Genomic DNA, 56,519 nt, shown 5'->3' on the forward strand with positions numbered 1-56,519 from the left:
TCTACGGGGTGCTGAAGATGATCAACTTCGCCCACGGCGACTTGTGCATCCTGGGGGCCTTCATCGGCCTGACCACCCTGACCTCGGGCGCCTTCGGCGGCCTGTCCACCCCAGTCCTTCTGGTCCTGGCATTCCTGATCGCCATGATCATGGTCGCCGTCGCCGGCACGCTGCTGGACCAGTTCGCCTACAAACCCCTGCGCAAGGCCCACCGCCTGTCGGCCGTGGTTTCGGCACTGGGCGCATCGATGCTGATCGAAAACGGCATCATGCTGATCTGGTCCCCGAACGTGCAGGTGTTCCCCAACAACCTGCTGCCCAACCTGACCTGGCAGATCGGCGGCGCGTACCTCAGTTTCGTCCAGTTGCTGATCATCATCTGCGCCTTCCTGCTGATGGCCGGCCTGTATTTCTTCGTGCACCACACCCGCCTGGGCACCGCCATCCGCGCCACGGCCATCGACCAGGACGCCGCCCGCCTGATGGGCATCAACGTCAACCGCGTCATCTCCCTGGTGTTCATCATCGGCCCGGTGCTGGGCGCCATCGGCGGCCTGTTCATCGGCCTTTACTACCGCCAGACCTTCTTCACCATGGGCTGGTCCTACGGGCTCAATGCCTTCATCGCCGCCATCATCGGCGGGATCGGCAATATCCCCGGCGCGATGCTGGGCGGTCTGGTGCTGGGGCTGTTCAATGCCTTCGCGGCAGGCTATATCTCCAGTTCCTGGCAGGATGCCATCACCTTCGCGCTGCTGATCGGCATTCTGCTGGTGCGCCCCTCGGGCCTGCTGGGTGAACGCGTCGCCGAAAAGGTCTAAGCCATGAGTCAAACCAACCAAACCTCCGCCCAGATGCCGGCCACCACGGCCCCTGTCACGCCCCCCCCCAGCGCCGGCACCCGGTTCCTGCGAGTGCTGGGGCCCGCCCTGTGGATCATCGGCCTGCTCGTCCCCTCGGTCATGTCGCCTGCCTGGATCACGATCGGCGGCATCTTCGCCATCTACGCCATCGTTGCCCTGTCGCAGGACATCGTCCTGGGGCGTGCCGGCATGTACGACATGGGCCACGCCGTGTTCTTCGGCATCGGCGCCTACACCAGCGCCATCCTGTCGCTGTCCTTCAACTGGCCGATCCTCTGGACCATCCTCCCCGCCATCGTGCTGTCGGCGGCGCTGGGCGCCATCCTGTCAGCCCCCATCGTCAAGCTGCGGGGCGACTACCTGCTGGTGGTCACCATCGGTTTCAACGCCATTTTCGTGCTGGCCATGAAGAACAATCTGTTCGGCCTGACGGGTGGCGCCGACGGCCTGTTCGGCGTCAGCGGCCCGACGGTCTTCGGACATATGTTCGGCACGCAAAGCGACCTGTTCTACCTGAACTGGGTAGTGCTGGCCGTCGTGCTGTGGCTGATGCGCAACCTGGACCGCTCATCCCTGGGGCGCACCTTCCGCTACATCAAATACGATGAACTGGCCGCCACCACGCTGGGGGTCAACGCGCGCAACTACAAGGTCGCAGCCTTTGCGCTGTCGGCCGGCATCGCAGGCCTGGCGGGCACGCTGTTCGCCATGCAGCTGTCGGCCGTCAGCCCCGGGTCCTTCCAGTTCACGGACTCGGTCGTGCTGTTCGCCATCGTGCTGGTCGGTGGTCAGGCCTCGGTGCCGGGCGTGCTGCTGGGCACGGCCATGATGTTCGTGGTGCCGCAGATCTTCACGGAATTTGCCCAGTACCGCTATCTGGTCTTTGGCATCGCCATGATCCTGGTCATGATTCTGCGTCCGCAGGGCATCTGGCCCGCACGCAAGGGAGCCCTATGAATTCGCCCCTGTCCTCCACCTCATCGTCCGACGTCCTGCTTGAACTGGACCGGATCGGCATCAGCTTTGGCGGCTTGCGGGCGGTCGATGACCTCAGCTTCCAGGTCCGGCGCGGCGAGATCGTCGGCCTGATCGGCCCCAACGGCGCCGGCAAGACGACCGTCTTCAACATGATCACCGGTGTCTACCGGCCCACGGACGGCCACATCCGCTGGCACGGCCGCGACGTGACCGGCCTGGCTCCGCATCGGGTCGCCGAGGCCGGCATCCGCCGCACCTTCCAGACCATCCGGCTGTTCACCGACATGACCGTGCTGGAAAACGTGATTGCCGGCCAGCACCTGCAGATGCAGCAGTCCTGGTGGCAGGGCCTGCTGCGCACGCCCGCCCAGCGCCGCGAGGAACGCGCACTGGTCGATCGCGCCATGGCCGTGCTGGAACAACTGGACCTGGCCGACGTCGCCCAGGAAATCGCCACGTCCCTGCCCTACGGGGCTCAGCGCCGCGTGGAAATGGCGCGCACCCTGGTGGCAAAGCCCGAACTCATCATCCTGGACGAGCCGGCCGCCGGCCTGAACGAACAGGAATCGGCCGGCCTGAACGACACGATCCGCGCCATTCGGGACCAGGGCATCACCGTGATCCTGGTCGAACATGACATGAGTGTCGTGATGAACGTCACCGACAATATCGTCGTCATCAACTTCGGCAAGAAGATCGCCGAAGGCAAGCCCGAGGACATCCGCACCAACCCGCTGGTGATCGAGGCCTACCTGGGCCAGGACGACGACGAAGACGATCCCCTGATGAATGCCATCCACGAAGAACAGGCCCAGTCATGACTTCTCTGCTTGAAATCGAAGACCTGCGCGTCAACTACGGGCACATCCAGGCTCTCAAGGGCATCTCGCTGCAGGTGGCCGAACGCGAAGTCGTCGCCATCCTGGGGGCCAACGGCGCCGGCAAGACCACCCTGATGCGCACGCTCAGCGGCCTGCTGACCCCGCATTCCGGGAAGATCACCTTTGCCGGCCAGGAAACGACCCGCATGGGCGCCGACCGCATCGTGCGCCTGGGCATCGGCCAGTCCCCCGAAGGCCGGCGCGTCTTCGGCACCCTCTCGGTGGCGGAAAACCTGCGCATGGGCGGCTTCACCCGCCCTCCGGCGGAAATCACCGACAGCTGCGAACACGTCTACAAGATCTTCCCGCGATTGTACGAACGTCGCGCCCAGTTGGCGGGCACGCTGTCCGGCGGCGAACAGCAGATGCTGGCCATCGGCCGGGCGCTGGTGACCAAGCCCCGCCTGCTGCTACTGGACGAACCCAGTCTGGGCCTGGCTCCCATCATCGTGCGCAACATCTTCCAGGTGCTGCGCGATGTGCGCGACACCGGCGTCACGATCCTGCTCGTCGAACAGAATGCCCGCATGGCCCTGAAACTGGCCGATCGAGGCTACGTCCTGGAAGTCGGGAAACTGTCGCACGAAGGCCCGGCACGCGAATTGCTGGCCTCGCCGGAAATCCAGGCTGCCTATCTGGGGCACTGAAGCGTGGCGATCCGGGTTATGCTGTCGGGCTCTTATTTCTGCCTTAGGAGCCCCGCATGACTCAAGCCTCTGCCCGCCACATCCTGGTCGACACCGAAGAACAGTGCCTGAAACTGAAGGCCGACATCGAAAACGGCGCGGATTTCGCCGCCATCGCGCGTGAACATTCCAGCTGCCCGTCCAGCCGCGATGGCGGCAATCTGGGCACCTTCGGGCGCGGCCAGATGGTGCCGGAATTCGACACGGTGGTGTTCAGCGCCCCGGTCGGTGTGGTGCAGGGCCCGGTACGCACACAGTTCGGCTATCACCTGGTCGAAGTGACTGACCGGGAAGACTGATCAACGAACAGGCCTCAGCCCTGCGGGATCTGGATGCGGTTTCCGCAGGGTGTTTTCGATCGCAATCGCGATCAAACCACGAGTTGTTTTTCAATCATGTGATCGACGCAGCCCTGTACATGCTGTGTCAGCGTTTCCTGGGCGCCCTTCCAGTTTCGTTCGAGTGCGCAATCCAGCAACCGGTTGTGCTCGCCGGCCGCGATCTCGCCACGATATACCGCCGCCACCATCTGATAGCGCAAATACCTGTCATAGATCATGGCATGTATCTCCAGCAGCACCCGTGAGCCACAGCTGGCGATCAGCGCGCGATGGAATTCCCGATCGTATTGCTTCCAGGCCCGCGTCTGCGATTTCTTGCCCGCCTGCATGCTGCCTTCCATTGCCGACAGCTTGTGATGGGCGGCGACGACAGCACCTTCCCACTCGATATCGCCAGCCTCGAACGACTGGCGCAACGCCTGTGATTCCAGCAGGCAGCGCATTGCCGCGACCTCCCGGAGATTGGCCGCCGAGATCGGTGTGACCTGAAAGCCGCGCGCGCCCTCTGCCACGACCAGGCCCTCGGAGGCCAGCCGGTTCAAATTCTCGCGCAGCGTACCGACGCTGGCCTCGTAGGCATCGCGCATGCGATCGAGCGTCAGGCGCTCTCCCGGCAACAGCATTCCAAAAACAATATCTTCACGCAGGCGCAGGTAAATCTTCTCGCCAACCCTCGCGCTATGTTGAGGCGCATCCAGCATGACTCATTCCATTTCAATCGGGGTCGCGCTACTGGCGAACGCCGCTACCCCATCATGATACCTCAAGGTCCAACTTACGACAGATCGTTCTCTCTAATTGAAATCATCTGATAAATCATTTATTGTCCGATAATCCATCTGACAGTGATGGGCGGCTCATACGCTCAAACCGAGGAGAATATCGATGACATCACGCATCTCTCGCAGAACCCTGCTGCAAGCGGGCGCCTCCGCCCTCGTCCTGACAGGCACCCAGCCCCTCTGGGCCAAAGACACCCTGAAAATGCGCCTCAGCACGGCGTTCACCGAGCAGGATCTGCGCGCCAATGCCTACAAGGCATTCGCCAAGGCAATGGCCGGTGACTTCCAGCTGGAACCCTACTGGGGCAACACGCTGTTCAAACAAGGCACTGAACTCGTCGCGCTGCAGCGCGGCAACCTCGAGATGGCGAACCTGGCGCCCCAGGACATCTCCAAGCAATTGCCCGCCTGGTCCCTGCTGACTTCCGCCTATCTGTTCCGGGATGTCGCTCACCTGCAAAAGACCTTCAAGAGCGACATAGGCCAAACCTTCGTGAAGATGGCACGCGACCAACTCGGCATCGAAGTCATCACCCCGGTCTATTTCGGCGCACGCCAGGTCAACCTCAAGCCAGATCGCGTGATCCACACTCCAGCCGACCTGGCGGGCATCAAGCTCCGGATGCCACCGGGCGAATTCTGGCAGTTCCTGGGCGAGTCGATCGGGGTCAACCCGACGCCCGTGGCATTCGCCGAGGTCTATACCGCATTGCAGACGGGTGCGATCGACGGCCAGGACAATCCGCTGCTATTGAGCAAACTGATGAAGTTCGACGAAGTCACTACCCAGTTCGTGCTCACCAGTCACGTCATCGGCTTCGACGTGATGGCCGTCTCGACCAAGGCCTGGGACGCGCTCGGGCCCGACCGGCAGACACGCTTCCGGGCGGCAGCGGAAAAAGCGATCAATGACTACACCGTCACCTTCGAGGGCCAGGAGCGCAACGTCATCGAACAATTGAAAGCCGAAGGCAAGAAGGTCTACACCCCCGACCTGGATGCCTTCCGCACCTACGCGCAAAAACGCTATGTCGACAAGTACGGACGCGACTGGCCCAAAGGCGCGCTCGAACAGATCAACGCCCTGTAAGCACCGCCCGAGCCCATTCCCATGGCTGAATCCGAACCCATACCCACGCCACGCGACGGATCGGCGACCCGCCGCTGGCTGGGACAGCGCGCCAACGACTTCACCGTCGCGGTGATGGCCGTGATGTTCGTATCGTTTCTGCTGCAGATCGTGTTCCGGTACGCGCTGGACCGGCCGCTCGGGTGGACCGAGGAAATCACGGTACTGTGCTGGGTGTGGGTCGTATTGTGGGGCCAATCATTCATCATTACCGATGCCGACGAGGTCCGCTTCGACATCCTCTATAACATCGTTCCGGCGCCCGTGCGACGCATCTTCACCGTGCTCTCCAGCCTCGCACTGGTCGTGCTGATGGCGCTCTCGCTACCGGCCACCTGGAAATACGTCACCTTCATGCACCGCGAGCACTCGGCGTACCTGAAAATTCCGTTCGATTACCTCTATTCCATCTACGTGCTGTTCGCGGTCGTCTGCATCGTGCGCCAGGCGCGTGTTGCCTGGAGAGCCTGCACCTCGTCGGAAGACCCCGCCAAGACCTTCAACAATGCAGCAGGAGACCGGTTCGAATGATGGGCCTATCACCCTTTGAGTCGTGCGTGATTCTCCTGATCGCACTGGCGATTGCGGGTTTGCCAATCGCACTGTCGATGATCAGCGCATCCATCTTCTACCTGTTCGCGGCAGACCTGGACCCTGGCACGGTGGCCGAGCAGATACTGAACGGCCTGTACAACAGCTACGTGCTGCTTGCGGTGCCCTTGTTCATCCTGGCCGCCGATCTGATGAACATGGGCAGTCTGACAGACCGGCTTCTGAGGTTCTGTCTGATGCTCGTGGGGCGCTTCCGGGGCGGCCTGGGGCATGTCAACATCGTCTCCAACATCATCTTCGCCGGCATGTCAGGGTCGGCGATCGCCGATGCGGTCGGCATCGGGCGCATCATCATCAACATGATGACGCGCAACGGCAAGTACCCCGTCGCATACGCCGCCGCGATCACCGCATCGGCGGCGATCATCGGGCCGATCATCCCGCCCTCGATCCCGATGGTGATCTATGCCCTGATCTCGAATGCGTCCATCGGCTACCTGTTCCTGGGGGGCGTCATCCCCGGACTGATGCTGGGTGTCGCGTTCATGGTCATGAACGCCATCATCGCCCGACGCAGGGGCTACCCGATCGAGCCTCCCGTCAAGCTGCGAGAGGTGCCACGTGCGACAGTCGAAGCCTTCCCCGCCCTGCTTCTGCCGGTCGTGCTGCTGTTTGGCATCTACGGCGGCGTGACGACGCCTACCGAAGGCGCGGCCGCCGCCGCAGCCTATGCGCTGCTGGCAGCGGCAGTCATCTATCGCTCTCTCACGCCGCGCCAGCTCTACGAGGTCCTGCTATCCAGCGGAAAGGCCACCACCTCGGTAGGCATGCTGATCGCCGGCGCGCTGGCCTTCAACTATGTCGTGACGATCGAAAACATCCCGGTGACCGTGCAGCACTTCATCCAGGGATTCGATCTGTCCAAGGCCGGCTTTCTGCTCCTCGTCAACGGGATTCTGCTGATCCTGGGCTGCCTGCTCGAGGGCACGACGATCCTGCTGATCATCGTGCCGATCTTCATCCCGACTGCGAATGCCCTGGGGATCGACATCGTGCACTTCGGGGTCGTCGTGGTCGTCAACATCATGATCGGCCTTGTCACACCACCCTTCGGGCTCCTGCTGTTCATTGTCGCCAACATGACCCGCCAGCCGCTGATCGCGGTCGTACGCGAATGCCTGCCCTTCATTTTGGCCGCGATCACGATGCTCGCGGTCATCACATTCATACCGGAAACCGTCCTGTGGCTGCCGCACCTGATGGGCTACAAGGGTTGACACCAAGGCTTTTGGAGCCCATCAATGACCAAACCACTCTATGTGCTCAATGGCCCGAACCTCAATCGGCTGGGGATGCGCGAGCCCGACATCTATGGGCACACCACATTGGCAGAGATCGAGGCGCTGTGCCGACATGCCGCAGGCACGCAGCCGATCGAATTCCGCCAAACGAACAGCGAAACTCAACTGATCGACTGGATTCACGAAGCCACCGACCGCGCCTGCGGCATCATCATCAATCCTGCTGCCTATTCGTTTACTTCCATCGCGATCCTCGACGCGCTGAAAATGTTTCCCGAGCCAATCATCGAGCTGCATATTTCCAACATCCACCGTCGCGAGGAAATCTACCAGCGCTCGCTGATGTCGCGGGCAGCGACGGCGGTGATCGTCGGTCTGGGCGCACGGGGCTATGTCGTTGCCGTTCAGGCGATCATCGAACTGACCCAGCGCGAACCGGCGGCCGTGCAGACGCCATAGGCAGGCCGCTCCGATGATTCCGGCAAAAAAGGGTCCGCAGGGACCCTTCTTGGATCGAGGCATCCCTCCACGTCGCGGCTTGCAGGCCGCTCCGATGATTCCGGCAAAAAAGGGTCCGCAGGGACCCTTCTTGGATCGAGGCATCCCTCCACGTCGCGGCTTGCAGGCCGCTCCGATGATTCCGGCAAAAAAGGGTCCGCAGGGACCCTTTTTTGTCCGGAATCATCCAACCATCATCAGGGTTGCGTTGCCGCCGGCGGCGGCGGTGTTGATGCAGATGGAGACTTCGCGCACCAGCATCTCCAGGGGATAGCCCTGGCCGCTGGACAGTTCGTGTGAACGCCGGGCCAGCACCGGGACGATCGGGCCCGGACGGGCCGCTACGGACTGCGTCAGCGCCAGCAGATCGTCACCGTCGCCCTCGAACAGCACCACCTGGAAATCCGCCGCATCCAGGGCGCCTGTATCCACCCACTGCGCCGTCTGCAAGTCTTCCTGCTCGCGCAAAGGCCGCATTTCAGGGGTGTCGACCCAGAGCATCGCGTTACCCGTGCGCAGGCAGGCCTGCCGCTGGGCGCGCGCGCCGGCTGCGCTGACGGCGCGGCACAACACGGTGCCCCGGGGCTTGAGGCGATAGCGGTTGGTTTCGCCGGTGGGGCCCGGCAGGTCCAGCACCTGAGCGTCCCGCCCCACCACGCCTTCGACGGGCAGGGCATCGGACGACACCGACAGCAGGCGATGCAGGTACAGGGGACCGCCGGCCTTGGGACCCGTGCCCGACAGGCCTTCGCCGCCGAAGGGCTGCACACCGACGGTGGCCCCGACGATGTTGCGGTTGACGTAGATATTGCCGACCCGGATGCGTTCGGTGACGTGATGCACGGTTTCATCCAGGCGGGTGTGGACGCCGAAGGTCAGACCATAGCCTCGTTCGTTGATGGCGTCGATCACGCCATCCAGATCCTCGCGCCGATACCGCAGCACGTGCAGCACCGGCCCGAACACCTCGCGCTCCAGTTCGGCGATCTCGCCGATTTCGATCAGGGTCGGCGCGACGAAGGTGCCGAAACGGACCTGATCCGCATCCAGCACCTGGCGGTCGATCTGATGGCCTGCGGCCTGCATGGCTTGCACGTGGCGCTCGATCATGGCCTGGGCATCTGCGTCGATGACCGGCCCGATATCCGTAGACAGCAGTTCCGGACGCCCCACCCGCAGTTCCTGCATGGCGCCTCGCAGCATGGCCAGGGTGCGATCGGCGCAGTCTTCCTGCACGCACAGCACCCGCAAGGCCGAACACCGCTGGCCGGCAGAATCGAACGCGGAACTGAGCACGTCGTAGACGACCTGTTCAGTCAGCGCAGAAGAATCGACGATCAGCGCATTCTGGCCGCCCGTCTCGGCAATCAACGGCACGGGGTGGCCCGCCCCGTTCAGGCGGTGCGCCAGCGTCGCGGCAATCAGCTTGGCCACTTCGGTCGATCCGGTGAACATGACCCCGCGCACCAGGGGGCTCGCCACCAGGGCGGCACCCACGGTTTCGCCACGCCCCGGCAGCAATTGCACGGCATCGACCGGGACGCCGGCACGATGCAGGACCGACACGCCGTAGGCGGCGATCAGGTTGGTCTGTTCGGCAGGTTTGGCCAACACCACGTTGCCGGCCGCCAGCGCAGCGCTGACCTGCCCAGTAAAGATCGCCAGCGGAAAATTCCAGGGGCTGATGCACAACACCGGACCCAGCGGCCGATGACTGTCGTTGGAAAACTCGGCTTCGATGCGCACCGCGTAATAGCGCAGGAAATCCACGGCCTCGCGAACCTCGGCGATGGCATTGGGGAAGGATTTCCCGGCCTCGCGCACGATCAGCCCGATGGACATCTGCATTTCATCTTCCAGCAACTGGGCGGCATGCCGCAGACACTGGGCGCGTTCCGCGACGGGCGTGGCCTGCCAGATGGGGGCTGCATATTCTGCCCGCTTCAGGGCAGCCTGCACATCGGCCTCATCGGCATCGACCACCTGGCCGACGACGTCGCGCCGGTCTGCCGGATTGAGTACGTCCCGGGCGCGATCCGCTGCCCAGTCTCCGGGAGGGCTCGCTTGCCAGACGTGGCCAGCGCTGCCGAGCAAGGCGGCCGCCAGGGAACCCAGGCGATGCTCGTTGCTCAGGTCCAGGCCGGCGGAATTGGCGCGGTTTTCGTGATGGCGATACAGATCGCGCGGCAGGGGAATGCGGTCATGCGGCGCACCCAGTGGCTGGATCGCCCGGACCTTGCGCACCGGGTCTTCGATCAGGCGGTCGACTGGAATGTCCTTATCACCGATCTGATTCACGAAGGACGTATTGGCGCCGTTTTCCAGCAAGCGGCGCACCAGATACGCCAGCAGGGTCTCGTGTGTGCCTACCGGGGCATACACCCGGCAGGGGCGGTTCAGGCGGCCCTTGGACAGCGGCCCGACGACCTCTTCGTAAAGCGGCTCTCCCATGCCGTGCAGGCACTGGAATTCGTACTGACCGGGATAGTAATTTTCACCTGCCAGGTAGTAGATGGACGCCAGGGTCTGGGCGTTGTGGGTCGCGAACTGCGGGAAGACGGCTTCGGGGGCGGACAGCAGCTTGCGGGCGCACGCCAGGTAGGACACATCCGTGTGGACCTTGCGCGTGTAGACCGGAAAGCCTTCCAGGCCGTCGACCTGGGCACGCTTGATTTCCGAATCCCAATAGGCGCCCTTGACCAGGCGCACCATCAGGCGGTGCTTGCTGCGTCGCGCCAGGTCGATCACGAAATCGATGACGAAAGGCGCACGCTTCTGGTAGGCCTGAATGACGAAACCGATGCCGTTCCAGCCACGCAGGCGCTCGTCGAAGCACAGGGCTTCCAGCAGGTCCAGGGACAGTTCCAGGCGGTCGGCTTCTTCGGCATCGATGTTCAGGCCGATGTCGTACTGCCGCGCCAGGGCAGACAGTTCCGCCATGCGCGGCAGCAGTTCAGCCATGACCCGATCACGCTGCGCCCGCGCATAGCGCGGATGCAGCGCGGACAGCTTGATGGAAATGCCCGGGCCCTCGTAGATGCCCCGTCCCTGGGACGCCTTGCCTATGGCATGAATGGCCTGCTCGTAGGAACGATAGTAGCGGGCGGCGTCCTCTGCCGTCGTGGCGGCCTCGCCCAGCATGTCGTAGGAATAGCGAAAGCCGATTTCCTCGAATTTGCGACTGTTGGCCAGGGCTGACGAGATCGTCTGTCCGGTCACGAACTGCTCGCCCATCAAGCGCATGGCCATGTTCACGCCGCGCCGGATCAGGGGCTCGCCGCCCCTGGCGATCAGGCGCGTCAGCGCCTGGGACAGATTCTGTTCGCTGTTGACGCTGACCAACTTGCCTGTGACCAGCAAGCCCCAGGTCGCCGCATTGACGAACAGCGAACGCGATTCGCCCACGTGCGCCCGCCAGTCGCCTCGGCTGATCTTGTCACGGATCAGCGCATCCCGGGTCGCCTGATCGGGGATGCGCAACAGGGCCTCGGCCAGGCACATCAGGGCCACGCCTTCCTGGCTGGACAGGGAAAATTCCTGGATCAGGCCTTCCACCCCGCCGCCGGTGCGTTTGTCGCGCAGGGTCTGCACCAGGCGCCGGGCCAGGGTCTCGACCTGAGCAGCCTGCGACGAGCCCGCCTGATCCAGCAACATGGCCACGCATTCCGATTCCGGGCGGCGATAGGCTGCGGTGATGGCGGCCCGCAGCACGGACTGCGGCTGGACTTCCTGGGCGAATTCCTGAAACGGTGTCTGCGGATCGGATTCCGTCACCGCGTCGGGTTCGGAGGCATCCGCGCGATGATCGACATCGGCCGGCAGCCGCCCGCGCTCGATGGCCTCGATGTAGCTCATCAGCGCTTGTTTATGCAGCCAGTGCGGGGTGCACCCCAGCTTGTCGGCCTGCTGCCGAAGTCGTTCGCGCAAGGTCTCATCGACCTTCACACCCAGGGTAACTGTCGCCATGATCGGGCTCTCGGATTAGAATTGAACTGCGCACGCCCTTGACGGAAAAGGCAACGCCTACCATACGGCATGGTATGAGGTTAACCCCATTTAAGCCATTATGGATAACCCGAAAACCGATCAGGTACAACCCGATTGCACCGAGACCTGCGAATCAGGTGAACCCGGATTGGCAGACGTACCCTGGCGTGCCATCAGGCCGGCCAGCACCTGCAGCGCCTGACGCTGCGCATCCACCAGCGCCGCGACCCCCTGGGCCGCAGCCACACGCACCTGCGCCTGACAAATCCGCGATTCCCGAGCCTCAGGCATGCGGTCGGTCCAGGTGGCGGCCAGATCCGCTCCCTGCCCCCAGACCAGATCGAAGCGCGTCACGCGCACCTGCATCTGCCGTATCGGCAGATCGGTCAGGCCCGGCAGCCGCCTCACATCGGGCGCCCCCAGATCCGCCGAGACCCGCCCGGCCAGCAAGGCCTGAATCTGATCGACCAGCGGTGCCGCCCACAGAGACTGGTTCAGGACCTCGACAGCCGGGCCGCGCGCCGGATCGCGCACCAGCAGTTGGGACCGATCGACTTCAGCCGGGACACCCAGCACCTGGACCTGCAGGCCATACGACGCCTTCCCGGCGGACACGACCGGCGCCGCCTCAAGGGCCGGGAGATCGGCCAGACTGTAGTAGTGGCTGGAGATCGTCGTGCAGGCCGCCAGCAGGCTGCCCGCCCCGAATATCCACCCCAGCAATATGCCACGTCGCATCTTTGTCTCCTTTGCATCGATTCGCCGACCCCGTCACCGCAAACGGTCTCTGGCAGGGCCACGCAACAGGGATTCGGGATGCGCCTGCAAGGTATCGGTCAGCAGGCGCAGGCCTCGGGCAGCGCCATCCAGGGCCTTCAGGGTATCCTGCAGATCCGCGACCACCGGGGCATCCTGCCCCAGGAGCGCCCCCACCCGATCCAGCGAACGGCGGGCGGATTCCAGTGTCTGGCTGGCCTGCGGGGCCAACTGCGTGTCCAGACGTCGCAGCAGCTTGTTGAGATTGCTCAGGCTGCCCTGCAATTCCAGCCCCAGCGACTCCAGCGGCATCTTGTCGATCTTCGTCACGATGCTGCTCAACTGCCGCTGCATCTGCGCGAAATCCCCGGGCATCGTGGGGATCAGAAGCCCCGTCGTGCGATCCGGGTCGCCTGGAATCTGGACCTTGTCCGGATCCAGGTCGCGGAAGAAGTCCAAGGCCACATACTGCTGCCCCGTCAACAAGCTGGCCGAACGCAATTGCGCCCGCAAGCCATGCCGCACCAAGGGGTCGAGCAAGGCCTTGCCCTGGGCGCCCTGGGACGATTCGACCAGGTCCAGATATGCCCGGCTGAAACGCATTGGATAGATATCCGCCCGGACGCGGGAATAAAAGCGCTTGCGCGGCCGATCGTATTCGAGATCGATATCCACGACTTTGCCGATCACCATGCCGCGATAATCCACATCCGCGCCCACCTGCAGGCCACGCACGGAATCCGAAAAGCGCAGCTCGATGGGGATCGGATCCCCATCGGGATCGGCCAGCGCCCGGTCGCGCGAGTCGAACAAGGTATAGGTGCTGCCGGGCGCCGCCGGCGTGGAATTTACCTGGCCGTCGTAGGACGTGGACTCATCGGCCTGGGCAAAGGACACGCCGCCATTCAGAACCGCCGACAGACCGCTGGTGCGCACCTGCACGCCGGCAGTGGACACGGACACATCCACCCCGCCGTCATCCCAGAATCGCGTGTCCGGCGTGACATAACGGTCGTAGGGGGCCTCGATAAAAATCTGCAGCTGGACTGTTCGGCCATCGGGCGACATCCCGTAGCTGACCACGCGTCCGACTTCGAGGCGGCGATAGTAGACCCGCGACCCTACAGTCAAGGACCCCAGTGAACGGGTCGTCAACTGGAACCGTGTGCCGACCTGTCCGCTCAGGACTTCCGGCGGATTGGGCAGCCCCTGGAACGACGTGACGACATCGCCCTGGGGCGCGCCGATAGGGGTGTCCACGCTCAGGTAGACCCCCGAGAGCAGCGTATCCAGACCGGATATCCCGCCCAGACTGACGCGCGGGCGCACGATCCAGAACTTGGCATCCTTTTGCGTGATGTAGCGGGAGCCCTCGCGGGCCAACTGCACGTCGACCAGCACATGCTGCCGGTCTTTGGCTACCCGCACGTCCTTGACCTGACCGACCACCACGTCGCGGTAGCGCAGCTTGGTCTGCCCTGCCTCGATGCCGGCCGCCGACGCAAAGCTGATGGTGACGACCGGGCCAGTGCGCACCCAGACCGAGGCCAGCAGGGAAAGCGCCACCGCCAGCGCCAGCAGCGGCACCAGCCAGACCCAGGACCAGCGCAGCGACCGTCCGGGCCGGATCACCGGCGTCTCCGGCACCTGCGTGTCATCGGGCGTCTGCCGCGAAGAAGTGTCTTCTGCCTCAATCGTCATCGGATTTTCCGGTGAAATCTGCCGCGCGCAGGCGGTCCCAGCCTCGCCGCGGATCATAACGCATGGCGGCCCACATGGTCAGCACCACCACGGCTCCGAAATTCAGGGCCGCCGGGCCGACATCGATGCGCGAGAGCCCAGGAAAATCAGCCATGGCGGCCATCAATACCACCACGAACACGTCCAGCATTGACCACTGGCCGACGAACTCCACCACCGCATACAGGCGCGTGCGCTGGCGCTGGGCGCGTTCACCCAGGGGCTGCGCGCGCAGCAACAGGAACGACAGGGCCAGCAGCTTGGTGACGGGCACCAGCACGCTGGCGACGAATACGATCAGAGCCAGGTCCCAGGACCCCATGCGCCACAACTCGATCACCCCGCCCAGAATCGTATGGTTGCTGCTGCTCAGCGGCGTCTGCACCCGCATGATGGGCAGCGTGTTGGCGGGGATGTAGAAAATGACGGCCGCCAGCAGCAAGGCCCAGATCTCCGGGGCAGTGCCATGGCGCTTTGGCCCCATGGAAGAGCGGCAGCGCGGACAGCGCTCCTGTCCATGCGCATGCACATAGCCGCAGGATTCGCAGACCGCGCCGCTACCCTGGCTGCCGGACACCAGTACCATGCCGGCGTCTTCGGCCGCCCGCCACAAGGCGGACGCATCCCAGCGCGACAGGCCCGATAGCAGGAAACTGAGCACGAAGAACCCGAACAGACCGGGTTCGATCTGCAGGCCGGCCATGCCCGCGACCTTGACGAAGGCCACCAACAGCCCCAGCACCAGCACCGGTGCCATCGACCAGGGCGCCAGGTACGCCAGCCAGCGCAGGACGCGCCCCAGATCCGGTGGCAGGCGCCGTGCGGCGATGGCCTGCAGCACCCACAGCGTCAACGCGATCTGCAGCAAGGGGATCCAGAAACCCACCAGGCCAGTCATGACCGACACGCCATAGAAGCCCCGGTCCCAGCACAACCGCAACGCGCTCCAGAAGGTGAGCGTGTTGTCGATCCCCTGCACCGACAGGCGCGCCAGGGGGAAGCCCTGGGCCATCGCGAAGACCAGCAATGTCGTCCAGGCCAGCGCCACCCATTGGCGCACACTGAGCAGACCCCGTCGATACAACACCGTGCCGCAACGGCGGCAGGCGGCCTGACCCCGGAGATCCAGGGCCGGCCGCCTGTGCAGGGTATCGCAATGCGGGCAGGCGATCAGGGGTTCAAGGCCCCCGGCAGATGTCATCAATCCACGAGCTCGGGCTCGGGGTGGGATGGCGAGGGCACGGCCCCCGATCCTGCCGGATCATCGGGGAAATTCAGCACCACCTGGCCTTGGGCATCCAGGTCGACCTGAACCTGCCCGCCATGCACCAAGCGCCCGAAGAGCAACTCGTCGGCCAGGGCGCGGCGAATCGTGTCCTGGATCAGACGCTGCATGGGCCGCGCACCCATGGCCGGGTCGAAGCCGTCATGCGCCAGATGCTCGCGCAAGGCCGTCGTGAACTGAACGTCCACGTGCTTTTCGTGCAACTGGTCTTCCAGCTGCATGAGGAATTTGTCCACCACCTGCAGGATGATCTCGCGCGGCAGCGACGAGAACCCGATGATGGCATCCAGGCGATTGCGGAATTCCGGGGTGAACTGGCGCTTGATTTCAGCCATTTCATCACCGGCGCGTTCCGGTGCCGCGAAGCCGATGGTGCTGCGATTCAGGGTGTCGGCCCCGGCATTGGTCGTCATGACCAGGATCACATTGCGGAAATCGGTCTTGCGGCCGTTGTTGTCGGTCAGGGTGCCATGGTCCATGACCTGCAGCAGGATGTTGTAGACGTCCGGATGGGCCTTTTCGATTTCATCGAGCAGCAGCACGCAATGCGGCTGTTTGGTCACGGCTTCGGTCAGCAGTCCGCCCTGGTCGAACCCCACATAACCCGGGGGCGCCCCGATCAGGCGCGACACCGTGTGGCGTTCCATGTATTCGGACATGTCAAAGCGCAGGAGTTCAATGCCCAGGACAAAGGCCAGCTGACGGGCGACTTCGGTCTTGCCCACGCCGGTCGGCCCGGAAAAGAGAAAGCAGCCGATGGGTTTGTCCGGCCGTCCCAGACCTGACCGGGCCATCTTGATGGATGCCGCCAAGGCCGAAATCGCCTGATCCTGACCAAAGACCACAGCCTTCAGGTCGCGTTCCAGGGTGGCGAGCTTGTTGCGATCGTCGCTGGACACGTTCTGCGGCGGGATGCGGGCGATCTTGGCCACGGTCGCCTGGATTTCCGCCCGGCCGATGACCTTTCTCTGGCGCGACTTGGGCAGCAGCCGCTGGGCCGCGCCGGCCTCGTCGATCACGTCGATGGCCTTGTCTGGCAGGAAGCGGTCGCTGATGTGGCGGGCTGCCAGTTCGGCTGCCGCCGTGATGGCCGCCCCCGAATAGCGGACCTGATGGTGGGCCTCGAAACGCGCCTTGAGCCCCCGCAGGATGCGGATCGTCTGTTCCACGGTAGGTTCGGGCACATCGATCTTCTGGAAGCGGCGCGCCAGGGCGTGGTCTTTTTCAAAGATGCCCCGGTATTCAGTATACGTCGTGGCGCCGATGCATTTCAGGTAGCCCGAAGACAGGGCTGGCTTGAGCAGATTGGAAGCGTCCAGTGTGCCGCCCGATGCCGAACCGGCACCGATCAGGGTATGGATTTCGTCGATGAACAGGACCGCGTGATGATTGTCCTTCAGCGCCTTGAGAACCAGTTTGAGGCGCTGTTCGAAGTCGCCCCGGTATTTGGTGCCGGCCAGCAGAGCCCCCATGTCCAGGGCATAGACCTGGGTCTGGTTCAGGACCTCGGGGACGTCTCCCTGGGTGATGCGCCACGCCAGGCCTTCGGCAATTGCGGTCTTGCCCACGCCGGCCTCGCCGACCAGCAAGGGGTTGTTCTTGCGCCGGCGGCACAGCACCTGGATGACCCGTTCGACCTCGTCTTCGCGGCCGATCAGGGGATCGATGTGGCCTTTCAGGGCCTCGGCGTTCAGATCGGTAGCGTAGGTTTCCAGCGGGGATTTCTGCTGTTCGGATTTGGGATCGGCTGCCGGAGGCTCGACGCGCGGGTTGTCCGCCGCCAGAGGTTCCTCTGGCGCCTTGGTGATGCCGTGCGACAGGTAATTGACCACATCCAGGCGCGACACCCCCTGCTGCACCAGGAAATACACTGCATGGGAGTCCTTCTCGCCATACATGGCCACCAGCACGTTGGCCCCGGTGACGGCGGTCTTGTTCGAGCCGTTCGAGGACACGTGCATGATGGCGCGCTGGATGACGCGCTGAAAGCCCAGGGTGGGCTGAGTATCGACTTCGCCATCACCCGGAAAGACTGGCGTGTTCTCGATGATGAATTTGCGCAGGTCCTGGCGCAGCAGCTCGACGTCGGCCGCGCAGGCACGCAGGACCTCGACCGCTGAAGCATTGTCCAGCAGGGAGAGCAGCAGGTGCTCTACGGTGATGAATTCATGCCGGGCCGCACGGGCCTCGACGAAGGCCATGTGCAGGCTGACTTCAAGTTCTTCGGAAATCACGCTTCCTCCATTGTTTCGGAGCGGACCAAGCAATCCGTTGTGTCTATTCTATGACTAAAACTGCCCACTGTTGTTCACGCCCGGCCGGGAATGCCCGGAAACAGCCGCAATAGACGCATCGACATCAAAACAGGGGCACCGGTTCCATCAGGCATTGCAGAGGATGCTGGTCGGCCTGAGCCATGAGCAGCACGGATTCGACGCGCGTGGCGGCGATATCCCGTGTGTAGATGCCACAGACGCCGCGCCCCTCGTGATGGACCTGCAGCATGATGCGTTCAGCCTCGGCATCCGTCTTGTGAAAGACCTGACGCAGCACGCGCACGACGAAATCCATGGGGGTGTAATCGTCGTTGAGCAGCACGACCTGGTACATGGGCGGGGGCGCCAGCCGTGCCGGCAGCACCTCGCGCGCGCGCTCACGCTGATGTTGAATGACGGTGGGCATGCGCGTTAAAACCTAGTGGTTTCCATAGTTGACTGAAGGCAGTGGAATTCAGCATGATCGACGTGTCCCGCAGGTCGCTGCCATATTTTTTGGCTGGCCGGGGCCGCTTAACCTACACATAGAGGCAGTTTGCATGTCGGAATCCATCGAAAACACCGGAGAGTCACAAAAACTGACCGGCACGGTTAAATGGTTCAATGACGCCAAGGGCTTTGGCTTCATTACCCCTGACAATGGGGGCGAAGACCTTTTCGCTCATTTCTCATCGATCCAGATGAACGGCTTCAAAACCCTGAAAGAGGGCCAGAAAGTCGCTTTCGATATCGCGCAGGGTCCGAAAGGCAAACAAGCCCTGAACATTACTGCCGCCTGATTTCGCAGGACATCCCTTGGCATTTTACCGCGATGCAGAGCCCTTCACGGGCTCTGCTTTTTTCGTTGACCCGGGGCGTGCACGACACCGTATCCAGCAGCTGACAGCTCTCGTGAGCCTGGCGGCCGCACTGCTCGGCACGCCGACCCAGGCTCAGCAGCCCCTGCCCGCCATCTCCCTTCAGGTCGCCAGCCATGCCATCCAGGTGGAACTGGCCGCCACGCCCGACGCGCTGCGCACGGGCCTGATGGATCGCCCCAGCATGCCGGCCGATGCAGGCATGCTGTTCGCGCTGGGGCCGCCCGACATCCATTGCTTCTGGATGAAGAACACCCTGATCCCATTGTCGATCGCCTTCATTGATCGCCAAGGACGCATTGTGGACATCCAGGACATGCAGCCGCGCAGCCTGGACCCGCACTGCCCCCCTGCACCGATCACTACAGCGCTGGAAATGAACCAGGGCTGGTTCGATAGGGCAGGTATCCGGACAGGCGACACCGTGCGGGGCATCCCCACGCCCTAGCGCCTGCAGCTCGGGCACAAGACCGGCATCCGATCCACCATGAAAAAGGCAGCCACAGCTGCCTTTTTCATTGCGATGCGCGGACCAGGGCGAGAACCCCGCCCTGGCCACAGGATCGATCAGCCCAGGTTGCTGGCTGCAAAGTCCCAGTTCACCAGATCCCAGAAATTTTCCAGGTATTTCGGGCGGGCATTGCGGTAATCGATATAGTAGGCGTGTTCCCAGACATCACAGGTCAGCAGGGCCTTGTCGGCGGTGTTGACCGTGGTGCCGGCATTGCTGGTGTTGACGATGTCCAGCGTGCCGTCGGTCTTTTTGACCAGCCAGGTCCAGCCGGAACCGAAATTGCCGGCGGCCGATTTGGAAAAGGCGTCCTTGAATGCATCCACGCTGCCCCACTTGGCCTCGATGGCCTGGCGCAAAGCGCCGCTGGGCTCGCCGCCGCCCTTGGGCGACAGGCTATTCCAATAGAAGGTGTGGTTCCAGACCTGAGCGGCATTGTTGAACACGCCGCCGGTGGATTTGCGGATGACGTCTTCCAGGCTGAGGCCGGCCAGTTCAGTGCCTTCCACCGCCTTGTTCAGGTTGGTGACATAGGCCTGATGGTGCTTGCCATAGTGGTATTCCAGGGTTTCCTTGGAAATATGGGGCGCAAGCGCGTCCATCGCATAGGGTAGCGGCGGCAGAGTAAAAGCCATGACATTTCCTTCAAAAAACGTGACACGAACCAGAAAGGGGTCGCAAGCCTAGAGCAGCGTATCGGTACGGGTGACCGTGGCCTGAGCCCGGCCCTGCGCAAATTCGATATCGAGACGTGCATCAACTTTTAAGTCTAACGCATTTTTGACGATGCTCCCGCCGGGCCCGCGTACGATGGCATAGCCGCGCGTCAGCACCGATCGAGGATCCAGGGCCTGCAAGGCACCCTCGGCCATCGCCAGGCGATGCCTGCCCTGTTGCAGCCGGCGTTCCAGGCCGACTTGCAGGCGCTCGATGGCACGCCCGACGTCCTGCGCGTGCTGTCGGATCCGCCCGGGCACGGGCAGCGCCAACCGCTGGACTGCGGCGTCCAGGCGCTGCCGATGCAGATGCAGGCGCTGGGCGGGCGACACCAGCTGAGCGGCCGCCCGATCCACGCGCATGGCGGCATATTCCAGACGCCGGCGCTGCGCGCGCGCCAGATCGTCCACCGCCGACCGGACTTCGCCCAGCAGCTGATCGCGGCTGAGGCAGCAAAGTTCGGCCGCCGCCGTCGGCGTCGGCGCTCGCAGGTCGGCCACGAAATCCGCAATCGTGAAATCCGTTTCGTGCCCCACCCCGCTGATCACCGGTACCGGGCTGGCCGCAATCCGCCGCGCCAGGATCTCGTCGTTGAAGCACCACAGGTCCTCCAGGCTGCCGCCGCCACGAACCAGCAGCAGCACGTCGATCTCAGCCCGCTCGGCCGCCTGATCCAGCGCCTGACACAGCTGCGCGGCGGCCTCACGCCCCTGCACAGGCGCCGGATACAGGATCACCCGCACGTGCGGTGCGCGGCGCGCCATGACCGACAGCACGTCGCGCAAAGCGGCTGCCGCCAGAGACGTCACCACGCCCACGGTCTGCGGCATGGTCGGGATGGCGCGCCGGCGCCCGGCATCGATCAGGCCCTCGCGGGCGAGCTGATCCTTCAGGCGCAGAAACGCTTCGTGCAGATCGCCGCGCCCCGCCCGTCGCACAGATTCGACCTGTACCTGATAGTCGCCGCGCGGTTCATAGAGCGACACCTGAACCCGGAATTCGTAGCGTCCGCCGACTTCCGGCACGAAACCCACGGCCTGGGTCCGGCCCCTGAACATGACGGCCCGCACGGCAGCGGACTCGTCCTTGATGGAAAAGTACCAATGCCCGGATGCGGCGCGGGTGAAGTTGGAGATTTCTCCTGCCACCCAGAGGCGCGGCACGCCTGATTCCAGCAGCCTGGCCACCTGACGATTCAACTGGGCCACGCTGAGCACGACATCGTCGGCTGGAAAGCCGCTATTGGCGGGCGCTTGATCCGGGAAACTCATGAAAACCTATCCACAGAAAGTCGTTTTTTGTCAAACAGGCCTATTTTCGGGCTTGAGCGGAACGATGATCAGACAAAATCTCAGGAAATTCACATAACACATTGATTAATAACGAATATAAAAATATACTCAATGTGTGCAAAAAATAGCCAATCGACTGCCAGATGGCTTGAATCATGCGCCTGAGCGCCTTTATGCACAGAATTATCCACAGATTCTGTGGATACCCTCCGGAAAGCCTTATCCTGCGGGACTTTAGCCTGTCGGACCGCGATATCTGGCGGCCAGATCAGGATAGAATGAGGGATTGTCGCCCCGCCCTACCGATCACAAAGGAATCGATCTTGCTGGACATCATCCACGCGGCCGGCTGGCCCATCTGGCTGCTGGTGGCCACCTCGGTCATCACGCTGGCGATCATCATAGAACGTTTCCTGGCCCTGCGTGCCAGCCAGGTCATGCCCCGAGGCCTGCCCGAACAAGTGCTGGAACTGATGCGCCGCCAGCAGGATGAACCCGATGCCGTGCTGCGCATGGCGCGCGGCAGCCCCATGGGCCGCATCCTGGCCGAAGTCGCTGCCCAGCGCCAGCAAGACGACGCCACGCGCCATGCCGCCATCGAATCCGTAGGCCGCGACGTCTCCTGGCGCCTGAACCGCTATCTGGCCGGCCTGGCCACCATTTCAGTCATTGCGCCGCTGCTGGGGCTGTTCGGCACGGTAGTGGGCATGATCGAGATCTTCGGCGCCTACGATCCGGCTGGCGGCAACCCCGCCCTGCTGGCCCATGGCATCGCCATCGCGCTGTACAACACGGGTTTCGGCATCCTGATCGCCATCCCGGCCCTGATCTTTCACCGCTACTTCCGGTCCCGCGTGGAATACTTCCTGCACACCATGGAACGCGAAGCCAGCGCCCTGGACCGCCTGATCAGCCGCCGCGCCGCGCCATGAACTTCCGCCACAGCCACTCGCACGACGAGCCGGAGATCAACCTGATCCCCCTGATCGACGTTCTGCTGGTGATTCTGATCTTCCTGGCGGCAACCACCTCGTTCACGCAAACGCGCCAACTGCCCATCTCTCTGCCCCAGGCACAGGCTCAGGCGCTGGATACCGGCCCGTCTCTGGAACTGGCCATCAGCCGCGACGGGCAGTACGCCCTGAACGGCCACTACATCGACAACGCCACACCCGACACGTTGGCGGCGGCACTGCGCCTGGCTGCCGTCGACCACCCGGACGCGGCGCTGCGCATCGATGCCGACGGCCAGGCATCCCACGCGGCCGTGGTGGCGGCTCTGGAAGCCGCCCGGCAGGCCGACATCCGCCACGTATCCTTCCTGACTCAGGGCCGCCGATGATCGGATCCTGGCGCCGGCGGGCTGAAGATTGCCTGCAGGACATCTGGCGCACACGAGGCCCGGCCAGCACGTTGCTGAGCCCCTTCTCCTGGCTCTACGGCCGACTATCGGCCCGACGCCTGGCCCGGCACGCCGGGCAGGCCTGGCGCGCACCCGTGCCGGTCATCGTCGTCGGCAATATCCTGGTGGGTGGCACGGGCAAAACCCCAGTCACGGCCGCCGTGTGCCATTTCCTGCTGGCGCGAGGCTGGCGCCCAGGCATCCTCAGCCGAGGCTACGGCACCCGGCCCGGCGCCTCGGCCCGGCTGAGCGACCAATCCGGCGGCAGTGCCCACCTGGGCGACGAACCCGCCCTGCTGCATGCCCTCACAGGAGCACCGGTGGCCGTGCACCCTCAGCGGGCACTGGCCGCGATCGCTCTGCTGCAGGCCCACCCGGACATCGACGTTCTGATCGCCGACGACGGACTGCAGCACACCGCCCTGGCCCGCGACGTGGAAATCATCGTCCAGGACGCGCGCGGCATCGGCAACGGCCGGCTGTTGCCCGCAGGCCCCCTGCGCGAGCCGCCGGACCGGCGTCGGCATGCCGACTGGCTGATCACCCAACTGGGACCGGACGATGTACCGCCCGATTCCGTGCCGACCGACATCGACGGCAGGCCTCGCCAACTGCACCTGCATCTACAGCCGGATACCCTGACCCACCTGGCCAGCGGCCAGCAGCAAGACTGGGCCTCCTGGCGGGCCGCGCAGGGGCAGACCCCCTGCAGCGCCGCCGCCGGCATCGGCCAGCCGCAGCGATTCTTCGCCATGCTGCGGCTGGCCGGACTGGCGTTGACACAGACCTTGAGCAGCCCCGACCACCAGGCCCCATCCCCAGACGATCTGCGGGCCCTGCCGCCTGGTCCCATCCTGATCACCGCCAAGGACGCCGTCAAATACGCGCCCCCGTACGACCCCAGGCTCTGGACGGTGCATGCGATCCCGGCGTTTTCCGATCCCGCATGGCTGGACACCCTGGAAACCCGCCTGCAGGCGCTTCGTGCAGCTTTGCCGCACAAGCAGGGCATCAGGCATTAAACTGTTCTCTTCTCCACCCCACCCGATACCCGCCCTCCATGGAAAACCGTTTGCTGCAGATCCTCGTGTGTCCCATCTGCAAGAGCACCTTGCGCCATGACCGCGAGCACCAGGAACTGATCTGCTCGGCTGACCGCCTCGCCTTCCCGATCCGCGACGGCGTGCCCGTCATGCTGCCCGGCGAAGCCCGCGAACTCGACGCTGCGCCCGCTCAGACATGAGCTTCACGGTCGTCATCCCGGCACGAGCCGCATCCACCCGCCTGCCGGGCAAGCCGCTGCTGGACATCGGCGGCCTGCCCATGGTGGTGCGCACGGCCCGCCAGGCAGCCCGCTCGGGCGCCGACCGCGTCCTCATCGCCACCGACCATGCGGACATCCTCAGGGCCGCCGCCGACCACGGCATCGATGCCCTGATGACCCGCCCCGACCATCCCACGGGCACCGACCGCCTGTCCGAAGTCGCGCAGCAACTGGGGTTGGACGATTCCGCCATCGTGGTCAACGTCCAGGGCGACGAACCACTGATCGACCCCGCCCTGATCGATGCCGTCGCCGACCTGCTGCAACAGCACGCCGACGCTGCCATCACCACCTGTGCCGCACCGATCACCAGCGCCGACACGCTGTTCGACCCCAATGCGGTCAAGGTCGTGTGCGACAGTCGCCAGCGGGCCCTGTATTTTTCGCGAGCCCCCATTCCCTGGGCCCGGGACGCCCTGGCCGACGGCCAGCAGCGCCTGGCGCCCGGCCTGCCCGCCCTGCATCACATCGGCCTGTATGCCTACCGAGCAGGCTTTCTGCAGACCTTCCCCGAATTGCCCCCCGGGCGGCTGGAGCACATCGAATCGCTGGAACAACTGCGTGCCCTGGAACAGGGTTTCCCGATCTTCGTCCACCAGATCCCGGAGCTTCCCGCCCGTGGTGTCGACACCGCCGAAGACCTGGCCCGGGTGCGCGCCCTGTTTGCCACCACATGAACGCCACGCGTCAGGAATCCCTGCAGTGATTGCTGCGTTGCGGCATAATCGGAAAAATTTGAAAAATACTATCGGAGGAAATCATGCGCTTGATTCTGCTAGGCCCCCCGGGGGCGGGCAAGGGTACCCAGGCCGCGTTCATCACTGAAACGTTCGGCATTCCGCAGATCTCGACCGGCGACATGCTGCGTGCCGCCGTCAAGGCGCAAACCCCGCTGGGGCTGGAAGCCAAAAAGATCATGGACCAGGGCGGCCTGGTATCCGACGACATCATCATCGGCCTGGTGCGTGACCGCCTCACTCAACCGGACTGCCAGAGCGGCTACCTGTTCGACGGATTCCCGCGCACCATTCCTCAGGCCGACGCGCTGAAAAACGCACAGGTGGCGCTGGACTACGTGATCGAGATCAGCGTTCCCGAGGAAAACATCATCGAACGCATGAGCGGGCGTCGCGTGCATGTGGCCAGCGGCCGTACCTATCACGTCACCTTCAACCCACCGCAGCGCGAGGGCCTGGACAACGAGACCGGCGAACCGCTGATCCAGCGCGACGACGACCGCGAGGATACCGTGCGCCACCGCCTGTCGGTCTATCGCGACCAGACCCGTCCGCTGGTGGACTACTACTCGCAGTGGGCCGCCACTGGCGACAACCACGCTCCGCACTACGCGAAGATCTCCGGCGTGGGCTCGGTCGACGAGATCCGCGCACGCATCCTGGGCATCCTGCGCGCCCATTCAGCTGCCTGACCCACGGACCACCATGGACATCCGCAACCAAGTCATTCTCATTACCGGCGGGGCCTCCGGCCTCGGGGCCGGCACCGCCCGCGCCCTGGCAGCCCAGGGCGCCCGCATCGTGCTGGCCGACGTCCAGGACGAAACCGGCCAAGCCCTGGCGGCCGAACTCGGCCAGACCTACGTACACTGCGACGTGACCTCCGAAGCCGATGCCCAGGCGGCCGTCGACGCCGCCACGGCGCAAGGCCCGCTGCGCTGCCTGGTCAACTGCGCCGGCATCGCGCCGGCATCGCGTATCGTCGGCAAGAACGGCCCGCACGACCTGGCTCTGTTTCGCCGCGTCATCGACATCAACCTGGTGGGCTCGTTCAATATGGCGCGCCTGGCCGCCCAGGCCATGACCGCCAACGAACCGCAAGCCACCGGCGAGCGTGGCGTCATCGTCAACACCGCCTCGGTCGCCGCCTACGACGGCCAGATCGGGCAATCCGCCTATGCCGCATCCAAGGCCGGCATCGTCGGCATGACCCTGGCGATCGCCCGCGACCTGTCCCGCCTGGGCGTGCGCTGCATGACGATCGCCCCAGGCATCTTCGGCACGCCAATGCTGTTCGGCATGCCCCAGGAAGTCCAGGACTCACTGGCCGCCAGCGTACCGTTCCCGTCCCGCCTGGGCCGCCCGGAAGACTACGCCAAACTGGTCCTCAGCATCCTGGACAACGACATGCTCAACGGCGAAACCATCCGCCTGGATGGCGCCATCCGGATGGCGCCGAAGTAGTGTTTGCCCCTGTGCCACGCGGCCACTACCCGCCACCTGCACCTCTATGAGCCTGCTGCGCTCGGCGGCTACGATCAGTGGCCTGACGCTGTTTTCCCGTGTGACCGGCATGCTGCGCGATGTGCTCATCGCCAGCGTGTACGGGGCCGGGCCGCTGACCGACGCGTTCTGGGTGGCTTTCCGCATCCCGAACCTGCTGCGCCGCCTGTTCGCCGAAGGCGCGTTTTCGCAGGCTTTCGTACCTATTCTGGGCGAAGTCCGCCAGCGTGGCGACCACGACACACTGCGCCGCCTGCTGGACCGCGTCGCCCTGCTGCTGTTCGTCGCGCTGTGCATCGTCACGCTCGTGGGGATTCTGGGTGCCGCCTGGGTGGTCACCGCCATGGCCAGCGGCATGCGCACCGCATCCCGCGCTGCCGAATTCCAGGAGGCCATCTGGATGACGCGGCTGATGTTCCCCTACATCATCTGCATGTCGCTGGTGGCCTTCGCCTCCGGCGTGCTGAACACCTTCAGCCGCTTCGCCGTGCCGGCCTTCACCCCGGTCCTGCTGAACCTGTCCATGATCGGCGCCAGCCTGCTGCTGGCGGACAGCATGGAACAGCCCATCCACGCGCTGGCCGTCGGGGTGCTGGCAGGCGGCATCCTGCAGCTGGCCGTGCAATGGGTCGCCCTGGGACGCCTGGGCCTGCTGCCGCGCTACGGCCAGGGACTGCGCACCGCCTGGCAAGACCCTACCGTGCGCCGCATCCTGCGGCAGATGCTGCCCGCGACCCTGGGGGTATCGGTCGCCCAGTTGTCGCTGCTGATCAACACCAACATCGCCACCTGGCTGGCACCCGGCAGCGTTACCTGGCTGTCCTTTGCCGATCGCCTGATGGAATTTCCCACCGCCCTGCTGGGCGTCGCTCTGGGCACAGTGCTGCTGCCCAGCCTGTCGGCCGCCCATGCCCGCGATGACCACACCGCCTACAACGCGCTGCTGGACTGGGGCCTGCGGCTGGTGCTGCTGCTGGGCCTGCCCGCCGCGCTGGGCATGTCGCTGCTGGCCGATGGGCTGGTGGCCACGCTGTTCAACTACGGCGCTTTTTCAGCTGGCGACGTGGCCCAGACGCAACTGGCGGTCACCGCCTATGCTGCAGGCCTGCTCGGCCTGCTGGCCATCAAGATTCTGGCCCCGGGCTTCTACGCCAAGCAGGACATCCGTACCCCGGTGCGCATCGCCATCGCCGTGCTGGTGTTCACCCAGCTGATGAACCTGATCCTGGTGCCCTGGCTGGCCCATGCAGGCCTGGCGCTGTCCATCGGCCTGGGCGCCAGCGCCAATGCGCTGTGCCTGGTGGTCCTGCTGCGCCGACGCAAGCTGTACACCCCGCTGTCCGGATGGTGGGGCTTCACCCTGAAGCTGCTGCCCGCCCTGGCGGCTCTGGCAGCGGTGCTGATCTGGGCCGACCGCCACCTGGATTGGGTCGCCCTGGGCGCCCATCCCGCCGCCCGGGTTGCCTGGCTGCTGGGGGTGCTGACGGCATCGGCCCTGGCCTACTTCAGCACCTTGTTTTTATTCGGTTTTCGACCCAAAGACTTTACACGCAGGCAGTCGTAGGATACACTTACCGTCTTTGCTTTTGCAGTCCAAGCAACCGTTTCTATTTACGCGAACCAGATAACACCTTATGGCCAATTCCGCACAAGCCCGTAAACGCGCCCGCCAGGCCGTTGCCCAGAACAAACACAATGCCAGCATTCGTTCGATGCTGCGCACCGCGATCAAACGCGTGCGCCAGGCCATCGATGCCGGTGACCAGGCCGCTGCCAACGAAGTCTTTCGCAAAGCCAGCAGCGTGATCGATCGCGTTGCCGACAAACAGATCATCCACAAGAACAAGGCCGCCCGTCATAAAAGCCGCCTGTCGGCCGCCATCAAGGCGCTGGCCTGATCGACGAAACGCCGCTTGTACTGTAGAAAAAGGACGCCTTCGGCGTCCTTTTTCATATATGCCCTTTTCCCCTACTGGCGGCCCAGCAGCAGGAACTCCATCAAGGCCTTTTGCACATGCAGACGGTTCTCGGCCTCGTCCCAGACCACGCTTTGCGGACCGTCGATCACATCGCCCGTCACTTCTTCGCCGCGATGAGCGGGCAGGCAGTGCATGAACACCGCATCCGGCTGTGCGGCTGCCATCATCTGCGCATCGACACACCAATCGGCAAAGGCCAGGCGACGGGCCTCGTTTTCAGTTTCGTAGCCCATGCTGGTCCAGACGTCGGTCGTGACCAGATCGGCGTCTCTGCAGGCATCCAGGGGGTCGTCGAACTCGCGCAGCACGGATGCCGGCTGCTGCCCCACCCGCAGGGGATCCAGGCGATAACCGGCCGGCGCCGACACATGCAGCGTAAAGCCCAGCAATTCGGCAGCCTGCAGCCAGGTATAGGCCATGTTGTTGGCGTCGCCGATCCAGGCCACGGTCTTGCCTCGGATCGACCCGCGATGCTCGACGAAGGTCAGGATGTCGGCCAGGATCTGGCAGGGGTGGAATTCGTTGGTCAGGCCATTGATGACCGGCACGCGCGAATGCGCGGCGAACCGTTCGATCCGGGTCTGCTCGAAGGTGCGGATCATCACCAGGTCGACCATGCGCGAAATGACGCGGGCCGTGTCCTCGATGGGTTCGGAGCGCCCCAGCTGCGAGCCTTCTGTGGTCAGGTAGATGACCGACCCGCCCAACTGGTACATGCCGGCCTCGAACGACACCCGGGTCCGCGTGCTGGCCTTCTCGAACACCATGGCCAGATTGCGGTCGTGCAGCGTGTGATGCGGCTGGTAGCGCTTGAACTTGTCCTTGATCAGGCGCGCGCGGTCGATCACATAATGGATTTCGTCTTCCGAGAAATCACGCAACTGCAAAAAATGCCGCAAAGGCCCGGTGGGATTGGCTGCAGACATGGGAAACCCTATGCAAAGGGACCATATTACCGTGCCCCTGCAGGACGCGCAAAACGCCGATCGGATACAATGCGCGGCGTAGGGGATGTTGCGCACCTGGACGCCAGGCGTGCCCCGTCTTTGGAACATACATGAATCACCCCATCCAGCACTTGATCATCCACGGCAAAACCATGGATGGCCAGCGATTCCGACCCAGCGACTGGGCCGAACGACTGGCCGGCGTGCTGTCCCAGTTTCGCCCCGCTGGATCCATCCACAATCCACTGTCCTATTCCCCTTACGCCATGCCGCGCACCATCGACGGCACTCCCTGCGTCGTGATCGATCACCGCCTGCGCCAGCTGGAACCCCTGGCCTGGAAATTCGCCTGCGATTTCGCCGACAGCAACCACCTGCAGACCACGGACACTGCCGAACCGATCGAAGGCGTGCCTGAGATCTGACAACGCCCGGCTCATGTAACCGGGCTGCCCCCCAAGCTTCGATCAAAACGCCAAGGGCCGCTGAAAGATGATTTCAGCGGCCCTTGTCACGTCCGGGTACCCGGCGTACAGGCAAGCCGGCATGCATCTGGCGCGGTTTGCCTGCCCCCGGCGGATCGAACGCTTACTGCTTGTCGGAGTCCTGACGGATCTGCGGAATGTCGGACTGGCCGGTTTTCGCCAACAGCCCCACCTGCGTGTAGGTGAACAGCTTTGCGCGCGTATCGACAATGTCCAGATTGCGCATGGTCAACTGACCGATGCGATCCAGCGGCGAGAACATGGATTCGCCCTTTTCCATGGTCAGGCGGTCGGGGTGATAGGTCAGGTTGGGCGATTCGGTATTCAGGAGCGAATAATCATTGCCCCGACGCAGTTCCAGCGTGACCTCGCCGGTGATGGCCCGCGCCACCCAGCGCTGCGCCGTTTCGCGCAGCATGATGGCCTGCGGATCGAACCAGCGCCCCTGATACAGCAGGCGGCCCAGCCGCAAGCCGTTGATGCGGTACTGTTCGATGGTGTCTTCGTTGTGGATGCCGGTGACCAGGCGTTCGTAGGCGATGTGCAGCAGCGCCATGCCCGGGGCCTCGTAGATGCCGCGGCTCTTGGCCTCGATGATGCGGTTCTCGATCTGGTCGCTCATGCCCAGCCCGTGGCGCCCGCCGATGCGGTTGGCTTCCAGCATCAGTTCCACCGCGTCGGCGTACTCCACCCCGTTCAGGGCCACCGGATGGCCTTCCTCGAAGCGCACGGTGACTTCTTCCGCCTTTACATCGACTTCCGGTTTCCAGAACGCCACCCCCATGATGGGATCGACGATGCGGATGCCGGAATTCAGGTGCTCCAGGTCCTTGGCCTCGTGGGTGGCGCCCAGCATGTTGGAATCCGTGGAATAGGCCTTTTCAGCCGACATCTTGTAGTCAAAGCCGTTTTCCTGCAGATACTGGGACATTTCCGCCCGGCCACCCAGTTCGTCGATGAACAGCTGGTCCAGCCAGGGCTTGTAGATCTTCAGGTCTGGATTGGTCAGCAGGCCATAACGGTAGAAGCGTTCGATGTCGTTGCCCTTGAAGGTGCTGCCATCGCCCCAGATATGCACGTCGTCCTCGCGCATGGCCGACACCAGCATGGTGCCCGTGACGGCGCGCCCGATCGGCGTGGTGTTGAAATACGTGACGCCGCCCGTGGAAATATGAAAGGCATTGCACTGCAGCGCGGCGATGCCCTCGGCCACCAGCTGCGCGCGGCAATCCACCAGGCGCGCGCCCTTCGCGCCATAGCGCAGGGCTTTGCGGGGGATCTCGTCATAGTCCGGCTCGTCGGGCTGGCCCAGGTTGGCTGTATAGGCAAACGGGATGGCACCCTTGTTCTTCATCCACAGCAGCGCGGCGCTGGTATCCAGGCCGCCGGAAAAGGCGATGCCGACCTTCTGCCCGACCGGCAGATTTTCTAGAATGGTTGTGCTCATGGGAATCCGAAGTAGCCAGAGATGAAAGACAATCTGCCATTATATCGTCGCCGATGGCAGGCCCGCCGCCCCGCCAGACTGCGGCTGCCCGCCTGACGGCCAGCGCCGTAACCAGAACGGGGATTGCCGAGGCCCGCACCCCATGCAGAGCCACGTTTCTATGCTAGAATTTCCGTCTTTCGGGGACGTAGCTCAGCTGGGAGAGCGTCGCGTTCGCAATGCGAAGGTCGGGAGTTCGATCCTCCTCGTCTCCACCAGAATCGACGCCCAACTGTTTTTCAGTTGGGCGTCTTGTTTTTGGGCGAACAGCGGGACGGCTGACGGAGAATCCGGCTGCTTGTCCTCGCAGCCGGTATGATGGGCCTTGAGCCCGAATCCTGGGCGTCCTTTGAAAGGCTCATATGGACACTCAACGTCGTTCCCTGCTCTTGGGCGCCGCATCCGCTTTCACATTGGGGCTGCCCGCCCGCGTGTGGGCGCAAGTCCCCGCGCCGTCCCTGGATGAATTCATCCAGTTCAGCGCCGCCCTCTGCCAGCGCCCTCCTGCGGCACTGGATCGCACCATGGCACAGCACATCCTGCTGGCACTCCAGGCCCAGGGCAAGACGGCCGGACTGCACGCCCTGCAACAGGATACGCAAGCCGATCCGGCATTGGCCGCCGAACTGCGCGCCGTCTGGTTTTCCGGCCTGATGGATACCCCGTCGGGCACCGTCCTGGTCGGTTTTGTGCATGCGCTGGCCTGGCGCAGCGCCTCGTTCCTGCACGCGCCCGGCAGTTGCGGAGGCCCCACGGGCTACTGGTCCGAGCCCCCCGAAACCCGTATCGCCTGACCCCTCGTTCACAAGGAATCCCATGGCCTCTCCCTTGCAAGCAGATGTGGTGATTGTCGGGTCCGGCGTGGCCGGCGCACTGGCGGCCGCGCGCCTGGCCCGGTCGGGCCTGCAGGTCCTCATTCTCGAGGCCGGCAAGCCCGTGGACCGATCCCAGGCCGTGCAGAATTTCTGGAATGCCGCCATCAAGGTGCCCGAATGCGCCTACCCCATCCAGCCTGAAGCCACGCACCCCACCACGGACCGCCCGGGCGACTGGTACCAGCAGGAAGGCCCGGACTTCTTCAAAAGCACCTATCTGAAGGTGGTCGGGGGCACCACCTGGCACTGGCTGGGCACCTGCCTGCGCCTGCTGCCGTCCGACTTTCAATTGCAGACGCTACACGGCCGGGGCGTGGACTGGCCCATTGTCTATTCCGACCTGGAGCCTTATTACCTGCAGGCCGAGCACGCCCTGGGGGTTTCCGGGGATTCGGACCATGACCTGGGTTCGCCGCGCAGCGGGGCCTTTCTGCTGCCGCCCATCCCGCAAAGCTATCTGGACCGTACCCTGACGCAGGCGCTGAAGGACACTCGATTCCAGGTCCAGGCCACCCCTCAGGCGCGCAATTCGGTCGTGCATGACCAAAGGCCCCCGTGCTGCGGCAGTTCCAGCTGCATCCCGGTCTGCCCGGTGCAGGCCAAGTACGACGCCACAGTCCACCTGAAGCAGGCCCAGGCCGCCGGCGCCCGGCTGCTCGACCAGAGTACGGTGGTGCAACTGGTTCCCGATGCGCAGGGCCGGATCCGTTCGGCCCGATTCCGCCGCTGGGACCAATCCGAAGGCGAAGTCCAGGCGCCGATATTCGTGCTGGCCTGTCACGCCATCGAAACCCCCCGGCTGCTGCTGGCCTCGAAATCCGAGGCTTGGCCCCGGGGGCTGGCCAACCGGTCCGATCAGGTGGGCAGGAATCTGATGGACCACCCCGTGCAGCTTTCATGGGCGCTCAGCCACGACCCGGTCTACCCCTACCGGGGCCCCCTGTCCACCTCGGGCATCGAAAACCTGCGCGATGGCGGCTTTCGCGGCGACCGCAGCGCCTACCGCATCGAAATCGGCAACGACGGCTGGAACTGGCCAACCGGGGCCCCGCTGACACTGGCAGCCCAGATGGCCGGTCGCGGCCTTTCGGCCGCCGACCTGGATCGGGCCCTGGCCCACGAAACATCCCGCCACTTGCGCCTGACCGCCCTGACCGAGCAATTGCCCGAGGCCGACAACCGGGTCACGCTGGACGCCACAAAGACAGACTATTACGGAGTGCCTCTGCCGCACATCCACTATCGCGTCGGCGATTACGCCCGCCAAGGCATGCAGCAGGCCAGGCAGGATCACGGCGAAATCTTCGGGCAGCTGCAGGCCAGTGCCATCCAGCATGCCACCGACTTCTTCGGTGCCGGGCATATCATGGGTACATGCCGCATGGGCTCGGACCCCGATCATTCGGTGGTCGATGCGCAACTGCGCAGCCACGATCACCAGAACCTGTTCATCCTGGGGTCCAGCGTGTTCCCCACAGGGGGAACCGCCAATCCCAGCCTGACGATCGCCGCCCTGAGCCTGCGGGCGGCCGAGGCCATCGAAAAGCAATTCCGGGCGCAGCAATAGCCACGGTTTCATGGGCTTCGGCGTTCCACTGCAAGCCGATGTCCGCCCAGTTCAGATGGTCGAGGATCGTGTCAGCGAAGACACGGCCCCCCGTCAGTGCTCGGTCTCACGGCGCAGCAGCTCGCGCTTGCGTTCCACGCCCCAGCGATAGCCAGCCAGGTCGCCATCGCGCCGCACGACGCGATGGCAAGGGATAGCCACGGCAATGTGGTTCGTGGCGCAGGCCCGCGCCACGGCCCGCACCGCCTTGGGCGACCCGATGCGCTGGGCGATCTCGGAATAGCTCAGGGTCATGCCGGGCGGAATCTCGCGCAGGGCACGCCAGACGCGCTCCTGAAAGGCCGTGCCCTGCACATCCAAGGGCAGATGCAGCCCCACCGAGGGAGCTTCGATGAAGCCTACGACTTCCGCCACCAGCTGCTCGAACTCGTCGTCGCAACCGATGATTTCGGCCCTGGGGAACTGATCCTGCAGGTCACGCGCCAGAAGATCCGGGTCCTCGCCCAACAGGATGGCGCAGATGCCGCGCTGGCTCTGGGCCACCAGGATGGCACCCAGCGAGCACTGGCCCACCGCGAAGCGAATGACCGCGCCGGCGCCACCCGCGCGATAGTCCCGCGCGCGCATGCCCAACAAGTGCCCGGAGGCTTCGTAGAAGCGGCTATTGGAATTGAAGCCCGCGCCATAGATGGCCTCGGTGATCGAGGCGTCGGCGCTGCCCAGTTCTTCGCGCAGCTTGCGTGCACGCCAGGCCACGCCGTACGCCTTGGGTGTCAGGCCGGTCTCAGCCTTGAACAGGCGGTGGAAATGAAACGGGCTCATGCCCGCTTCGGCGGCCAGAGCATCGAGCCGAGGCGGCGTTCCCGATGCCTCTATCATGCGGCAGACTCGGGCCACTACCGCAGCTCGCTGGGCCGCAACGCTGGTCTGGTCGCCGTGGGCGCGACGACTGCCCCGATAGCCCGCTGCCTCGGCGTCGGCCGCCGTACCGAAGAACTCCACGTTCTCGCGCTTTGGCAGCCGCGCCGTAGAACTGGGCCGGCAGTACACGCCCGTGGTGCGCACCGCGTAGACGAAATGGCCATCGGCGGCGGCATCGCGCGCCTGCACGGCCGCCCAGCGTTCGTCTTCCGTTTCATAGGCTAGGATCTCATCCATGGCAAAAGGCCTGTCATCATCAATCACATGGCCAGAATACGCAGAGTTTCCATCACAGGCACTCCGATTCTTGCGGTTGATAATGATCGGCGAAGCATCTGCGGGGCCTGCCTGCCGGAATGCCGCGCAGTGCCGCCACGATGGAGCGCGCAATGCCGGATGCGGCCCCCCGATGCCGGGCCTACTTCACCAGCGTGACGGGCACATCGGCCAGGCTCAGCACCTTGGTGGCGACCGAACCCATGAGCAGCCCGGTAACCGAGCCCAGTCCCCGCGTGCCCATGACGATCAGCCCGCAGCCGTGTTCTCCGGCGAAACGATGGATGGTTTCCGCGATCGGACCAACCTGTATGTGCGCCTGGTAGGCCACACCGGATTCGTCCAGAACGGTCTTGGCGGCTTGCAGCGCCTGGCGGCCTTCGTCCTGGTAATAGTCGGCAATCGTCTCGGCGGAGATGAACCGCCGGACATTGCCCGAGATGATCGGCGCCTGCACCGTCAGGACATGCAAGGCGATGTCGTCGCGGCCCCGAACCGCCTGAAGCGCGAATTCAACCGCATGCAGCGAGGACGCAGAGCCGTCCACCGGAACGAGAATGGCGTTGATATTCAAAGAAATCTCCCAAGGATCAAACGGACCGCTTATGACATGATCATAGCCTCGGAATGCGCCTACCGAGGGCGCGGCGGAGCCTGTCCATAGCGCCCCATTGATGCAGATCATGGAACGCGCCGTTGGACTTGGCGCCACGCCCGGCGACGGCGACCGTCACTGCCCGCTCGAACCGAGCGGGCGGCTTAGAGCGGGCTCAAGGCGCAACTGGTCCCCAGATTAGCCTGAATCAGGCTGCGATCAGCCACATCGGTCTTTCCGTCGTGGTCAAGATCGTACCAACTGGACTGCGCCACGCCGCCGTTCAGGTTCAGCTGGCTGAGTTCCGACCAGAGGTCCAGATCTTCCTGATCCACCACACCGTCTCGGTTCCCGTCGCCCGGACAGTGAACCGTGTCGTAGGTGTAGTTATAGGCGGCGATCTGATCGCGCCGGTCCATTTCCGCCTTCAGCGTGCTGTAGGGCTGTTGAGCCTCGGGCGGCAAGATCGCTGTGATGGTGGGCGAACCGATGGCGATGGCATTGTCGATTCTGTCGAGTGCCGGGTTCGGCACGGCCATGTCGATCTTGTATAGTTCGTCCGTGTTCTGGTTCTCGATATAGGACGAATTCACCGGATTCGCAGTATCGACGGTATACGTCTTGCGGTTCAGACGCACCAGTTTGTAGGTGCCGTCGCTGACCGCCTTCTGCGAGTCGGGCAGAACGTCGACCTTGTCACTAGCATCCAGGGACTTCCGGTAAGACATCACCTGCCCGCACTGGCTGAATCCCGTGGCCGGAACGCCCGGATCTACGGCACCGGCGCCGTACCAGATGCCGCCCTGATCGTCGCACAGCGCCTTCTGGGGAAAGATGGTGAAACATACCTTCGCCGCTTCCACCACGCAAGGCTGGGGCGTGGTGGTCATGGATGGATTGGTGAAATTGGTACCCATTTCAGAAAAATTCAGACTGCGGATCGCCCCCTGGTCGGGAGCGGTCAAATAGGCCAGCATCGGCTGGGCATCCAAGGGACGATCGGCCGGAATACTGGCTGCCACATCGGCGCCGGCGATTTCCGCAAACAGGCGATATAGATCGGGCGAACTGACCTGGTGGGTGATTTCACGCCCAGGCTGCTGAACCATGGGGCCGGCGATCAATAGCGGCACCGAGACTCCGGTCTGATAAGGGAACGCTTTGGCGCGTGTGGGGTCGAATTTCCCGGGTTCCGTGAATTTCACGCTGTTGACATAGGTTCCGTTATCGCCCATGACAACCACCACCGTATTGGTCTTTTCCGGCTGGTAGTTCAGCGTACCATCCGGGTTCCAGGTCGCCAAACCGACTTCGACCAGCAAGCGACCGATCTCGGTGTCCATGGCCTCGACCATCAAGTTGGTGACGATATGATCATCGACCACGGACGTGATCTGGCCAGGCACGCCTTCCAGATCGCTGGCGGGCGAACAGATCAGATTGTCATTCCTGCCTGGTGTGCTGCTGGAGATCAGGGCCACAGGCGGCACCTGAAGCGGGGCGTGAATGGCGGAATAGCCCAAGGACATCATCCAGGGGGTGTCTTTGCTCTGCTGGCGCACCCAGGCGACAGCGCGGTCGGTTTCCAGGGTGCTGCGGTAGCCACGCGCCGACGGGTCCTCGGCCCCAACCTTCTGGGTGCTGCCGTCAGGCCAGCTCTGGACGAATGCGCCGGTGTAGTAGCCGTTCTGCGTTGCGAAGTCCAGGTAAGCAGGCCGGCTGACTTGGCAGGACTGGTTCGGATCAAAAATACCGCCGCGTTCCATGCACGTGCGGCCAGGTGTGCTGATGCCAGGACTTCGCGTAATGGAATTGCAAGCGCCGGTCACCGCGTAGCAAGCACCGGTATCTGCGCCGTTCGCGGAATCCATGGTTGTATTCGCGACAAAGCCGCACTTGTGGGTTCCTTCGGCCACGTTGCTGCGCCCTGCCCGCGTATCGATGGGAAACGGCGCGCCATCCAGGTAGCCGTCGAAGTAGTCCCAACCCAGTTTCCACATGGTTTGATACCCGTAGGGCAGGTTCGAGGCCGTGCCCAGGTCGGTGCCGGTCAAATGCATCTTGCCGATCAGCGCACTGACGTATCCTTGTGTGCGCAACAGCTTGGGAAGCGTCAGTTCGTAGGGCGAGATCTCGGAGTTGGCCAGGTCGGTCGACACCACGGCGTTCAGGATATTCGTGGCAGAGGGATAGCGCCCGGTAAAGAAGGTGGCGCGCGTGGGCGTGCAGGTCGGCATGGCCCAGGCGGAACGGAACTGCAGCCCCGCTTTGGCTATCGCCGTCAGGTTGGGCGTCTTGGGCGGCAGTGCACCGCCATAGCCGTAGGATGTCATCTGATCCAGACCGAAGTCGTCGATGACAATGAAAAGGATGTTGGATTTTTTCGCGACCGGCTCGGCGGCGTCACCCGAGCAGCCCGCCAGCCACAGCATCGAAATCATCAGTAAAACAAAGCTGCCTCGTCTGCCCAGCGGCAAAGCTCCCATGGTTTTTCCTTGGATCCGTAGTCAACTGGTGCTGCATATGGCCTTCGCCCCATACAACGCTCCAGACGGTCGGCACCTGGAGGCTAACAAAAAGATCTCTCGAATGGAAGGGGTCCCGTTGATGCAGACCATGGAACGCGCCAGCGGACCCGGCGCCGCGCCCGGCGGTGGCGACCGTCACCGCATGACTTCACGCTCGAACCGGCGGTCGGGAATGAACCAGATCGCGGCCACGACGGCATACAGGAAGCAGGACAGATAAGGCCACCAGGACACCACCAGCAAGGCGGCCAGATACAGCGCTGCCGTGATCTTGCCCTTGGTGTCGCGCCCGACGGCTTTCGCCAGCACCGAATCCCGCCCATTGAACAGCACGATCTCGTGCTGCAGCAGAAAGAAGCCGCCCGCAGCCATCAGCAGCACAAAACCGTACAGGGCCACCGGCCACTGGGCCATCAACACTTGCCACTCGGGCGCATGCGGCGGCTTGAGTTCCAACACCATGATGGTCAGAGCGACGGCCATCACGCCATCGGAAAAGGCCTCCAGACGAGCGGAATCCATACGATGCGAATTCATGGTCATGAACATGCCTTTCTCGAAACCTGGACTCTGAATTTGTAGCACGCACCGGCCCAGAGGCGCATCCGCGACACTTCGCCACGGGTTTACCCCCGCAGCCCACGCCAATGTTGGCGAAACGTATCTTTTCAGACAGAATGTTCACAGCCCCCCGGCAGCCCCCCCACACACACACGAAAGGCTCTCTCATGCGCACGCTGACCATCGCCACCAGGCTCACCCTCGGATTCAGCCTGATCATTCTGCTGTTGCTGGTCACCGCCGGCATCAGCATCTGGCGCATGCAGGGCAGCAGCGATCAGACGGCGGGCATCACAGACGGTCTCCTGAAGACCGAACGGCTGATCTCAGAATGGGAAAAGAACACCGCCATGAACGCCTTGCGCACCACAACGGTGTCCAAGACGGACAATGACGAACTGAACGACCTGATCAAGAAAGACATGACGGCCACCAGCGCGAAGATATCCGCGCTGCAAAAACAGGTCGACGCCAGCATCCGCGACCCGCAAGCCCGCAAGCTCTTTGACATCGTGCAGCAAAAGCGGTCGGAATACACCGGCGCCCGGGCCGCTGCCATCAAGAACCAGGAATCGGGCAACGAAGCCGCCGCCAAACAGTTCTACGACCACGACATGGCCAACTACCTGAGCGCCTACGTCGGCAGCGTCAGCAACCTGCTGGCCTACCAAAAAGACCTGATCGACCGCAACACCCAGGACCTGCACGCCAGCAACCGCGCCGGCATGGTGCTGGTGGCCGCCGCCACCGTGCTGGCCCTGCTGCTGGGTCTGCTGTTCGCCTGGCAGGTCACGCGGTCCATCACCGGGCCGCTGCGGGCCACTGTCGCGCTGGCCAAATCCGTCGCTGGCCGGGATCTCAGCCAGCAGATCTACCCGCGCGGCAAGGACGAGATCACGGCGCTCGAACAGGCCCTGGATCAGATGTCGCAAGGCCTCAAAAACACGGTCAGCGAACTGCGCAACGGCGCCACATCGATCGCCACGGCAGCCGCTCAGATCACCTCCGGCAATCTGGACCTGTCCTCGCGCACCGAAGAACAGGCCAGCTCTCTGACCGAAACCGCCGCCACGATGGAGGAAATCACCGCCACCGTGCGCCAGAATGCCGATAATGCCCAGCAGGCCAACAGCCTGGCGGCATCCGCCACCCAGACCGCCGCCACCGGCGGCGCCCTGGTCACCGAACTGGTCAACACCATGGGGGCCATCCACACGCAGTCGCAGCAGATCGTGGACATCATCGGCGTGATCGACTCGATCGCCTTTCAGACCAATATCCTGGCCCTGAACGCTGCGGTCGAGGCCGCACGCGCCGGCGAACAAGGGCGCGGATTCGCCGTGGTGGCCTCGGAAGTCCGGGCGCTCGCCCAACGCTCGGCCTCCGCAGCCCGGGAAATCAAGACCCTGATCGACGCATCCGTGGCCGCCATCGCCAGCGGCAACCAGCAGGCCAGCAACGCGGGGGCGTCCATGCAGGGCATCATGGACGCGATTCACAGCGTGACGGACATCATGAACGAGATCAGCGCCGCCAACCGCGAACAGACCAGCGGGATCGAGGAAATCAACACGGCGATCACCCAGATGGATGACGTCACCCGCCAAAATGCCAGCCTGGTGGAAGAATCCGCAGCAGCAGCCGCCAGCCTGCAGCAGCAGGCCGACACCCTGGCGGACCTGGTCGCCACCTTCAAGCTGAATACCGCTGTCTCCACGGCCTTGGTGCTGGCCTGACCCCAGCACCAGGCCGCCCAATCCACCAGCAGCTGCCCAGGTGCGGCCGCGTGACAACGCCTATTTCTTATCGGCGAACGGCTGGGGTTTGAGCGATCTCAGATAAGCGATCAGCGCGCTCATGTCCGGGCCGCTGATGTTCTTGTACCAGCCAAAGGCCATGATGGGCTGCAGGCGGGTGCCATCCTTGTTGATGCCTTCGCGGATGGCGCGCTCGATCTGCGCATCCGTCCAGGTCTTCAGACCGCTGGGGTCCGGTGTCAGGTTAGGGGTCACGACATCGCCGCCCGGCCCTTTCAGCACCTGCCCGCCCGCGCCCAGATGATCCATGAGCAGCATGCCCTTGTTGTCGCGCGGGGTATGGCAATCCATGCAATGCCCGATGTTGGCCAGATATTCGCCGTATTTCAGCGTATCCGTGGCGGCGGGCGTCGTGACCCCGGAGACCGGTGGGCCATAACTGGACGGCAGCGGGATGCGGTATACCGATTTTTCGACGACATGGCGCACCGGCGGCTGGGCTCGAAGATAGGCGATGATGGCGGCCAGGTCCGCATCGGACAGATTCCGATAGAACGAGATCGGCATGGGGGGGCCGATCAGGCTGCCATCTGGCCGGATGCCTTCGCGGATGGCCTTGCCCAGCTGTGCATCCGTCCACCGGCCAATGCCTGTCTCGGGATCGGGGGTGATGTTCGGGGCATAGGCCTTGAATGCCGCATCATCGAATACCATGCCGCCCGACAGGCCTTGGTCGAACAGCGGTTGGCCCCGATCGCCCCGCGCGATATGGCAGTTGGCACAGGCGACGACGCCATCGGCCAGATAGGTGCCACGCACCATCAGCGCATCGTCCTGTGCCCAGGCGGCCGTGCCAGACAGCGTGAGTACCAGATATGCAGCCGTTCTCAAGGATGCCCACATGATTGATACCCAAAGCAAGTAATGGTGACGAATGACAAGTATAGGCCTGCCCTCTGTGGCGTCAATCCTTCACTTGGCCGTGCCATTTTCTTGATCTGCAACAAGCCCTCGTGTCCTCGATTCCCATACGATGGCGGCGCCGGTCAGCCATGAATACCGGGGCAGGCCAGCGCCCCAACCACCCCTTTTCGGAACCAGGATGACAACGCCCTCCGCCCCGACCTCGGCCTTCAAACCCAGCCGGATCGACGCCTACCTGAACCGCCTGCATCTGTGGCAGAAATTCGCGATTCTCGCCGCCATCGGAGTCGTGCTGGTCGCCCTGCCCTCGCTGCTCTACCTGAGCGAATCGAGCCGGATCATCCGGGCATCCGAATGGGAGGCCCAGGGCCTGACGCCGCTGCGCCAAAATCTGAAAGCCCTGCAGTTGACCCAGCAACACAGGGGGATCTCGGCGCTGGCCCTGAACGGCGACACGACGGCCAAGGCCAAGCGCCAGGCCAAGCGGGACGAAACCGACCAGGCGTTGAACGCCCTGGACCAAACCCTGCGACAGGATGGCATCCAGGACTCGACGCTGAGAGCGTCCTGGCAGGACACCCTGGCTGCCTGGGAGCAGCTGAAAACCCAACTCGACCAGGATCGTCTGTCGGCCGCCGACAGCTTCGTGGCGCACACGCGGTTGAACACCCAGCTGCTGCGCCTGGAATCCCTGCTGCTGCAGCACTACGGCCTGCGCTTCGACCCGGATGCCCAGGGCTACTACCTGATCAATGCCGCGCTGGATCAGGCCCCCATGCTGACGGAGCTCTTCGGCCAGGCCCGGGCCCAAGGCGCCAGCCTGCTGACGCGGCGCTCGGCCAGCCCCGAAGAACGCATCGAGATCCGCGTGCTGCTGGAACGGGCGCAGGACCACCATGACAGCCTGACGCGCGCGCTGGACAATGCCGCCCGCCTGGACCCCCATTTGCAGATCGCGCTGGATGCGGCCGGCAAGACCGCACTGGACTCTGCCGGCAAAGCCATTGACCTGGCCCAGAGCCAACTGATCCGGGCCGCAAACCTGGACTATCCTGCCAGCAACTACTTCGCGACCTTTACAGCCGCCGTAGACGCGCAATTCCACCTGAACGAAATCGCGCTTTCGCAACTGGATCTGCTGCTGGACGCCCGCATCCAGCGCCTGATCCAGGATCGCTATCTTCTGGGCGGCGGGATCCTGCTGCTCTGCCTGGTCGCAGCCTGGATCAACTGGCGGATCACCCGGTCGCTGCTGCGCCAATTGGGCGGAGAGCCCGACTATGCCACGTCCATTCTGCAGCACATCGCCGCCGGCAATCTGGCCGTGCCGATTCGCCTGCATCCGCGCGACAGGACCAGCCTGTTGTTCGCCATGCGCGAGATGTGCGACCACCTGGCGTCCATTGTCGGCCAGGTGCGCAGCGGCGCCAACGCCATCGCCACGGCTTCGGCCCAGATCTCGGCTGGCAATCTGGACCTGTCCGCTCGAACCGAACAGCAGGCCAGCTCCCTGACGGAAACGGCCGCGACCACTGAACAGATCACCGCCACCGTACGCCAGAATGCCGACAACGCCCAGCAGGCCAACCAACTGGCTGCGGATGTCGCCCGGACCGCCAGTGACGGCGGCACCGTCATGACGCAGCTGGTAGACACCATGCAGGACATCAAGCAGCGGTCCGCCCAAGTGGCCGACATCATCGGGGTCATTGATTCGATCGCCTTCCAGACCAACATCCTGGCCCTGAACGCCGCAGTGGAAGCCGCCCGCGCTGGCGAACAGGGCCGGGGATTCGCCGTGGTCGCCGCCGAAGTCCGTGCCCTGGCGCAGCGCAGCGCCTCGGCAGCAAAAGAAATCAAACACCTGATCGACACGTCGGTTCAGGCCACGGCGCTGGGCAACGAACAGGCGGCCCGCGCCGGAGCCACGATGCAGGACATGGTCGACGGCATCCAGCGTGTCACGGACATCATGGGCGAGATCAGCGAAGCCAGCCGCGAACAGGCCAGCGGGATCGAGGAAATCAACGCCGCCGTCACCCAGATGGATGACGTCACGCAGCAAAACGCCAGCCTGGTGGAGGAATCCGTCGCGGCGGCGACCAGCCTGAAGGATCAGGCTGACACGCTGGCGCGGACCGTGGCCGTATTCCAGCTGGCGAAAGCCCATCCTGCCACTGTGGTCTATTTGCCTCAATCGTAGAACTCATTGCGCTATTCACCAGATCCATGAATACGGGTTTACCCTTATTACGATAGAATCTGACACATATCGAACGTGCGTTTGAAATGAGCCTGTCCGGCCAACCTGGGGTCGGCAGGCTCTTCGCATGCCAGCACCGCCCACTTTCGCCCCATTTTTCTCCATGCAAACAGCCACCCACATGCCATCCGCCCCGCCCGACGCCAGTGCTCGACAGGCCGACCGCATCATGCTGCCCCTGATCTGGGTACTGTTCATCACCGCACTGGGTCTGGCGAACTGGTATGACACCTGGGGCCTGGCGTTGGGGGTGGGTCTGCCCTTGGCCCTGATCCCCACAGCCCTGATCTTCTGGCTGCCAGGGCAGCGGGTCACCCGCATGGCGGTTGCCGTAGTCTTCATGCTGTTCTGCGCCCTGCACATCCACCAGGCCATGGGCACGGTCGAACTGCACTTCGGCATTTTCGTGCTGCTGGCCGTCCTGCTGTGCTATCGCGACTGGGTCGTGATCCTGGTCGCTGCCGGGGTCGTCGCACTGCACCACTTCAGTTTCAACACGCTGCAGGAACTTGGCTACCCCACCTACTGCTTCACTCAACCGGGCCTGGGCCGGGTCATCTCCCACGCAGCCTACGTCGTCGTCGAGTCCATTTTCCTGTGCTACATCGCCCACTGGATGCAGCGCGATGCCCGCCAGGCCACAGAACTGACGCAAATGGTCGCCAGGATCGCACGCGACAACCGCATCCATCTGGACATCCAGGACGAAGCACCACGCAGCCCCGCCGCCACGACGCTGCACCAGGTGCTGCAGGCCATTGCCGGAGCGGTGTCCAAAGTGCACGGGCATGCCGTTACCATCGACCAGGTTCTGGAACGCCTGCGCAGCGACAATCAAGCCGTCCGTTCCGGCGCCGAGCATCAAGCCGGATCCATCGGCCAGTCGGTCCAGGCCATCCAGTCGCTCTCCGAGAGCCTGAACAGCGACCTGCTGCACGCGCAGGCAGCCGAACAGCATGCCAATCAGACCACCGCGCTGGCGCAGGAAGGCAGCCAGGCCATGGCGCAATCGGTGCACAGCATGCACGAGATGGGGCAGCTGTCCAAGCGAATTTCCGAGATCACCACCCTGATCGACGGCATCGCTTTCCAGACCAACATCCTGGCCCTGAACGCATCGGTCGAGGCCGCCCGGGCGGGCGAGCACGGCCGGGGTTTCGCCGTCGTGGCCAGCGAAGTGCGCACCCTGGCGCAACGCAGCGCCGACGCTTCGCGTCAGATTCGCGATCTGATCCAGGCGTCGACCCAGCAAGTGGCCGAAGGCACCATCCTCATCGAGCGCAGCGGCGCCACGATGGAACAGCTGGCCGCAGGCGTGCAGACGCTCTCGCAGACGCTCAAACAATTCCTGGAAGCCAACCGCGCGCAGGCCCAACAGGTCCAGGAACTGGAACGATCCATGGAGCAGGTACAGGATATCGCCGACACGACGCTGAACCGCGCGCAGGAGACCGAGGGCCTGGTACTGCACCTGGATCAGGGCGCCCGCCAGCTCAACACGGCAGTGGGCCTGATCACGGTGTAGCGCCGACTCGACGCCTGACAGATTGCTGAGCGTGGCGGCTCCACGCCCGGCCCAGCCGGCGTAGAATGGCGACGCCATCAATCTGACAGTGTTTTTCCAGATGAAAGCAAATGGTCCACACCCCTGGCGGGCCGTCTTGTCGGTCTGCCTCGGATTCTGCCTGCTTGCGGGTCACGCAGCCCTGGCTGCCACCATCCAGGCAGAGCCAATCACTGCCCATTCCAGCCCTCTGCCCGCCTGCTGGCGCGGCACCGTCCTGGCCTTCGTCGCGCACACCGACGACGATCTGCTGTTCATGAATCCTGACCAGGCCAACACCATCCGCCAGGGGCAATGCATGCGCGTGGTGTACTTCACGGCGGGAGATCGGGGCGAAGGCCAGCCCTACCTGCAAGCCCGGGAACGCGGCATCATGGCGGCCTACGCCCGCATGGCCCGGGCCGCGAACCGCTGGCGCGATGATGGCTGGTCCGTCGGCGGGCGCACGGTGCTGCGACACACACTGGCAGGGTCCACCCGAGTACAACTGATCATGCTGCGCATCCCCGACCCCTGGCTTGGACGGGGCTGGGGCAGCCTGACACCCTTGAGCCGCATGGAATCCGTGCCACACACAAGCGTGCAGGCCTATGCCCCCTATCGGGAAAGCTATACCCGGGCCAGCCTGGTTGCCTGGGTGGCCAGCCTGATCAAGGCCGTCCAGCCTAACGTCATCCGCCTGATGGATGCGTCCATCACCACGCCCTACACCCAGCTGTGCTGGCGCTGCCAGGGGCATGATCACCCGGATCATATCGCCGGGGCCAAACTGGTTCGGGACGCCATGCGGATGGCGCCTGGGCCCTATCTGGCCCAGGCCTATCTGGGCTACCCCAGCCAGGAGCAGCCCGAGAATCTGAGCGCAACCGAAAGGGCACTCAAAACCGGGACCTTCCTGCGCTACATGGCAGACGACCCACGGTACTGCCGGCCGCACGCCCCCTGCTCCCGCACCAACGGGCCTGCGTCCGCCTGGGTCTGGCGGCAGTACAGAATCGCCCCCGACGGCGCACTGCTGGCACCCGTGCAACAGGCTCGTCAGTAGGTTTTTCAAAGCAGAAAGGCCGGGAGGACCGGCCTTTTGTACCAGAAGCGAACTACCGGGCGGAGCCCGCCTCGTCATCCGCCGCAGAGGCCTGGGCCGCCGCCAGCGTAGCTTCGTCCTGGAGACTCAGGTCGCCAGCCCGGCGGGCGCGATCGATCAGATCTGGCCGTCGAGCAGCGGTCAGCATCAGGGACTGATGGCGCCTCCAGGCGGAGATCCTGGCATGATGGCCCGACAGCAACGTGTCGGGCACCGCCGTGTCGTCCCAGACTTCGGGGCGCGTATAGTGGGGGCTGTCCAGCAGGCCCGTCAGGGCCGGATTGAAGGAATCCTGTTCCGCCGATTCGGCATCGTGCAAGACCCCCGGCAACAGGCGCACGACACTGTCGATCAGCACCATGGCGCCCAGTTCGCCGCCCGACAACACGAAATCCCCCAGCGAGATCTCCTGATCGACATAGCGGTCGATGAAGCGCTGGTCGATGCCCTCGTAGCGCCCGCACACCAGAATCGCCCCTGTAGTGCCAGCCCAATGGCGCGCGCCTGCCTGGTCATGCACTCGCCCAGCCGGAGACAACAGCACCACAGGCGCGAGCCGATCTGCCGCATCCGCCCCGGCCTGCTGGCGCGCAGCGCGAATGGCTTGCACCGCCTGTGCCAGAGGTTCGGCCATCATGACCATGCCCGGCCCCCCCCCAAACGGACGGTCATCCACCGTACGGTGGACATCGTGTGTGAAGTCGCGGGGATTCCAGGCATGCAGCGACCATAGGCCGCGCTGATGCGCCCGCCCGCTGACACCCTGGTCGCAAATGGCGGCAAACATCTCGGGAAACAGCGTAATCAGATCAAAGCGCATCACAGCCTAGAAATCGGCAGGCCAGTCGCTGTCGATCCGGCGCCCCGTCAGATCGACATGATGCACATGAGCCGCCACGAAAGGCACCAGCACCTGGACCGGACGGCCCTTGGCATCCTGGCGGACCTGGAAGACGCCGGCGTCGTCGCAGGCACCACAGTCGATCTGCAGCACGGCATGGGCGCCGTTGTCCAGCACCTGCCCCACCCGCCCCAGCAACACCGATGCACCGGATTCAGACTGCCCGTAGAAGTTGCAGCCAATCAGGTCTACCCAGTAGTACTCGTCGTCTTGCGCAGCGGGAAATGCCTCGCGCGGGACCCAGACAGTGTAGGCGCGCAGCGCCTGCGCCGCATCCCGATCGCTGACCCCGGCCAACTGCGCAGCCAGGAATTGCCCACCCTGTCGACGACAGGCCTGCACCGGCATACCGCGCAGACGCAACAAGGCGCCGGGTTCCAGAATGGAATCCGGCGCCTTCAGCCACCACACCGGCGCATTCAGCAGGGCTTCGGCCTGCGGGGAATAAGGCTGGATCTTCAGCCAGCCACGCACCCCATGAGCCATCGCCACCCGACCGACTTCGATCAGGTCATCGGGAACGACATCAGCGGGGCGGGCGTCCTCCATCACGGGCCAGGCTGCCTGAATCAGGCAGCGGCAGCGACTTTGGCGGAGTATTCCTTGACCAGGCGATCCACCGTGCCGGACAGCTGGGCGCCGTTGGACACCCAATGCTGGACGCGGTCCAGAGCGATGCGCAGGTTTTCCTGCCCTTCATTGGCAACGGGGTTGTAGAAACCCACGCGCTCGATGAAACGGCCATCGCGGCGATTGCGCGAATCGGCAGCAACGACATTGTAGAAGGGACGCTTCTTCGAGCCGCCGCGGGCCAGACGAATCACAACCATTGATAATCCTTTGATAAACCGATGTAAAACACGAAATTCTAGCATCAGGCGTCCTGGTTCCGCAATGAATATCCAGGATCAGCCCAATACCGGACCACGAAAAACAACACGGCAGCGGCGCCAGGCAAGCGGACCGACAACGCCGACGCGACGCTAGCGCCGCCGGACGTAATGCACCATGACGGCATCATCCCGGGTCTGCTGGGCCAGCAACGCGTTACCCGTCTGCTGGCAGAAGGCCTGGAAATCGCGCCCTGCGTGCGGGTCCGTCGTCAGCACGGATAGCACCTGCCCGCTGAGCAACTGCGCCAGCGCCTTTTTGGTGCGCAGGATCGGCAAGGGGCAATTCAAGCCCCGAGCGTCGATTTCCTGGTCTGCCGCAGGCAGGTCGTCTGTCACGATGCCGGCCCCAAGCGGGCGGCCAGCCAGCCAGCTACCCCGGCGACGGCGCCATCCAGCGCGGCAACATCCGACCCGCCGCCCATGGCCATATCCGGGCGCCCGCCACCTTTGCCGCCCACCTGGGCCGCTACGGCGCCGACCAGATCCCCCGCCTTGACACGGGCGGTGAGTTCGGGACTGACGCCAGCCACCAGGCTGATCTTGTCGTCGGTCACAGCGGCCAGCAAGACGACCGCATTGGACAGCTTGGATTTCAGCTGATCCACCATGCCGCGCAAGGCTTTGGGATCCACGCCATTCAGGCGCGTGGCCAGCAGCTGGACGCCGGCCACGTCCACGGCCTGCCCTGCCAGATCAGACCCGGCCGCAGCGGCCAGCTTGCCCTGCAGGCGTTCCAGGTCGCGCTCGATCTGGCGGGTCTGGTGCTGCAGCGCCTGGATGCGCTCCGGCACTCCGGCCGGCTGGGTTTTCAGCAGACCCGCCGCATGATCCAGCACGTCCTGGGTCTGTTGCACCCAGACCAAGGCATTGCGACCCGTGATGGCCTCGACCCGGCGAATGCCGGCAGCCACGCCGCCTTCGGAGGTGATCTTGAACAAACCGATGTCGCCTGTGCGGGCAACGTGCGTGCCGCCGCACAGTTCACGAGAAAAGCCGATGTCCAGCACCCGCACCACATCGCCGTATTTTTCGCCGAACAGCGCCATCGCGCCGCCGGCTACGGCCTCGTCGTAGCTGAGATGCTGGGTGCGCACGGCCTGATTGGCCAGCACTTCGTCATTGACGATGGATTCCACCCGGGCAATCTGTTCGGGGGTCATGGGTGCATCGTGCGCGAAGTCGAAGCGGGTCTTGTCGGGGTCGACCAGCGAGCCGCGCTGCTGCACGTGATCACCGAGCACCTGGCGCAGGGCTTTGTGCATCAGGTGAGTGGCCGAGTGGTTGCGCATGGTGTCGGCGCGGCGCTGGCCATCCACCTGGGTTTGCACCGCATCGCCCACCGACAGGGCGCCTTCGAGCAGGCTGCCGTGATGACCGAAAACCGCGCTCTGGATCTTTTGCGTATCAGCCACCTGAAAGCGGGCGGCCGTATTGCGGATCAGGCCGGTGTCACCCACCTGGCCACCGGATTCCGCATAGAAGGGCGTCGCGTCCAGCACGACCACGGCATCCTGCCCCTGGGCGATGGACTCGACCGATGTGCCATCCACGTACAGGGCCGTGACCGTCCCCTGGCCTTCCAGGTGTTCATAGCCATCAAAGCGCGTGTCCACGCCATCGTAGCTGAGATCGGCCGCCGCCTTGAACTTGCCGGCGGCGCGAGCCTGTTCGCGCTGGTGCGCCATGGCCGTCTCGAAGCCGTCCAGGTCCACCTGGATCTTACGCTCGCGACAGATGTCGGCGGTCAGGTCGACCGGAAAGCCATAGGTATCGTACAGGGTGAATAGCGTCTGGCCGTCCAGCGACTGGCCGGCGGGCAGATCCGCCAGAGCGGATTCCAGGATGCGCATGCCGTTTTCCAGGGTCTCGCCGAAGCGCTCTTCTTCCTGGCGCAGCACCTGTTCGACCCGCGCCTGCTGGGTGGCCAATTCGGGATAGGCAGCGCCCATTTGCGCCACCAGGTCCGCCACCAGCCGGTGGAAGAACACGCCCTTCTGGCCCAGTTTGTGGCCATGGCGCAGGGCGCGTCGAATGATGCGGCGCAGCACATAGCCGCGCCCCTCGTTGCCGGGGATCACGCCATCGACCACCAGGAAGCTGCAGGCGCGGATGTGATCGGCGATGACCTTCAGGGAATTGTCGGCCAGATCCACGGTGCCAGTTTCACGGGCCGCCGCGCGAATCAGGTTCTGGAACAGGTCGATTTCGTAATTGGAATGCACGTGCTGCAACACGGCAGCGATGCGTTCCAGCCCCATGCCGGTATCGACGCAGGGCTTGGGCAGAGGGTTCATATTGCCCTGTGCATCACGCTCGAACTGCATGAATACCAGGTTCCAGATCTCGATGTAACGGTCGCCGTCTTCTTCGGGCGATCCCGGGGGGCCACCCCAGATCTCAGGGCCGTGATCGTAGAAGATCTCGGAACAGGGGCCGCAGGGGCCGGTGTCGGCCATCTGCCAGAAATTGTCGGATGCGTAGCGAGCACCCTTGTTGTCGCCAATGCGGATGATGCGCTCGACAGGCACCCCCACCTGCTGCGCCCAGATGTCGTAGGCCTCGTCGTCTTCCTGGTAGACCGTGACCCACAGCTTTTCCTTGGGCAGGCCGTAGACATCGGTCAGCAGCGTCCAGGCGTAATGGATGGCATCGCGCTTGAAATAGTCGCCAAAGCTGAAATTGCCCAGCATTTCGAAAAACGTGTGATGGCGCGCGGTATAGCCGACGTTCTCCAGGTCGTTGTGCTTGCCCCCTGCCCGCACGCAGCGCTGCGAGGTCGTCGCCCGGTGATAGGGACGGGTGTCCTTGCCGGTGAACACGTCCTTGAACTGGACCATGCCGGCGTTGGTGAACAGCAGCGTCGGATCGTTGCCCGGCACCAGCGGCGAGGACGGAACAATCTGATGCCCTTTGGATTCAAAAAAGGACAGGAATTTCTGACGGATTTCTGAGGTTTTCATTCGTGTGGCCGCAAGGGGAAACCAAGCAGGGATTATAGAGGTCTTTCAGCCCACCGCCGCCTGCGCAGTGACTCCATCCCGGCACAACGCGACAGGCCCCATCCAGAAGGACGGGGCCTGCATGCCGCTCGGATTCGTCAGGCGTACAGCAGTCCGTCATGGACTGCTGTACGTCCAGCCTCGCCCAGGGATTCGATGGCTGGATAGAATTCGCGGTTCTCGCGCACCATGCGGGTATGAACGTTCTTCAGCACGATGTTGGCCTCGTCGCGGAAACCATCCGGATTTTTCGACAGCAGTGTGGCGTTGCTCCAGCGGCGCGCAAAATTGATGAACGCGCTGGCAATGCCCTGCATGTCGTTCTGATAGGCGCGGCTCATGCCAGCCATGCGTTCATCCCCACTGCGTTCCAACGAGGGATACAGGATACGGTCTTCGATAGCCAGATGCTGGGTCACGATCTGCGACAGGGCCTTCAGTTCATGCGCAATATCGACGGCATGATCCGTCACGCCCAGGTGCGACAGTTTTCGCAGGGCGGCGATGCCGCTCAGGATTTCAACATGGTGATGCTTGAACCGATCGATATTCATGATGTGCTTCCCTCTTCTCAGTCCGGCGGCTGCTTCAGCCGAATAAGATATATTTTATATGAATCTTTTATGGTGCACAAACAGGCCCTCTCGACAGCCGGGAACAGGCCTTACATCAGATTCTCGAGATCGGTTTCACCGGCATCGGGCTCCCAGGAATGACTGGACAGCCAAGCCCGGATCCGCGCGACTGCCTGGGACCGCAGCTGGGACACGCGCCCTTCGGTCACCTGCAGCACGGCGGCGATTTCCTTCTGGTTCAGATCCTGCTCGAACTGCAGGGACAGCAGCAACTGTTCGCGTTCCGGCAGGTTGCGGATGGCCTCGATCAGGGCATTGCGCAAACCGTCGCGCAAAAGCCAGTCCAGGGGATTGGCATTGCTTGACCCGGCGATCGCATCCAGCACGGCCTCGCCACTCGAGTCTTCACGATGCTGCACCAGATCTTCAACCATCAATACCTGCACACCGCGCGCTTCTTCCAGTAAAGTCTGGTAATCCGCCAGTTCCAACCCCATTTCATCGGCAATTTCAGCTTCTGCAGGTGCGCGCAACAAGCGGTGATGCAGGGTCTGCACGGCCTCTTCGATGGAACGGGCCTTGCTGCGCACACTGCGCGGCAGCCAGTCCTGGCTGCGCAATTCGTCCAGCATGGCACCGCGAATGCGGGTGATGGCATAGGTTTCGAACTGGGCATCAGCCTGCTGTTGGTAACGACGCACGGCGTCCAGCAGGCCCATCATGCCGGCTTGCATCAGGTCATCCAGTTCAACACTGGCCGGCAAACGTCCCACCAGCGACAGGGCCTGACGGCGCACCAACGGCGCATGCTGTGCGATCAGCTGATCCTCGGACAGGGGCATCGGTCGATCCAGACTCCACAACGAAAAATGTAAGTATGCACCAAGTTTCCCCCTAAACTTTTCCTTTGGCCTGCCGTTATGCTCGTGTAAGAAACCAAGTCGAATGACGCTGGGCGGCGCCCGGCCGTTGTTTTTCGGAACACGTGGATGATTTCCGCAAAGGAACGCACATGATTCACCCCATCGGCCACCAACTGACACCAGCCAGCCTGGGTTTGACTCCCGTAGCTTCCGAACGACCTGGCGGCAAACCCGAACCCGCCGCCCCGGTCATGGCTGGCGGCAACACGCGGTCGGGCACCTCCGGGCAGACCACCCTGCAGGACCCGACGCTGAAACCTCAGCCGGAACCCCCGAAATCCTCGCTGGAAAAGGCGCTGGAATCCGTCAACGACAGCCTGAAGGCCTGGTCCACGGGGGTCCGCTTCGAAATGGATAAGGACTCCCAGCAACTGGTGATCTCCATCGTCGACAATGCCAGCGGCGACGTCATCAAGACCATTCCTTCCGAAGCCATGCTGCGCATCGCGAAAATGATCGTGCAGTTGCAGGGCTCTGGGGTGAACACCAAAGCCTGATCCTGCTCTTCCACCAAACACCGAACTATCACTGAATTCGCCTCCTGCCGCCGGTTTTGTCCACTACGATTCCAGCGCATAATGGCTCCAAGGAGTACCTACCATGGCAACCGTCTCTTCCATCGGCATCTCGGGCCTGCCCCTCAGCGACCTGCTCGACAGCCTGCAGAAAAATGAAAACCAGGTTCTGGCCGTCATTCAAAGCCGCCAGACGGCCGCCGCATCCAAGGTCACCGCCTACGGCAAACTGAAAGACGCCGTCGCGGCCTTCCAGAAGTCTGCCCAGGCTGTGGGCAAGACCGACTCCTTCGGCGCCATCGCCTCCAAGGTCGGCTCGGACGCCATTTCCGTCACGACCACCAACCAGGCCATCGCGGGCCAGTATTCGGTGGACGTCACCCAGCTGGCGACGTCCCAGACCCTGGTCTACGCCGGACAGGCCGACCGTACCACCAGCATCGGCAGCGGCGGCACCCTGTCCATCACCCTGTCCAACGGCGACACCAAGACCTTGGACCTGGGCGCGGACACTTCGCTTAATGGCCTGGCCAAGGCCATCAATGCCGACAAGGACATCGGCATGAACGCCACCGTCATCAATGACGGCAGCGGTACCCCCTATCGCCTGCTGCTGACCAGCCGCGAAACCGGGATGGAAAACGCCGCGACCTCGATCTCGGTTTCCGGCAACGCCGACCTGAACGCATTCCTGAACTACGCCGGCGCCGACGCAGCCAACGTCGAACAGGGCCAGGCCGCCCAGGACGCCCAGTTGTCGATCAACGGCATCGACATCACCAGCGCCAGCAACACCATCGACAACGTCATCGACGGGGTCACCCTGACGCTGAACCAGACCACCGACGGCAAGGCCACCAGCCTGAACCTGACCAAAGACGATACCGTCGCCAAAACGGCCATCAACGATTTCGTCAAGGCCTACAACGGCCTGCTGGACACCATCGGCAGCCTGACCAAATATACGGTCGGCGCCGACAACCCCTCGTCGCCCCTGACCGGCGATTCGGTCGCCCGCTCGGTGCAGACCCGCATGCGCGACGCACTGTCCGGCGGCTTCGACGCCACCTACAATACCAATCTGTCCCAGATCGGCATCACCACCGACCCCAAGACCGGCAAACTCAGCGTCGACGACACCAAACTCAGCAAGGCCCTGGCCGACAACGCCGAAGGCGTCAAATCCCTGTTCACCAGCGACACCGGCATCGGCAAGCGCATCAGTGACACGGCCGATACATTCATCAATTCCACCGGCTCCATCAGCAACGCCGTGGAAGGCATGAACAGAACCGTAACAGACCTGCAAAAGCAGTTCGATGCCACCTCCGACCGCATCGCCCAGCGCATGGACACCTACCGTGCCCAGTTCAACCAGCTGGACGTCATGGTCAGCCAGATGAATTCGCTCAGCAGTTACCTTTCGCAGCAGCTCAGCGCCCTGAGCGGTGCCAAGAGCAAATAAAATCCACTCATCATGACGTACGCGCCTCGCTCACGCACGGCCCGGGCCACGGGTTCCTACGCTACCATCGGTCTGGAAACCGAAGTGCTCAGCGCATCTCCTGAGCGGCTGATTTCCCTGCTGTTCCGAGGTGCATTGACGGCGTTGGCGCAGGCGCGCCATCACTTGCAGAACGGCAATATCGCCGAACGCGGCAAGGCCATCTCCAAGGCCATCGACATCGTGGATTCCGGCCTCAAGGCCGGGGTCGACACCGAACGGGGGGGCGAAATCGCCCGCCTGCTGATTGCGTCCTACGAAATCATCATCCGCGACCTCATGCAGGCCAATCTGCACAGTGACGCGGCCAAACTCGCTGCGGCCGAAAAGCAACTCAGCGACCTGGCCGAAGCCTGGTACACCGCCGTCGATCCGCAATTCAAAACCTCGTCCAACGGCTAAGCTCGGGGGCCCGGCAATTGAGCACACCCAAAGAATCACTCCTGCAGCACTACCAGGCGATCGCCGATATTTCCGCACGCATGCTGACGATGGCCGAATCACAGCAGTGGGACAGTCTGGTGACGCTGGGCGCCGAATACCATCAGGCGGTCGAACGGCTGAAGCAGCTCGACCCCCTGGATGACGAAGAAAGGGTCGCCCGACGGGAACTGCTGACCCGCATTCTGGATGACGACGCGCAGATCCGCCAACTGGTGGCGCCGGAACTCGACCGCCTCAGCCACCTGCTGGGCACGATCAAGCGCCAGCGTACCGTTTTACAAACGTACTACAGCACCATACGTCCTCAGTAAGCCATGAGCATCGGGGCCCCCTCCAACCTTGGCACCCTGCTCATCCAGCGGCTGGACGCAGCACTGGGGACGACGCTGGGACAGCAGGCCAACCTGGTATCGGGCGCAGGCCCCCAGGCAGTCCCCCAGCCGGGCAATCCCGAAAACCCCAACGCCCTGCAAAATCCCACCCGGCGCGACACCCGCGAGGCCGTCGACCAAGCCAACGCCGAGGGCCAGCGCCGAGCGGCCGTGGGCAAGGCCGGTCGGGAAATGCAGTTGGACAACCTGCTGGGGCGCTCCACCACGTTTCAGGGCGCGACGCAATCCGCGCCCACCACCCTGGGCTACGCCGCGCGCATCATCCTGGCGCTGCTGAATCAATTCCCGCAAGCCAGCCAGACCATCCAGGGCCGCGCTCCTCTGCTCACGCCATCGGGGCAGCCCGGAGGCAATACTGCTCAAGCAGGCGCTGCCCCTGGCGCCGGAGGGCAGCCCCCGGCAACCGGCGCCCAGGGTCAGACGACCAGCGCCACACAGATCTGGGCTCAGATGGCCACCAATCTGAACCAGCCCGGCGCACTGGCGGCGCGCTTCACCCAGGCCCTGTCCCAGTCCATCCAAAATAGCGGCCTGTTCTACGAATCTCACGTAGCCCAGCTGGCAGCCGGCAAGACCTCTGCCCAGGCCTTGCGCCAGGAACCCCAGGGCCAGATGACGGGGCACACCCTGCCGCCCGCCGCCCAGGCAGGCGGGTCGCCGGCATCCCTGTCCTCGATCATCCAACAGGCCCAGGCTTCCACCCAGGAAGCGGGCACGTCAGCCGGCACATCGACCGGCAACACCTCGCCAACCCAGCCTGGGGCAAACCACACCGCACCACAGGCCCCGCCTCCCAACACAACAATCCCCGGCATCGATCCGCAGGCCCAGTTCCTCGTGCGCCAACAGCTGGAGGTGCTGGCCAACCAGGGGTTCATCTGGCAGGGAGAAGCCTGGCCCGGAGCCGACATGCAGTGGGAAGTCCGCCGCCGCCAACCCGGTGATGGCGAGACACCTGCCGTTCCCGAGGAACACTGGGCCACCCGCCTGAATCTGCAGCTGCCCACGCTGGGCCAGGTCGAGGCTCGGCTCAGCCTGTCGGGCGATCAGCTGGTCATGCGCCTGACCGCTCCCCAATCGGCCGACCGCCTGACCCAATCCATCGAACCGCTGCGTTCGCGCTTGCTGGCCCAGGGCCTGCAGGCCAGCCAGTTGTCGGTGCT

Annotated in this window: 55 protein-coding genes and 1 tRNA gene (1 of these 56 running past the window's edge); 33 read left to right on the top strand and 23 right to left on the bottom strand. The window is 63.8% G+C overall.

Going from position 1 to position 56,519, the window contains the following annotated elements; genetic code table 11:
• The 5 genes from VDP74_RS03915 to VDP74_RS03935 all read left to right on the top strand — a co-directional run.
• The coding region (locus tag VDP74_RS03915; RefSeq protein WP_322998322.1) for a branched-chain amino acid ABC transporter permease at nucleotides 1-821 on the top strand (821 nt) is incomplete at its 5' end.
• Between the two features lie 3 nt (nucleotides 822-824).
• Nucleotides 825-1,820 carry a branched-chain amino acid ABC transporter permease gene (locus VDP74_RS03920; protein ID WP_322998323.1) on the top strand — a complete coding sequence of 332 codons (996 nt, stop codon included), beginning with the start codon at nucleotides 825-827 and terminating at the stop codon, nucleotides 1,818-1,820.
• Nucleotides 1,817-2,662, top strand: a complete 846-nt coding sequence (locus VDP74_RS03925; RefSeq protein ID WP_322998324.1) for an ABC transporter ATP-binding protein — start codon at nucleotides 1,817-1,819, stop codon at nucleotides 2,660-2,662. Before VDP74_RS03920 ends, VDP74_RS03925 begins: the two co-directional genes overlap by 4 nt.
• The gene (locus tag VDP74_RS03930) at nucleotides 2,659-3,369 is read left to right on the top strand and encodes an ABC transporter ATP-binding protein (RefSeq protein WP_322998325.1); all 711 of its coding nucleotides are present in this window, start codon (nucleotides 2,659-2,661) and stop codon (nucleotides 3,367-3,369) included. The genes VDP74_RS03925 and VDP74_RS03930 overlap by 4 nt, the downstream gene beginning before the upstream one ends.
• A gap of 56 nt (nucleotides 3,370-3,425) precedes the next feature.
• Complete coding sequence (locus tag VDP74_RS03935; protein ID WP_322998326.1) at nucleotides 3,426-3,707, top strand: peptidylprolyl isomerase; 282 nt, start codon at nucleotides 3,426-3,428, stop codon at nucleotides 3,705-3,707.
• A 71-nt stretch (nucleotides 3,708-3,778) separates the two neighbouring features.
• Here VDP74_RS03935 and VDP74_RS03940 read toward each other — a convergent pair whose 3' ends face one another.
• Entirely contained in the window at nucleotides 3,779-4,450 is a 672-nt protein-coding gene (locus VDP74_RS03940; RefSeq protein WP_322998327.1) for a GntR family transcriptional regulator, read from the bottom strand.
• 184 nt (nucleotides 4,451-4,634) lie between these two features.
• Between VDP74_RS03940 and dctP the strand changes: the two genes are divergently transcribed.
• The 4 genes from dctP to VDP74_RS03960 are packed head-to-tail and all read left to right on the top strand — an operon-like array spanning nucleotide 4,635 to nucleotide 7,972.
• Complete coding sequence (dctP, locus tag VDP74_RS03945) at nucleotides 4,635-5,621, top strand: TRAP transporter substrate-binding protein DctP (RefSeq protein ID WP_322998328.1); 987 nt, start codon at nucleotides 4,635-4,637, stop codon at nucleotides 5,619-5,621.
• A 21-nt stretch (nucleotides 5,622-5,642) separates the two neighbouring features.
• Nucleotides 5,643-6,191: a TRAP transporter small permease gene (locus VDP74_RS03950; RefSeq protein ID WP_322998329.1), complete on the top strand. Its 549-nt coding sequence runs from the start codon at nucleotides 5,643-5,645 to the stop codon at nucleotides 6,189-6,191.
• Nucleotides 6,188-7,489 (top strand): TRAP transporter large permease, encoded by a 1,302-nt coding sequence (locus VDP74_RS03955; protein WP_322998330.1) that lies wholly within the window; start codon nucleotides 6,188-6,190, stop codon nucleotides 7,487-7,489. Before VDP74_RS03950 ends, VDP74_RS03955 begins: the two co-directional genes overlap by 4 nt.
• Nucleotides 7,490-7,513: 24 nt before the next feature.
• On the top strand, nucleotides 7,514-7,972 hold the full coding sequence (locus VDP74_RS03960) for a type II 3-dehydroquinate dehydratase (protein ID WP_322998331.1): 459 nt from the start codon (nucleotides 7,514-7,516) through the stop codon (nucleotides 7,970-7,972).
• A gap of 222 nt (nucleotides 7,973-8,194) precedes the next feature.
• On the opposite strand, the gene putA is transcribed toward VDP74_RS03960, so the two are convergent.
• The 6 genes from putA to clpS form a co-directional block, all read right to left on the bottom strand.
• Nucleotides 8,195-11,977, bottom strand: coding sequence for a trifunctional transcriptional regulator/proline dehydrogenase/L-glutamate gamma-semialdehyde dehydrogenase (gene putA / locus VDP74_RS03965; protein ID WP_322998332.1), 3,783 nt, complete (start codon nucleotides 11,975-11,977; stop codon nucleotides 8,195-8,197).
• A gap of 120 nt (nucleotides 11,978-12,097) precedes the next feature.
• Entirely contained in the window at nucleotides 12,098-12,736 is a 639-nt protein-coding gene (locus VDP74_RS03970; RefSeq protein ID WP_322998333.1) for a PqiC family protein, read from the bottom strand.
• A 33-nt stretch (nucleotides 12,737-12,769) separates the two neighbouring features.
• Nucleotides 12,770-14,455, bottom strand: a complete 1,686-nt coding sequence (locus VDP74_RS03975; RefSeq protein WP_322998334.1) for an intermembrane transport protein PqiB — start codon at nucleotides 14,453-14,455, stop codon at nucleotides 12,770-12,772.
• Nucleotides 14,445-15,695: a PqiA/YebS family transporter subunit gene (locus VDP74_RS03980; protein WP_322998335.1), complete on the bottom strand. Its 1,251-nt coding sequence runs from the start codon at nucleotides 15,693-15,695 to the stop codon at nucleotides 14,445-14,447. The genes VDP74_RS03975 and VDP74_RS03980 overlap by 11 nt, the downstream gene beginning before the upstream one ends.
• On the bottom strand, nucleotides 15,695-18,013 hold the full coding sequence (gene clpA / locus VDP74_RS03985) for an ATP-dependent Clp protease ATP-binding subunit ClpA (protein WP_322998336.1): 2,319 nt from the start codon (nucleotides 18,011-18,013) through the stop codon (nucleotides 15,695-15,697). The genes VDP74_RS03980 and clpA overlap by 1 nt, the downstream gene beginning before the upstream one ends.
• A gap of 124 nt (nucleotides 18,014-18,137) precedes the next feature.
• A complete protein-coding gene (gene clpS, locus VDP74_RS03990) occupies nucleotides 18,138-18,461 on the bottom strand; it encodes an ATP-dependent Clp protease adapter ClpS (protein ID WP_322998337.1) in 324 nt (107 codons plus the stop codon).
• 133 nt (nucleotides 18,462-18,594) lie between these two features.
• Between clpS and VDP74_RS03995 the strand changes: the two genes are divergently transcribed.
• Both VDP74_RS03995 and VDP74_RS04000 read left to right on the top strand, forming a co-directional pair.
• Nucleotides 18,595-18,834: a cold-shock protein gene (locus tag VDP74_RS03995; RefSeq protein ID WP_066454117.1), complete on the top strand. Its 240-nt coding sequence runs from the start codon at nucleotides 18,595-18,597 to the stop codon at nucleotides 18,832-18,834.
• Between the two features lie 112 nt (nucleotides 18,835-18,946).
• A complete protein-coding gene (locus VDP74_RS04000; RefSeq protein ID WP_322998338.1) occupies nucleotides 18,947-19,360 on the top strand; it encodes a DUF192 domain-containing protein in 414 nt (137 codons plus the stop codon).
• A gap of 119 nt (nucleotides 19,361-19,479) precedes the next feature.
• Here the strand turns inward: VDP74_RS04000 and sodB are convergent, their stop codons facing one another.
• A complete protein-coding gene (gene sodB / locus VDP74_RS04005; RefSeq protein WP_322998339.1) occupies nucleotides 19,480-20,058 on the bottom strand; it encodes a superoxide dismutase [Fe] in 579 nt (192 codons plus the stop codon).
• A 48-nt stretch (nucleotides 20,059-20,106) separates the two neighbouring features.
• The gene (xseA, locus tag VDP74_RS04010) at nucleotides 20,107-21,411 is read right to left on the bottom strand and encodes an exodeoxyribonuclease VII large subunit (protein WP_322998340.1); all 1,305 of its coding nucleotides are present in this window, start codon (nucleotides 21,409-21,411) and stop codon (nucleotides 20,107-20,109) included.
• 344 nt (nucleotides 21,412-21,755) lie between these two features.
• On the opposite strand from xseA, the gene VDP74_RS04015 reads away from it, so the two are divergent.
• The 9 genes from VDP74_RS04015 to rpsT all read left to right on the top strand — a co-directional run bounded on the left by VDP74_RS04015 (nucleotide 21,756) and on the right by rpsT (nucleotide 28,296).
• Nucleotides 21,756-22,364, top strand: a complete 609-nt coding sequence (locus VDP74_RS04015; RefSeq protein ID WP_322998341.1) for a MotA/TolQ/ExbB proton channel family protein — start codon at nucleotides 21,756-21,758, stop codon at nucleotides 22,362-22,364.
• The gene (locus VDP74_RS04020) at nucleotides 22,361-22,774 is read left to right on the top strand and encodes a biopolymer transporter ExbD (RefSeq protein ID WP_322998342.1); all 414 of its coding nucleotides are present in this window, start codon (nucleotides 22,361-22,363) and stop codon (nucleotides 22,772-22,774) included. The genes VDP74_RS04015 and VDP74_RS04020 overlap by 4 nt, the downstream gene beginning before the upstream one ends.
• Nucleotides 22,771-23,856, top strand: coding sequence for a tetraacyldisaccharide 4'-kinase (gene lpxK, locus VDP74_RS04025; RefSeq protein WP_322998343.1), 1,086 nt, complete (start codon nucleotides 22,771-22,773; stop codon nucleotides 23,854-23,856). Before VDP74_RS04020 ends, lpxK begins: the two co-directional genes overlap by 4 nt.
• A gap of 38 nt (nucleotides 23,857-23,894) precedes the next feature.
• Nucleotides 23,895-24,077 carry a Trm112 family protein gene (locus tag VDP74_RS04030; RefSeq protein WP_322998344.1) on the top strand — a complete coding sequence of 61 codons (183 nt, stop codon included), beginning with the start codon at nucleotides 23,895-23,897 and terminating at the stop codon, nucleotides 24,075-24,077.
• Nucleotides 24,074-24,835 (top strand): 3-deoxy-manno-octulosonate cytidylyltransferase, encoded by a 762-nt coding sequence (gene kdsB / locus VDP74_RS04035; RefSeq protein WP_322998345.1) that lies wholly within the window; start codon nucleotides 24,074-24,076, stop codon nucleotides 24,833-24,835. The genes VDP74_RS04030 and kdsB overlap by 4 nt, the downstream gene beginning before the upstream one ends.
• Before the next feature lie 83 nt (nucleotides 24,836-24,918).
• Nucleotides 24,919-25,587 (top strand): adenylate kinase, encoded by a 669-nt coding sequence (gene adk, locus VDP74_RS04040; RefSeq protein WP_322998346.1) that lies wholly within the window; start codon nucleotides 24,919-24,921, stop codon nucleotides 25,585-25,587.
• A gap of 13 nt (nucleotides 25,588-25,600) precedes the next feature.
• Complete coding sequence (locus VDP74_RS04045) at nucleotides 25,601-26,359, top strand: 3-hydroxyacyl-CoA dehydrogenase (RefSeq protein WP_322998347.1); 759 nt, start codon at nucleotides 25,601-25,603, stop codon at nucleotides 26,357-26,359.
• A gap of 46 nt (nucleotides 26,360-26,405) precedes the next feature.
• Nucleotides 26,406-27,962: a murein biosynthesis integral membrane protein MurJ gene (gene murJ / locus VDP74_RS04050; protein WP_322998348.1), complete on the top strand. Its 1,557-nt coding sequence runs from the start codon at nucleotides 26,406-26,408 to the stop codon at nucleotides 27,960-27,962.
• Between the two features lie 70 nt (nucleotides 27,963-28,032).
• A complete protein-coding gene (gene rpsT, locus VDP74_RS04055; protein WP_322998349.1) occupies nucleotides 28,033-28,296 on the top strand; it encodes a 30S ribosomal protein S20 in 264 nt (87 codons plus the stop codon).
• Between the two features lie 71 nt (nucleotides 28,297-28,367).
• On the opposite strand, the gene argF is transcribed toward rpsT, so the two are convergent.
• Entirely contained in the window at nucleotides 28,368-29,303 is a 936-nt protein-coding gene (gene argF, locus VDP74_RS04060; protein ID WP_322998350.1) for an ornithine carbamoyltransferase, read from the bottom strand.
• 131 nt (nucleotides 29,304-29,434) lie between these two features.
• Between argF and VDP74_RS04065 the strand changes: the two genes are divergently transcribed.
• Nucleotides 29,435-29,749 (top strand): DUF3579 domain-containing protein, encoded by a 315-nt coding sequence (locus VDP74_RS04065; protein ID WP_322998351.1) that lies wholly within the window; start codon nucleotides 29,435-29,437, stop codon nucleotides 29,747-29,749.
• 163 nt (nucleotides 29,750-29,912) lie between these two features.
• Here the strand turns inward: VDP74_RS04065 and argG are convergent, their stop codons facing one another.
• Complete coding sequence (gene argG, locus VDP74_RS04070) at nucleotides 29,913-31,256, bottom strand: argininosuccinate synthase (protein ID WP_322998352.1); 1,344 nt, start codon at nucleotides 31,254-31,256, stop codon at nucleotides 29,913-29,915.
• A 181-nt stretch (nucleotides 31,257-31,437) separates the two neighbouring features.
• Between argG and VDP74_RS04075 the strand changes: the two genes are divergently transcribed.
• The 3 genes from VDP74_RS04075 (at nucleotide 31,438) to VDP74_RS04085 (ending at nucleotide 33,737) form a co-directional block, all read left to right on the top strand.
• A tRNA-Ala gene (locus VDP74_RS04075) sits at nucleotides 31,438-31,513 on the top strand.
• 144 nt (nucleotides 31,514-31,657) lie between these two features.
• A complete protein-coding gene (locus VDP74_RS04080) occupies nucleotides 31,658-32,089 on the top strand; it encodes a hypothetical protein (protein ID WP_322998353.1) in 432 nt (143 codons plus the stop codon).
• A gap of 22 nt (nucleotides 32,090-32,111) precedes the next feature.
• Nucleotides 32,112-33,737, top strand: a complete 1,626-nt coding sequence (locus VDP74_RS04085) for a GMC family oxidoreductase (RefSeq protein ID WP_322998354.1) — start codon at nucleotides 32,112-32,114, stop codon at nucleotides 33,735-33,737.
• Nucleotides 33,738-33,830: 93 nt separating this feature from the next.
• Here VDP74_RS04085 and ada read toward each other — a convergent pair whose 3' ends face one another.
• From ada to VDP74_RS04105, 4 genes are all read right to left on the bottom strand, one after another.
• Nucleotides 33,831-34,895 (bottom strand): bifunctional DNA-binding transcriptional regulator/O6-methylguanine-DNA methyltransferase Ada, encoded by a 1,065-nt coding sequence (gene ada, locus VDP74_RS04090; RefSeq protein ID WP_322998355.1) that lies wholly within the window; start codon nucleotides 34,893-34,895, stop codon nucleotides 33,831-33,833.
• Between the two features lie 181 nt (nucleotides 34,896-35,076).
• Nucleotides 35,077-35,508 (bottom strand): universal stress protein, encoded by a 432-nt coding sequence (locus VDP74_RS04095; protein ID WP_322998356.1) that lies wholly within the window; start codon nucleotides 35,506-35,508, stop codon nucleotides 35,077-35,079.
• Nucleotides 35,509-35,693: 185 nt separating this feature from the next.
• Nucleotides 35,694-37,970 (bottom strand): sulfatase-like hydrolase/transferase, encoded by a 2,277-nt coding sequence (locus VDP74_RS04100; protein ID WP_322998357.1) that lies wholly within the window; start codon nucleotides 37,968-37,970, stop codon nucleotides 35,694-35,696.
• A 222-nt stretch (nucleotides 37,971-38,192) separates the two neighbouring features.
• Nucleotides 38,193-38,594, bottom strand: a complete 402-nt coding sequence (locus tag VDP74_RS04105) for a TMEM175 family protein (RefSeq protein WP_322998358.1) — start codon at nucleotides 38,592-38,594, stop codon at nucleotides 38,193-38,195.
• A gap of 191 nt (nucleotides 38,595-38,785) precedes the next feature.
• Between VDP74_RS04105 and VDP74_RS04110 the strand changes: the two genes are divergently transcribed.
• Nucleotides 38,786-40,354, top strand: a complete 1,569-nt coding sequence (locus VDP74_RS04110) for a methyl-accepting chemotaxis protein (RefSeq protein ID WP_322998359.1) — start codon at nucleotides 38,786-38,788, stop codon at nucleotides 40,352-40,354.
• Between the two features lie 60 nt (nucleotides 40,355-40,414).
• Here VDP74_RS04110 and VDP74_RS04115 read toward each other — a convergent pair whose 3' ends face one another.
• The gene (locus VDP74_RS04115; protein ID WP_322998360.1) at nucleotides 40,415-41,278 is read right to left on the bottom strand and encodes a c-type cytochrome; all 864 of its coding nucleotides are present in this window, start codon (nucleotides 41,276-41,278) and stop codon (nucleotides 40,415-40,417) included.
• A 199-nt stretch (nucleotides 41,279-41,477) separates the two neighbouring features.
• Between VDP74_RS04115 and VDP74_RS04120 the strand changes: the two genes are divergently transcribed.
• From VDP74_RS04120 to VDP74_RS04130, 3 genes are all read left to right on the top strand, one after another.
• Nucleotides 41,478-43,502 carry a methyl-accepting chemotaxis protein gene (locus tag VDP74_RS04120; protein ID WP_322998361.1) on the top strand — a complete coding sequence of 675 codons (2,025 nt, stop codon included), beginning with the start codon at nucleotides 41,478-41,480 and terminating at the stop codon, nucleotides 43,500-43,502.
• Between the two features lie 163 nt (nucleotides 43,503-43,665).
• Nucleotides 43,666-45,087: a methyl-accepting chemotaxis protein gene (locus VDP74_RS04125; RefSeq protein WP_322998362.1), complete on the top strand. Its 1,422-nt coding sequence runs from the start codon at nucleotides 43,666-43,668 to the stop codon at nucleotides 45,085-45,087.
• A 136-nt stretch (nucleotides 45,088-45,223) separates the two neighbouring features.
• On the top strand, nucleotides 45,224-46,171 hold the full coding sequence (locus VDP74_RS04130) for a PIG-L family deacetylase (protein ID WP_322998363.1): 948 nt from the start codon (nucleotides 45,224-45,226) through the stop codon (nucleotides 46,169-46,171).
• Nucleotides 46,172-46,223: 52 nt separating this feature from the next.
• Here VDP74_RS04130 and trmD read toward each other — a convergent pair whose 3' ends face one another.
• The 7 genes from trmD to VDP74_RS04165 all read right to left on the bottom strand — a co-directional run bounded on the left by trmD (nucleotide 46,224) and on the right by VDP74_RS04165 (nucleotide 52,420).
• Nucleotides 46,224-47,030: a tRNA (guanosine(37)-N1)-methyltransferase TrmD gene (gene trmD, locus VDP74_RS04135; protein WP_322998364.1), complete on the bottom strand. Its 807-nt coding sequence runs from the start codon at nucleotides 47,028-47,030 to the stop codon at nucleotides 46,224-46,226.
• 6 nt (nucleotides 47,031-47,036) lie between these two features.
• Nucleotides 47,037-47,660 (bottom strand): ribosome maturation factor RimM, encoded by a 624-nt coding sequence (rimM, locus tag VDP74_RS04140; protein ID WP_322998475.1) that lies wholly within the window; start codon nucleotides 47,658-47,660, stop codon nucleotides 47,037-47,039.
• A gap of 20 nt (nucleotides 47,661-47,680) precedes the next feature.
• Nucleotides 47,681-47,941 carry a 30S ribosomal protein S16 gene (gene rpsP / locus VDP74_RS04145; RefSeq protein WP_322998365.1) on the bottom strand — a complete coding sequence of 87 codons (261 nt, stop codon included), beginning with the start codon at nucleotides 47,939-47,941 and terminating at the stop codon, nucleotides 47,681-47,683.
• 153 nt (nucleotides 47,942-48,094) lie between these two features.
• Nucleotides 48,095-48,340 carry a sulfurtransferase TusA family protein gene (locus tag VDP74_RS04150; RefSeq protein WP_322998366.1) on the bottom strand — a complete coding sequence of 82 codons (246 nt, stop codon included), beginning with the start codon at nucleotides 48,338-48,340 and terminating at the stop codon, nucleotides 48,095-48,097.
• Nucleotides 48,337-50,964, bottom strand: coding sequence for an alanine--tRNA ligase (gene alaS / locus VDP74_RS04155; protein ID WP_322998367.1), 2,628 nt, complete (start codon nucleotides 50,962-50,964; stop codon nucleotides 48,337-48,339). The genes VDP74_RS04150 and alaS overlap by 4 nt, the downstream gene beginning before the upstream one ends.
• A 137-nt stretch (nucleotides 50,965-51,101) precedes the next feature.
• Nucleotides 51,102-51,557 carry a hemerythrin domain-containing protein gene (locus VDP74_RS04160; protein WP_322998368.1) on the bottom strand — a complete coding sequence of 152 codons (456 nt, stop codon included), beginning with the start codon at nucleotides 51,555-51,557 and terminating at the stop codon, nucleotides 51,102-51,104.
• Between the two features lie 110 nt (nucleotides 51,558-51,667).
• On the bottom strand, nucleotides 51,668-52,420 hold the full coding sequence (locus tag VDP74_RS04165) for an RNA polymerase sigma factor FliA (RefSeq protein WP_322998369.1): 753 nt from the start codon (nucleotides 52,418-52,420) through the stop codon (nucleotides 51,668-51,670).
• A gap of 170 nt (nucleotides 52,421-52,590) precedes the next feature.
• On the opposite strand from VDP74_RS04165, the gene VDP74_RS04170 reads away from it, so the two are divergent.
• The 5 genes from VDP74_RS04170 to VDP74_RS04190 all read left to right on the top strand — a co-directional run.
• The gene (locus tag VDP74_RS04170) at nucleotides 52,591-52,998 is read left to right on the top strand and encodes a flagellar protein FlaG (RefSeq protein WP_322998370.1); all 408 of its coding nucleotides are present in this window, start codon (nucleotides 52,591-52,593) and stop codon (nucleotides 52,996-52,998) included.
• Between the two features lie 103 nt (nucleotides 52,999-53,101).
• A complete protein-coding gene (fliD, locus tag VDP74_RS04175; protein WP_322998371.1) occupies nucleotides 53,102-54,481 on the top strand; it encodes a flagellar filament capping protein FliD in 1,380 nt (459 codons plus the stop codon).
• 12 nt (nucleotides 54,482-54,493) lie between these two features.
• A complete protein-coding gene (gene fliS / locus VDP74_RS04180) occupies nucleotides 54,494-54,922 on the top strand; it encodes a flagellar export chaperone FliS (RefSeq protein ID WP_322998372.1) in 429 nt (142 codons plus the stop codon).
• A gap of 17 nt (nucleotides 54,923-54,939) precedes the next feature.
• The gene (locus VDP74_RS04185) at nucleotides 54,940-55,275 is read left to right on the top strand and encodes a flagellar protein FliT (RefSeq protein WP_322998373.1); all 336 of its coding nucleotides are present in this window, start codon (nucleotides 54,940-54,942) and stop codon (nucleotides 55,273-55,275) included.
• A 3-nt stretch (nucleotides 55,276-55,278) separates the two neighbouring features.
• A protein-coding gene (locus tag VDP74_RS04190) for a flagellar hook-length control protein FliK (RefSeq protein WP_322998374.1) crosses the window boundary here: on the top strand, nucleotides 55,279-56,519 show its 5' portion. 85 nt of this gene lie beyond the right edge of the window; the window shows 1,241 of its 1,326 coding nt (coding positions 1-1,241); it begins with the start codon at nucleotides 55,279-55,281; the stop codon falls past the right edge of the window.

The sequence above is a fragment of the Castellaniella sp. genome, assembly GCF_034674885.1.
Classification (GTDB): Bacteria; Pseudomonadota; Gammaproteobacteria; order Burkholderiales; family Burkholderiaceae_B; genus Castellaniella.

Coding starts and splice junctions, on each gene's coding strand:
- VDP74_RS03930 (WP_322998325.1), top strand. CDS start 2,659: ATGACTTCTCTGCTTGAAATCGAAGACCTGCGCGTCAACTACGGGCAC.
- VDP74_RS04085 (WP_322998354.1), top strand. CDS start 32,112: ATGGCCTCTCCCTTGCAAGCAGATGTGGTGATTGTCGGGTCCGGCGTG.
- rpsT (WP_322998349.1), top strand. CDS start 28,033: ATGGCCAATTCCGCACAAGCCCGTAAACGCGCCCGCCAGGCCGTTGCC.
- VDP74_RS04160 (WP_322998368.1), bottom strand. CDS start 51,557: ATGAATATCGATCGGTTCAAGCATCACCATGTTGAAATCCTGAGCGGC.
- VDP74_RS03955 (WP_322998330.1), top strand. CDS start 6,188: ATGATGGGCCTATCACCCTTTGAGTCGTGCGTGATTCTCCTGATCGCA.
- lpxK (WP_322998343.1), top strand. CDS start 22,771: ATGATCGGATCCTGGCGCCGGCGGGCTGAAGATTGCCTGCAGGACATC.
- ada (WP_322998355.1), bottom strand. CDS start 34,895: ATGGATGAGATCCTAGCCTATGAAACGGAAGACGAACGCTGGGCGGCC.
- argG (WP_322998352.1), bottom strand. CDS start 31,256: ATGAGCACAACCATTCTAGAAAATCTGCCGGTCGGGCAGAAGGTCGGC.
- putA (WP_322998332.1), bottom strand. CDS start 11,977: ATGGCGACAGTTACCCTGGGTGTGAAGGTCGATGAGACCTTGCGCGAA.
- VDP74_RS03995 (WP_066454117.1), top strand. CDS start 18,595: ATGTCGGAATCCATCGAAAACACCGGAGAGTCACAAAAACTGACCGGC.
- rpsP (WP_322998365.1), bottom strand. CDS start 47,941: ATGGTTGTGATTCGTCTGGCCCGCGGCGGCTCGAAGAAGCGTCCCTTC.
- murJ (WP_322998348.1), top strand. CDS start 26,406: ATGAGCCTGCTGCGCTCGGCGGCTACGATCAGTGGCCTGACGCTGTTT.
- VDP74_RS04045 (WP_322998347.1), top strand. CDS start 25,601: ATGGACATCCGCAACCAAGTCATTCTCATTACCGGCGGGGCCTCCGGC.
- rimM (WP_322998475.1), bottom strand. CDS start 47,660: ATGGAGGACGCCCGCCCCGCTGATGTCGTTCCCGATGACCTGATCGAA.
- VDP74_RS03920 (WP_322998323.1), top strand. CDS start 825: ATGAGTCAAACCAACCAAACCTCCGCCCAGATGCCGGCCACCACGGCC.
- fliD (WP_322998371.1), top strand. CDS start 53,102: ATGGCAACCGTCTCTTCCATCGGCATCTCGGGCCTGCCCCTCAGCGAC.
- VDP74_RS04080 (WP_322998353.1), top strand. CDS start 31,658: ATGGACACTCAACGTCGTTCCCTGCTCTTGGGCGCCGCATCCGCTTTC.
- VDP74_RS03975 (WP_322998334.1), bottom strand. CDS start 14,455: ATGACGATTGAGGCAGAAGACACTTCTTCGCGGCAGACGCCCGATGAC.
- VDP74_RS04120 (WP_322998361.1), top strand. CDS start 41,478: ATGACAACGCCCTCCGCCCCGACCTCGGCCTTCAAACCCAGCCGGATC.
- VDP74_RS04065 (WP_322998351.1), top strand. CDS start 29,435: ATGAATCACCCCATCCAGCACTTGATCATCCACGGCAAAACCATGGAT.
- VDP74_RS04110 (WP_322998359.1), top strand. CDS start 38,786: ATGCGCACGCTGACCATCGCCACCAGGCTCACCCTCGGATTCAGCCTG.
- VDP74_RS03950 (WP_322998329.1), top strand. CDS start 5,643: ATGGCTGAATCCGAACCCATACCCACGCCACGCGACGGATCGGCGACC.
- fliS (WP_322998372.1), top strand. CDS start 54,494: ATGACGTACGCGCCTCGCTCACGCACGGCCCGGGCCACGGGTTCCTAC.
- VDP74_RS03940 (WP_322998327.1), bottom strand. CDS start 4,450: ATGCTGGATGCGCCTCAACATAGCGCGAGGGTTGGCGAGAAGATTTAC.
- trmD (WP_322998364.1), bottom strand. CDS start 47,030: ATGCGCTTTGATCTGATTACGCTGTTTCCCGAGATGTTTGCCGCCATT.
- VDP74_RS04020 (WP_322998342.1), top strand. CDS start 22,361: ATGAACTTCCGCCACAGCCACTCGCACGACGAGCCGGAGATCAACCTG.
- VDP74_RS04105 (WP_322998358.1), bottom strand. CDS start 38,594: ATGAATTCGCATCGTATGGATTCCGCTCGTCTGGAGGCCTTTTCCGAT.
- xseA (WP_322998340.1), bottom strand. CDS start 21,411: ATGAGTTTCCCGGATCAAGCGCCCGCCAATAGCGGCTTTCCAGCCGAC.
- VDP74_RS04100 (WP_322998357.1), bottom strand. CDS start 37,970: ATGATTTCGATGCTGTGGCTGGCGGGCTGCTCGGGTGACGCCGCCGAG.
- alaS (WP_322998367.1), bottom strand. CDS start 50,964: ATGAAAACCTCAGAAATCCGTCAGAAATTCCTGTCCTTTTTTGAATCC.
- clpS (WP_322998337.1), bottom strand. CDS start 18,461: ATGCCCACCGTCATTCAACATCAGCGTGAGCGCGCGCGCGAGGTGCTG.
- VDP74_RS04125 (WP_322998362.1), top strand. CDS start 43,666: ATGCAAACAGCCACCCACATGCCATCCGCCCCGCCCGACGCCAGTGCT.
- VDP74_RS04165 (WP_322998369.1), bottom strand. CDS start 52,420: ATGCCCCTGTCCGAGGATCAGCTGATCGCACAGCATGCGCCGTTGGTG.
- kdsB (WP_322998345.1), top strand. CDS start 24,074: ATGAGCTTCACGGTCGTCATCCCGGCACGAGCCGCATCCACCCGCCTG.
- VDP74_RS04115 (WP_322998360.1), bottom strand. CDS start 41,278: ATGTGGGCATCCTTGAGAACGGCTGCATATCTGGTACTCACGCTGTCT.
- VDP74_RS03970 (WP_322998333.1), bottom strand. CDS start 12,736: ATGCGACGTGGCATATTGCTGGGGTGGATATTCGGGGCGGGCAGCCTG.
- sodB (WP_322998339.1), bottom strand. CDS start 20,058: ATGGCTTTTACTCTGCCGCCGCTACCCTATGCGATGGACGCGCTTGCG.
- adk (WP_322998346.1), top strand. CDS start 24,919: ATGCGCTTGATTCTGCTAGGCCCCCCGGGGGCGGGCAAGGGTACCCAG.
- dctP (WP_322998328.1), top strand. CDS start 4,635: ATGACATCACGCATCTCTCGCAGAACCCTGCTGCAAGCGGGCGCCTCC.
- argF (WP_322998350.1), bottom strand. CDS start 29,303: ATGTCTGCAGCCAATCCCACCGGGCCTTTGCGGCATTTTTTGCAGTTG.
- VDP74_RS04170 (WP_322998370.1), top strand. CDS start 52,591: ATGATTCACCCCATCGGCCACCAACTGACACCAGCCAGCCTGGGTTTG.
- VDP74_RS03980 (WP_322998335.1), bottom strand. CDS start 15,695: ATGACATCTGCCGGGGGCCTTGAACCCCTGATCGCCTGCCCGCATTGC.
- VDP74_RS03925 (WP_322998324.1), top strand. CDS start 1,817: ATGAATTCGCCCCTGTCCTCCACCTCATCGTCCGACGTCCTGCTTGAA.
- VDP74_RS03960 (WP_322998331.1), top strand. CDS start 7,514: ATGACCAAACCACTCTATGTGCTCAATGGCCCGAACCTCAATCGGCTG.
- VDP74_RS04030 (WP_322998344.1), top strand. CDS start 23,895: ATGGAAAACCGTTTGCTGCAGATCCTCGTGTGTCCCATCTGCAAGAGC.
- VDP74_RS03935 (WP_322998326.1), top strand. CDS start 3,426: ATGACTCAAGCCTCTGCCCGCCACATCCTGGTCGACACCGAAGAACAG.